General features: G+C 46.7%; 48 protein-coding genes, 1 rRNA gene and 2 pseudogenes (1 of these 51 running past the window's edge). 22 read left to right on the plus strand and 29 right to left on the minus strand.

What is annotated here, in order from left to right:
* A 16S ribosomal RNA gene (locus QUB25_RS10570) occupies nt 1-329 on the minus strand; the annotation flags it as partial.
* A 766-nt stretch (nt 330-1,095) separates the two neighbouring features.
* The gene (locus QUB25_RS10575) at nt 1,096-3,033 is read right to left on the minus strand and encodes a serine/threonine-protein kinase (protein WP_333183240.1); all 1,938 of its coding nucleotides are present in this window, start codon (nt 3,031-3,033) and stop codon (nt 1,096-1,098) included.
* A 499-nt stretch (nt 3,034-3,532) separates the two neighbouring features.
* On the opposite strand from QUB25_RS10575, the gene QUB25_RS10580 reads away from it, so the two are divergent.
* Both QUB25_RS10580 and QUB25_RS10585 read left to right on the plus strand, forming a co-directional pair.
* On the plus strand, nt 3,533-4,015 hold the full coding sequence (locus tag QUB25_RS10580) for a 2Fe-2S iron-sulfur cluster-binding protein (protein WP_333042379.1): 483 nt from the start codon (nt 3,533-3,535) through the stop codon (nt 4,013-4,015).
* A gap of 38 nt (nt 4,016-4,053) precedes the next feature.
* A complete protein-coding gene (locus QUB25_RS10585; RefSeq protein ID WP_333042380.1) occupies nt 4,054-4,524 on the plus strand; it encodes a phycobilisome protein in 471 nt (156 codons plus the stop codon).
* Nucleotides 4,525-4,541: 17 nt separating this feature from the next.
* On the opposite strand, the gene QUB25_RS10590 is transcribed toward QUB25_RS10585, so the two are convergent.
* From QUB25_RS10590 to QUB25_RS10610, 5 genes are all read right to left on the minus strand, one after another.
* Nucleotides 4,542-5,708 (minus strand): pentapeptide repeat-containing protein, encoded by a 1,167-nt coding sequence (locus QUB25_RS10590; protein WP_333042381.1) that lies wholly within the window; start codon nt 5,706-5,708, stop codon nt 4,542-4,544.
* Nucleotides 5,709-5,946: 238 nt separating this feature from the next.
* Nucleotides 5,947-6,609, minus strand: a complete 663-nt coding sequence (locus tag QUB25_RS10595; protein WP_333061099.1) for a V4R domain-containing protein — start codon at nt 6,607-6,609, stop codon at nt 5,947-5,949.
* Nucleotides 6,610-6,652: 43 nt separating this feature from the next.
* Nucleotides 6,653-7,123: a phycobilisome protein gene (locus QUB25_RS10600; RefSeq protein WP_333061101.1), complete on the minus strand. Its 471-nt coding sequence runs from the start codon at nt 7,121-7,123 to the stop codon at nt 6,653-6,655.
* Between the two features lie 156 nt (nt 7,124-7,279).
* A complete protein-coding gene (locus tag QUB25_RS10605) occupies nt 7,280-7,546 on the minus strand; it encodes a hypothetical protein (RefSeq protein WP_333042386.1) in 267 nt (88 codons plus the stop codon).
* Nucleotides 7,547-7,640: 94 nt separating this feature from the next.
* Nucleotides 7,641-8,342 (minus strand): V4R domain-containing protein, encoded by a 702-nt coding sequence (locus QUB25_RS10610; RefSeq protein ID WP_333042387.1) that lies wholly within the window; start codon nt 8,340-8,342, stop codon nt 7,641-7,643.
* A 282-nt stretch (nt 8,343-8,624) separates the two neighbouring features.
* On the opposite strand from QUB25_RS10610, the gene QUB25_RS10615 reads away from it, so the two are divergent.
* The 4 genes from QUB25_RS10615 to QUB25_RS10630 all read left to right on the plus strand — a co-directional run bounded on the left by QUB25_RS10615 (nt 8,625) and on the right by QUB25_RS10630 (nt 13,178).
* On the plus strand, nt 8,625-10,457 hold the full coding sequence (locus QUB25_RS10615) for a caspase family protein (RefSeq protein WP_333183243.1): 1,833 nt from the start codon (nt 8,625-8,627) through the stop codon (nt 10,455-10,457).
* Between the two features lie 764 nt (nt 10,458-11,221).
* Entirely contained in the window at nt 11,222-11,377 is a 156-nt protein-coding gene (locus tag QUB25_RS10620) for a hypothetical protein (protein WP_333183245.1), read from the plus strand.
* 637 nt (nt 11,378-12,014) lie between these two features.
* Nucleotides 12,015-12,167 carry a hypothetical protein gene (locus QUB25_RS10625; protein ID WP_333119930.1) on the plus strand — a complete coding sequence of 51 codons (153 nt, stop codon included), beginning with the start codon at nt 12,015-12,017 and terminating at the stop codon, nt 12,165-12,167.
* 759 nt (nt 12,168-12,926) lie between these two features.
* Nucleotides 12,927-13,178, plus strand: a complete 252-nt coding sequence (locus QUB25_RS10630; RefSeq protein WP_242725377.1) for a TIGR02450 family Trp-rich protein — start codon at nt 12,927-12,929, stop codon at nt 13,176-13,178.
* 279 nt (nt 13,179-13,457) lie between these two features.
* Here the strand turns inward: QUB25_RS10630 and QUB25_RS10635 are convergent, their stop codons facing one another.
* From QUB25_RS10635 to QUB25_RS10655, 5 genes are all read right to left on the minus strand, one after another.
* Nucleotides 13,458-14,570, minus strand: coding sequence for a M24 family metallopeptidase (locus QUB25_RS10635; RefSeq protein ID WP_333183247.1), 1,113 nt, complete (start codon nt 14,568-14,570; stop codon nt 13,458-13,460).
* A gap of 94 nt (nt 14,571-14,664) precedes the next feature.
* A complete protein-coding gene (gene galT, locus QUB25_RS10640) occupies nt 14,665-15,750 on the minus strand; it encodes a galactose-1-phosphate uridylyltransferase (protein ID WP_333183249.1) in 1,086 nt (361 codons plus the stop codon).
* A gap of 224 nt (nt 15,751-15,974) precedes the next feature.
* Nucleotides 15,975-17,654 carry an AarF/ABC1/UbiB kinase family protein gene (locus QUB25_RS10645; RefSeq protein ID WP_333183377.1) on the minus strand — a complete coding sequence of 560 codons (1,680 nt, stop codon included), beginning with the start codon at nt 17,652-17,654 and terminating at the stop codon, nt 15,975-15,977.
* Between the two features lie 441 nt (nt 17,655-18,095).
* A complete protein-coding gene (locus tag QUB25_RS10650) occupies nt 18,096-20,321 on the minus strand; it encodes an ATP-binding protein (protein ID WP_333183378.1) in 2,226 nt (741 codons plus the stop codon).
* Nucleotides 20,322-20,850: 529 nt separating this feature from the next.
* Nucleotides 20,851-21,726 carry a hypothetical protein gene (locus tag QUB25_RS10655; RefSeq protein ID WP_333183250.1) on the minus strand — a complete coding sequence of 292 codons (876 nt, stop codon included), beginning with the start codon at nt 21,724-21,726 and terminating at the stop codon, nt 20,851-20,853.
* A 178-nt stretch (nt 21,727-21,904) separates the two neighbouring features.
* Between QUB25_RS10655 and QUB25_RS10660 the strand changes: the two genes are divergently transcribed.
* Nucleotides 21,905-22,453 (plus strand): LeuD/DmdB family oxidoreductase small subunit, encoded by a 549-nt coding sequence (locus tag QUB25_RS10660; protein WP_333042404.1) that lies wholly within the window; start codon nt 21,905-21,907, stop codon nt 22,451-22,453.
* Between the two features lie 97 nt (nt 22,454-22,550).
* Here the strand turns inward: QUB25_RS10660 and QUB25_RS10665 are convergent, their stop codons facing one another.
* The gene (locus QUB25_RS10665; RefSeq protein WP_333042406.1) at nt 22,551-22,973 is read right to left on the minus strand and encodes an NUDIX hydrolase; all 423 of its coding nucleotides are present in this window, start codon (nt 22,971-22,973) and stop codon (nt 22,551-22,553) included.
* Nucleotides 22,974-23,277: 304 nt separating this feature from the next.
* Nucleotides 23,278-23,703: a DNA-binding protein gene (locus QUB25_RS10670; RefSeq protein WP_333061110.1), complete on the minus strand. Its 426-nt coding sequence runs from the start codon at nt 23,701-23,703 to the stop codon at nt 23,278-23,280.
* A 144-nt stretch (nt 23,704-23,847) separates the two neighbouring features.
* Between QUB25_RS10670 and folD the strand changes: the two genes are divergently transcribed.
* From folD to QUB25_RS10690, 4 genes and pseudogenes are all read left to right on the plus strand, one after another.
* Nucleotides 23,848-24,726, plus strand: a complete 879-nt coding sequence (gene folD / locus QUB25_RS10675) for a bifunctional methylenetetrahydrofolate dehydrogenase/methenyltetrahydrofolate cyclohydrolase FolD (protein WP_333183253.1) — start codon at nt 23,848-23,850, stop codon at nt 24,724-24,726.
* A gap of 73 nt (nt 24,727-24,799) precedes the next feature.
* The gene (locus QUB25_RS10680; RefSeq protein ID WP_333183255.1) at nt 24,800-25,561 is read left to right on the plus strand and encodes a calcium-binding protein; all 762 of its coding nucleotides are present in this window, start codon (nt 24,800-24,802) and stop codon (nt 25,559-25,561) included.
* A 314-nt stretch (nt 25,562-25,875) separates the two neighbouring features.
* Nucleotides 25,876-26,025: pseudogene (locus QUB25_RS10685) on the plus strand (bifunctional 5,10-methylene-tetrahydrofolate dehydrogenase/5,10-methylene-tetrahydrofolate cyclohydrolase); the annotation flags it as partial.
* Between the two features lie 73 nt (nt 26,026-26,098).
* Entirely contained in the window at nt 26,099-26,896 is a 798-nt protein-coding gene (locus tag QUB25_RS10690; protein ID WP_333183257.1) for a calcium-binding protein, read from the plus strand.
* 334 nt (nt 26,897-27,230) lie between these two features.
* On the opposite strand, the gene QUB25_RS10695 is transcribed toward QUB25_RS10690, so the two are convergent.
* The 6 genes from QUB25_RS10695 to ndhC all read right to left on the minus strand — a co-directional run bounded on the left by QUB25_RS10695 (nt 27,231) and on the right by ndhC (nt 31,562).
* Nucleotides 27,231-27,479, minus strand: a complete 249-nt coding sequence (locus tag QUB25_RS10695) for a DUF4926 domain-containing protein (RefSeq protein ID WP_333183258.1) — start codon at nt 27,477-27,479, stop codon at nt 27,231-27,233.
* A 260-nt stretch (nt 27,480-27,739) separates the two neighbouring features.
* The gene (locus QUB25_RS10700) at nt 27,740-29,203 is read right to left on the minus strand and encodes a class I SAM-dependent methyltransferase (protein WP_333061115.1); all 1,464 of its coding nucleotides are present in this window, start codon (nt 29,201-29,203) and stop codon (nt 27,740-27,742) included.
* On the minus strand, nt 29,200-29,862 hold the full coding sequence (locus tag QUB25_RS10705; protein WP_333183260.1) for a restriction endonuclease: 663 nt from the start codon (nt 29,860-29,862) through the stop codon (nt 29,200-29,202). The genes QUB25_RS10700 and QUB25_RS10705 overlap by 4 nt, the downstream gene beginning before the upstream one ends.
* A gap of 125 nt (nt 29,863-29,987) precedes the next feature.
* Nucleotides 29,988-30,491, minus strand: a complete 504-nt coding sequence (locus QUB25_RS10710) for an NAD(P)H-quinone oxidoreductase subunit J (RefSeq protein WP_333061119.1) — start codon at nt 30,489-30,491, stop codon at nt 29,988-29,990.
* Nucleotides 30,484-31,209, minus strand: coding sequence for a photosynthetic/respiratory NAD(P)H-quinone oxidoreductase subunit K (ndhK, locus tag QUB25_RS10715; protein WP_333042724.1), 726 nt, complete (start codon nt 31,207-31,209; stop codon nt 30,484-30,486). The genes QUB25_RS10710 and ndhK overlap by 8 nt, the downstream gene beginning before the upstream one ends.
* The gene (gene ndhC, locus QUB25_RS10720) at nt 31,200-31,562 is read right to left on the minus strand and encodes a photosynthetic/respiratory NAD(P)H-quinone oxidoreductase subunit C (protein ID WP_006635500.1); all 363 of its coding nucleotides are present in this window, start codon (nt 31,560-31,562) and stop codon (nt 31,200-31,202) included. Before ndhC ends, ndhK begins: the two co-directional genes overlap by 10 nt.
* Before the next feature lie 161 nt (nt 31,563-31,723).
* On the opposite strand from ndhC, the gene QUB25_RS10725 reads away from it, so the two are divergent.
* From QUB25_RS10725 to QUB25_RS10755, 7 genes are all read left to right on the plus strand, one after another.
* A complete protein-coding gene (locus QUB25_RS10725) occupies nt 31,724-32,059 on the plus strand; it encodes a rubredoxin (protein WP_015176848.1) in 336 nt (111 codons plus the stop codon).
* Nucleotides 32,046-33,059: a photosynthesis system II assembly factor Ycf48 gene (locus QUB25_RS10730; protein ID WP_333042721.1), complete on the plus strand. Its 1,014-nt coding sequence runs from the start codon at nt 32,046-32,048 to the stop codon at nt 33,057-33,059. The genes QUB25_RS10725 and QUB25_RS10730 overlap by 14 nt, the downstream gene beginning before the upstream one ends.
* A 56-nt stretch (nt 33,060-33,115) precedes the next feature.
* Nucleotides 33,116-33,364 (plus strand): cytochrome b559 subunit alpha, encoded by a 249-nt coding sequence (gene psbE, locus QUB25_RS10735; protein ID WP_006635503.1) that lies wholly within the window; start codon nt 33,116-33,118, stop codon nt 33,362-33,364.
* 20 nt (nt 33,365-33,384) lie between these two features.
* On the plus strand, nt 33,385-33,522 hold the full coding sequence (gene psbF / locus QUB25_RS10740) for a cytochrome b559 subunit beta (protein ID WP_006635504.1): 138 nt from the start codon (nt 33,385-33,387) through the stop codon (nt 33,520-33,522).
* 9 nt (nt 33,523-33,531) lie between these two features.
* Nucleotides 33,532-33,654 (plus strand): photosystem II reaction center protein L, encoded by a 123-nt coding sequence (locus QUB25_RS10745; RefSeq protein ID WP_015176850.1) that lies wholly within the window; start codon nt 33,532-33,534, stop codon nt 33,652-33,654.
* 69 nt (nt 33,655-33,723) lie between these two features.
* A complete protein-coding gene (locus QUB25_RS10750; RefSeq protein WP_006635506.1) occupies nt 33,724-33,846 on the plus strand; it encodes a photosystem II reaction center protein J in 123 nt (40 codons plus the stop codon).
* Nucleotides 33,847-34,183: 337 nt separating this feature from the next.
* Nucleotides 34,184-36,439 carry a transglycosylase domain-containing protein gene (locus tag QUB25_RS10755; RefSeq protein ID WP_333183263.1) on the plus strand — a complete coding sequence of 752 codons (2,256 nt, stop codon included), beginning with the start codon at nt 34,184-34,186 and terminating at the stop codon, nt 36,437-36,439.
* Between the two features lie 302 nt (nt 36,440-36,741).
* On the opposite strand, the gene cruG is transcribed toward QUB25_RS10755, so the two are convergent.
* The 8 genes from cruG to QUB25_RS10795 all read right to left on the minus strand — a co-directional run bounded on the left by cruG (nt 36,742) and on the right by QUB25_RS10795 (nt 54,065).
* Nucleotides 36,742-37,953 carry a 2'-O-glycosyltransferase CruG gene (gene cruG / locus QUB25_RS10760; protein ID WP_333183265.1) on the minus strand — a complete coding sequence of 404 codons (1,212 nt, stop codon included), beginning with the start codon at nt 37,951-37,953 and terminating at the stop codon, nt 36,742-36,744.
* Nucleotides 37,954-38,353: 400 nt separating this feature from the next.
* Nucleotides 38,354-39,295, minus strand: a complete 942-nt coding sequence (gene cruF / locus QUB25_RS10765; protein WP_333061128.1) for a gamma-carotene 1'-hydroxylase CruF — start codon at nt 39,293-39,295, stop codon at nt 38,354-38,356.
* 81 nt (nt 39,296-39,376) lie between these two features.
* The gene (locus QUB25_RS10770; RefSeq protein ID WP_333183267.1) at nt 39,377-39,502 is read right to left on the minus strand and encodes a hypothetical protein; all 126 of its coding nucleotides are present in this window, start codon (nt 39,500-39,502) and stop codon (nt 39,377-39,379) included.
* Nucleotides 39,503-39,529: 27 nt separating this feature from the next.
* Nucleotides 39,530-42,145 carry a CHAT domain-containing protein gene (locus QUB25_RS10775; RefSeq protein WP_333183269.1) on the minus strand — a complete coding sequence of 872 codons (2,616 nt, stop codon included), beginning with the start codon at nt 42,143-42,145 and terminating at the stop codon, nt 39,530-39,532.
* A gap of 108 nt (nt 42,146-42,253) precedes the next feature.
* Nucleotides 42,254-45,172: a two-partner secretion domain-containing protein gene (locus QUB25_RS10780; protein WP_333183270.1), complete on the minus strand. Its 2,919-nt coding sequence runs from the start codon at nt 45,170-45,172 to the stop codon at nt 42,254-42,256.
* A gap of 65 nt (nt 45,173-45,237) precedes the next feature.
* Nucleotides 45,238-48,129, minus strand: a complete 2,892-nt coding sequence (locus QUB25_RS10785; RefSeq protein WP_333183272.1) for an S-layer family protein — start codon at nt 48,127-48,129, stop codon at nt 45,238-45,240.
* 65 nt (nt 48,130-48,194) lie between these two features.
* Nucleotides 48,195-51,086, minus strand: coding sequence for a two-partner secretion domain-containing protein (locus QUB25_RS10790; protein ID WP_333183274.1), 2,892 nt, complete (start codon nt 51,084-51,086; stop codon nt 48,195-48,197).
* Between the two features lie 75 nt (nt 51,087-51,161).
* Nucleotides 51,162-54,065 carry a two-partner secretion domain-containing protein gene (locus tag QUB25_RS10795; RefSeq protein WP_333183276.1) on the minus strand — a complete coding sequence of 968 codons (2,904 nt, stop codon included), beginning with the start codon at nt 54,063-54,065 and terminating at the stop codon, nt 51,162-51,164.
* A gap of 255 nt (nt 54,066-54,320) precedes the next feature.
* Between QUB25_RS10795 and QUB25_RS10800 the strand changes: the two genes are divergently transcribed.
* The 4 genes and pseudogenes from QUB25_RS10800 to QUB25_RS10815 all read left to right on the plus strand — a co-directional run bounded on the left by QUB25_RS10800 (nt 54,321) and on the right by QUB25_RS10815 (nt 55,793).
* Complete coding sequence (locus QUB25_RS10800) at nt 54,321-54,548, plus strand: hypothetical protein (RefSeq protein ID WP_006633944.1); 228 nt, start codon at nt 54,321-54,323, stop codon at nt 54,546-54,548.
* Nucleotides 54,548-54,964 carry a PIN domain-containing protein gene (locus QUB25_RS10805; RefSeq protein WP_333183278.1) on the plus strand — a complete coding sequence of 139 codons (417 nt, stop codon included), beginning with the start codon at nt 54,548-54,550 and terminating at the stop codon, nt 54,962-54,964. The genes QUB25_RS10800 and QUB25_RS10805 overlap by 1 nt, the downstream gene beginning before the upstream one ends.
* A 125-nt stretch (nt 54,965-55,089) precedes the next feature.
* Nucleotides 55,090-55,303: pseudogene (locus tag QUB25_RS10810) on the plus strand (DUF433 domain-containing protein).
* A gap of 46 nt (nt 55,304-55,349) precedes the next feature.
* The gene (locus QUB25_RS10815) at nt 55,350-55,793 is read left to right on the plus strand and encodes a hypothetical protein (RefSeq protein ID WP_333183279.1); all 444 of its coding nucleotides are present in this window, start codon (nt 55,350-55,352) and stop codon (nt 55,791-55,793) included.
* A gap of 176 nt (nt 55,794-55,969) precedes the next feature.
* On the opposite strand, the gene QUB25_RS10820 is transcribed toward QUB25_RS10815, so the two are convergent.
* Nucleotides 55,970-57,671, minus strand: partial view of a ShlB/FhaC/HecB family hemolysin secretion/activation protein gene (locus QUB25_RS10820; RefSeq protein WP_333183281.1) — the 3' portion only. It continues 464 nt past the right edge of the window; only the last 1,702 of its 2,166 coding nucleotides appear in the window; its start codon lies off the right edge, out of view — the gene reads right to left on this strand; it ends in the stop codon at nt 55,970-55,972.

Here is a 57,671-nt window from a genome sequence, read left to right on the forward strand (position 1 = left end):
CCCCACTGCTGCCTCCCGTAGGAGTCTGGGCCGTGTCTCAGTCCCAGTGTGGCTGATCGTCCTCTCAGACCAGCTACCGATCGTCGCCTTGGTGGGCCTTTACCCCCCCAACTAGCTAATCGGACGCGAGCTCATCTTCAGGCTATAAATATTTTCCCTTTCGGTACATCGGGGCTTAGCAGTCGTTTCCAACTGTTGTCTCCGTCCTGAAGGCAGATTCTCACGCGTTACTCACCCGTCCGCCACTAAGTATTTCTACTCCGTTCGACTTGCATGTGTTAAGCAGACCGCCAGCGTTCATCCTGAGCCAGGATCAAACTCTCCGTGTTGTTGAGTTTTTTTGGCTTTCGTCAAGTTCTTTCCACTCAGCACAAAGGCTGGTTTTTTTCCCTTGACTTTTTTCTCGTTGTTTGCGATATTGAGTATCAGCGATGCTTTTACTCTCTATCTTGATTTTTTTGACGAGGTTAATAGTGCTTTAAGCTTTCAAACTATTCTTTTTTCTAGGTTCAGTTTTTTACCTTCCGGTTGTGGTTCAGTGAACCGCTTCCCTTCTGGCGCTTTATTAATGTATCAACTCTCCCCAGGGTTGTCAAGCGTTTTGCGAAAATATTTTTGATTTTTTCTTGAACCTATACATACCAAGGGTTTCGGCTGTCCTTCACCGCTCCGACCTCCGCTGGCTGGCTCCTCTTTATAACTATGGGGTCTTTTTTTGGGCCAAAATACGGCTTTGGGGCAGACTCTCTCCCACGCAGCGCTAGAAGAATTCAGTCGTTCAAGATGATGCGGCTTACTGGGACTCGATCTAAGGCAAGGTTAGAGTGTAAGGTGTGAGGCTGCATCATGGGGTTAGGATGACAGAAGCAGGCTGGTGCATGAGTCATATATATAATGGTGTCTGCATTTCTTGGACTTTACTGAGGGACGTTTGGGTCTCAAATTGAGCCGATCGCCCTTAACAATTCCTCTGATTCAAAATCCAGAAGTTGACACGACACGGTACTCTAACCCTGATCAAACTCCCAGGAATCGATCGCCCGCAAATACACTCTCCTGAATTACACCCTTAAACTCCTTCAGTTACCGCAGTTATCAGCCTTTGATAAGCGAGCGCGAGTTGGTCTCCTCAACATCTACATCTAAAAAGTGCAAGTGACTCTCTTCCTCAGTATTGACAGCAATCACCAAACCTCTATTCCCCCAAGGAGCTATCGCCCGGGGTGAGGCAGGGCTGCTAAAACTTCCTACTTGAATCCCTTGACTGTTTACCACTTCTATGTGCCCCCCAACATCTGCCAACACCCATCCCCAATTAGCGACACAAGCAGACACGGGCAAAGTTTCAAGAGGAATTCGCGCTACCTTGAACGGCCACAATTTCATCAACAGCACCGCCGCTTTACCACCTTGAGGAATTCCCAGCAAAGTATAAGGCTCAGGTGTCAACAGCATCTGTCCCACGCTGGCCGACAACCGCACAGAACCCACCGGCGTGCCGCGGCGAGTGTAAACTCTAAAAATAGTTTGGGGATTTTTTGGTTCGTTGTCGGGCCAAACTGCTAAAACGTGTCGCCGATCCAAAAAAATTAATTCTGGTAAATAGTGTTCTGGTAAGGGCACAGTAGCGATCAGCTTCAGGGCTTTTTCCCGATCACCCGCACTGCTGTTTCCTGCTAAAGAATAAAAACGCAGTTCGCCGGGAACCGCTACTGTCAACCAGTTGCCATGAGAGTCTACAGCAGCTTTTAAAGGATCTGGACCTTGCCTCCAACCCATATCCAGCAAACATTGAGGCTCCCAAGAGTGCTCATTGAGCCAGTAAAGTTTTTGCGGAGTGAGAACGCAACAGCCGTTGGAAACAGGTAAAATGCCGCGCACGATTTCCGGCATTAATGAAATAGAAATAGACATTTCTCCTGTAAATAGCTGTTTTCCCGGCTGAGACAAAACCTTCACCTCTTTACCTACAGCAGCATAGAGATACGTTTCAGTGGCAATTAAAGCGGTCAACTGTGCAGGAAGTATCAGTGGCTTTGGCTGCGAAAGCGAATAGCGCACAGTCCGAAGTAAATTAATAGCCGACTGTGATGCTTTTTCCTCTTCAACTTCCAGCAAAGAGTCACTTTCCGACTTCAGACTTTTATCACCACTGGTTGTGGGATTTTCCCAGGGAATAATGCAGTCGCCCAATTGTCTGACAGCGGGGTCGTACATGATCAGTCGCAAAGCTTGAGCCATTTGCGAAGCACTGGCAAAGCGGCGGGCTGGCAGCTTTTCTAAAGATTTTTTGACTATTGCTTGCAAAGGTTCGGGGATGGCGTCGGGAAATTGCAAGCGTTGATTCAGGTGCGCCCACCTCAAGTCTCCGGGGGTTCCCCCAAAAGGGCGGTAGCCCATTAGCAATTCAAATAGCAGAATTCCTACTGCATATATATCTGACATCGGGGAAAAAAGACCGTAAAACCGCTCAGGGGCCATGTAAGCGGGGGAACCTACGGTAGCGTCGGGAGAAAGTTCTTGGTGGAGGCGAGTGGTACCAATTTCTGGCAGCCGACGCGCGATGCCAAAGTCAGAAAGCCGGGGCGACCAACCTTTTGCTCCTAAAGTTAGGAGGATATTTTCGGGTTTGATGTCGCAGTGAACTACGCCTCGGCGGTGGGCGTAGTCTAAGCCGGCTAAAACTTCCATGACTAGCTGTAAACCTTCGAGCAGACGCAAGGGGCGCTCTTGTTTGAGCAGGTTGCGGAGGGTTCCTCCCTCGCAGTAGTCCATCACCAAGTACCTGCCTGTAGCTGTGTGTTCTAGAGCTCGGCAGGTAACAATATTGGGGTGCTGCAAGGTGATCAGAAACCACAGCTCTCGCAAGAATTCGCTAGTTGGGGCTTTCTGATGACTAAGTTCTTTGAGAGCAACCAGTTGGCTGGTGAGGCGGGAGTCCTGGGCGGGAGCTTCTCGAACGCTGGCACAAAAGACTCGACCAAATTGTCCTTGTCCGACTAGCCCTAAAATGCGGTACTTAGAATGTTGCATCGGTCTAATTATAGAAAAAGCTTGAGCTAGTATTAAAATATGTAAATAATTCTGACAAAAATTCAAATTTTTGAATCGCTCGCCAGGTACAGCCTATGTTATCTCAGGTTCATTCTCAGCCTCCTTGAGAGCGATCGCACAGTCGCACCTATTAAAATCCTTGAGTTTCGGGACTATAAATCTTGTCGGATTCGGGTGTCAGATCGGGAACTACCTGTGGCTGCTATTTTAGTCGATCGCGACTATTACAGTTTTTTCAATGCCATGCAGAAAGTATCTAAGGTTTTAGCTTTTCAAGGCTAAGCTGGGGAATCGGGGCGAGGGTACAGTGATATGACCAAAACAGAAGTGCGGTTATGCCCTAGGGGTTAGAGAGCCAGAAGCCGATGCTGTGGTCAAGGCATCTTAACCTTTTTGAGTGTTAGCCAAATTTTTTTACGCTTTAAATAAGTTGATCGTAACTTGCTAAATACTGAACTTGACAGGAGCAAACATCAATATGGTTAAAATTATTAAACTAGATCCAATTGCGGAGGAAATAGCAGTCGAAACCCGATCAAATATCCTGTCTGCCTTACTTTCCAAAGACTTAGACGTTCTCAAGGAATGCGGGGGGCGGGGAATGTGCGCTACCTGCCATGTTTACATTAAAGAAGGCATGGAAGGCTTGTCGGACATGAACCGCCGCGAGAGAAGGACGTTGGAAGTCATTACTACGGCTAGAGCCAATTCGCGACTTGCTTGTCAGGCTCAAATTATGGGCGAGGGTGTGGTTGTACAGTTGCCTGCGGGGATGTACATTAATGCTATTGAAAATGTCGAAGCTCTGATAGGCCGCCGGGCCCAGCAAGATTTATTACACCCAATTACAGGTCAAGTAGTTGTAGAATCGGGAAAGTTAATTACTCGTTCTATCGTTACACAGCTTAATGAAACGCGCTTTCAAGTAGGACAGTATTTAGTTCGGACTAAAGAAGCTTAAAACTGATATCTTTGTATTTTAGTAGTAGAGAAAAATCTATGTTGAGCCAACTTGCGCGTTTGAGCACGGAAACAGACGGACGCTACGCCAGTGCAGAAGAACTCCAATTTTTGAAAGACTACTTTCAGTCTTTGAATCACCGGATGAGTGCTTATAAAAAAATTCAAGCCTCTGAAACAGACATTATGCGGCAAGTGGAAGCACAAATGCTGTCTCTCGACCCTAGTTTATTTCGGCGCGGGGCTAACGATATGACTGAAAAGTGCCGTGGAGATATTGTGCGGGTGTTGAGGCATTCAGCGGCAGCACTGTTGATTAATGATACTGAACGGTTGCGCGATCGGCTACTACTTTGGTTGCAAACTATTTTAGGCGCTGTTCAAGTTAGAAATAGTGCGACCGTGACCTACGATGTGATGAAAAAGGTTCTAAAACAATATCTCACGGTAGAAGAAAGGAACCTATTTTTTCCGATTCTGGACATCAACCGCACTTTACTCGGCAAATAATCAAGGCGATTGAGAAGTTAACGCCGATAAACTGTGCCGTTAGGAAGAGTGGCTCCAATCAAATTCGCTCCTGTTAAATCCGCCTCAGTGAGAATGGCTCCCCGGAGGTTGGCTCCTGTCAAGTCAGCTTTCTGCAAGTTGGCTTTACTCAGGTTAGCTTTGCTCAAGTTAATTTCATGCAGGCAAGAATTAGAAAGGTCGGCATTGAGCAGGTAGGCTAAACTCAAGTTGGCTTTGCTGAGGTTAGCCCCGCTCAAGTTAGCTTCCATCAGATAAGCACCGCTCAAGTTGGCTTCGTTCAACAATGCCTCTGCCATATTAATTCCAGTTAAAAGTTTGCGGCTCAAGTCTACACCGCTGAGGTCTGCCCCGCTGAGGTTAATACCACTTAAGTGGCTGCCATTCAAAGTAATGTTTCTCAGATAGGTTTTGCTGAGGTCTGCTTTGCACAAATTGGCTCTATCCAAGCAAGCTTCGCTAAGGTCTGATCCGATCAAGCAGGCGCCGTTTAAATAGGCTTGAGTGAGGTTAGCTCGTCTGAGATTAGCTTTCAACAGGTTGGCTTTGCTGAGGTTAGCACGGGTTAAGTTGGCTCCGGCTAGGTTGGCTTTGGATAATTCGGCTCCGGTGAGCTGTGCTTCGGTCAAGTCTGCCTCTTTCAGACTCGCTAGACTTAAGTAAGCATCTTTGAAGTTGGCCCCGTTGAGATTGGCTTTAATCAGATAGGCTTTACTGAGATTTGCCTCAGTGAGAACGGCTTTGGTGAGGTTAGCGGCGCTCATATCTGCACCTATGAGATTAGCATTGGGAAGAATTGCTCCGGTCAGGTTTGCCCAATTCAGATGAGATCCGGCTAGGTTGGCGCCGGTGAGATTGGCTTCGAGGAGATTGGCTCCACTCAGACTGGCTGCCATGAGGTTGGCGCCGGTGAGATTGGCTCCGCTGAGGTCAGCTTTGCTGAGATTGGCTCGGCTCAGATGGGCTTTGGTGAGGTCGGCCCCGCTGAGGTTAGCACCGATTAAGTAGGGTCGTTGCTGGTGTTGGTTGAGGTTTGCCAAAATAAGAGTTGGGGCATCGCTGGAACGGTATAAATCGATCGGACTCAACACAATGCCGCGCAGATTTGCCAGTCTAAAATCTCTTTCGCCGGCTGCATATCGAGTTAGAAGTTCATTGGCGTCCATTAAGTTCTAGCAAAATGTTTGAGGTTTTGATTGCTTTTAAATTTTATGAATTTCTAGAGTAAGTTATGAATTTTCTAGCTGCTAGTTATAATCAGATTTTATTTAAATTGCTAAAACCTGATTTTTTGACTTAGGAGCTTTTTTATAATTTAACTCACAGTTTTGATGAGACGGGGGATAATATGGCTACAAAAAAATGATTTGACAGCTATTAACAAAGTAATAGCTGTCAAACAAGTCAATTTTTCTGGAAAAGTTGACTGAGAATAGCTTCATGGTCTTTTCCTTCTTCGACCATAGAATCTGCAGGTAGGAGGCGCTCGCGCAGGCCTAAAATAAAGCGGTTGCAGTCCGAACCCAATGATTCGCAGGAGGTTTGCAGGCAGTGAAGTTCTCGACCCGTAAGCTGACTAAAGAACGAACTTAAAATACCTGCTTCTAAAAAACAGGCTGGTCGCTTAGATTTGGGAGCTGTTTTAGCAAAAAGAGAGTTAGCAATTTTTACTATTAAAAATCCATGTTCGGAATAGCTGGGGTCAAACTCAAATGTTCCCCATCCATGAGTTTTCCAACACTGCTGTAAGGACTGAAGAAATTCTACCATTTCCATTTCAGAAACTGGCTGACCGTAGTATTCGCTGACTTCTTCGCAAAAACGCACGTAGAAGTTTTTACCCCACCAGCGACCGCAGTTGAAAAGCACGAGGCGGGAGGCTTGACCTGTTTCTTGTTCTAAGCCGATATAAATGGCTTGAATCAGTGTTTCTGGGAGTGCTAAGAGCCGATCACCCCGGCGGTTTTCGAGGAGGCCGAGTTCGAGGTCGCCTCGGACGTAGGCATCGCTGGCAAAGTAGTTCCCAGGGAGTCGGGGCTGTTTGAGTAAGTCGGCAATATTAATCATCGGGAATTGGGAATTGGGAATCGGGAATTGGAAATAAAGCGGATTATTTATTACCTTGGTCAATAATAATTGACTGTGCTTGGTCAAAAAATGGTTGCAATATAGCCCGGGCTTGCTCGGAAAGCAATTCTTTTAAACGAGTTTGCAGCAGATTGCAAACAGTGGCTTCGATTTTTTGAGTTTGGTGGGCTGCGACTATGCCGGAAAGCCAGTCTACAAGGCGCTGTTCGAGAAAATTTCGATCGTTCAGCAGCATAGCCATAGCGCAGTACCGCAAGACTAACACCCAGTGTTTGAGCGATCGTTCTAAGGTTTCTTGTTTTTCGTCGGGGAACGTTTCTTGTAGCTTGTTGGCTACTGGTTGGAAGATGCTTGCTTCCTTCTCTCGCAAAAATTCGTAAATTTTTAAGCGCTGGACAAGGGTTACAGCTTGACGCTTAAAAGCTATGAGTTCTTCGCCTTTTAAAAAGCGGTTTTCGGCCTGATCCAGCAGCGCCTCAATCTCAGGGTGCATGATTTTAATTAAGTGGTAATCGGTAATTGATAAAAGGAAGGAAGTTCGGCAACGAGCAATGTACGGGATTTAACGGATTTAACTAATGGATTTTGAAGGATGAGGAAAGAGGGATGAGGGATGGCCCTATTTTTCATTTTTTATTGCCTACACAGATTAAAACAGGTCGAATAGGTCATCAATGGTGACTTCGGCTTGTTCAGAAATAGAAATTACTGGCAAGGGTGGCGGTAGGGGTAGGGCACCTACTTCCGGAATTCCTTCCCAAGAAATAGCTTGAAAAAAGTCTGCTACTGGCTGGGTTAAACTCAGAAGTTGACCGGGGGTCGAGCCATTTGGGGTTTCTAAAGATTTTCCCAGCCAATTATAGTGACCAAAGAATTCTTGGACAGATTGGTCCAACCATGAAGTTTGACTTTTCATCTTTCTTCCTGCCTGGAGAAATCCACCATCGCACTTTCGATCGCGAAATTGGTGGGAGGAAAGGCAGGGCAGGGGATGTGCCTTTCCAGGTTGTTTACCGCAATATTTCACCGTGTTGCAGTCGATTTTGAATATCGCGGGCGTTGGCACCTTCGTTGAGCCAGAATGCTGCTGCATCAATTTTATCTGGGTTGCCAAGCAGGAACTTGCAATAGGTTTCTCCCATTGAGTAACATTGGAGTTCTATGCAGCTCAGAGGCTTTTTGACTAAAGAGCCGAAGAAACCGGCGAACAAACCGGCGTATAGGTGGCAAACCGGTTTGCCTACGTCTCCCAATGTGCGAGCAACTGCTGAGTCAAAGAGGTTGATGAAGATGCAGCCGTGTTTGCGATCGCTCATGTCCACTTCCCAGCGACCCCAACCTTGAGCCGTGAAAGGCCACCACCAAGTTTCTAGCAGAAACATGAGATTTGACTGGCGAATGTTCTGGCTGTATTCGGCACTAAACCATTTTTGAAAAAATTCGGAATCTTGGAGTCCCCACTGGCAACCAATAGTATACATGATGACAGAGGACGCGGGGCCGACTTCTTCTTCGAGTCCCTCCACTAAACCGATAATGAAGTCTTCGCTGGTAAAAATGTTACGCGACTCATTCCAGTCGTCAATTGTACCCATCTGGCGATCGAAGGCAAAAAAATCCTGAAACCTATAGTGGCTGTGAGTTTTAGGATGATTTTTCTTCAGTAGCGATTCGCTGTGGGGGGAGATTTCTTTTTTGGCGGTAGAGACCATTGGCGGGTTATTCCTTTTTGGTGTAGTTTGGTGAAAATTAGAGTCAAATAGAGTGGCCTGTGTATCCAATTTAACTTTATTTTTCTAAAGGCAGGCACAGGGTATAATTTTTCACTGCAATATAAAAATTAAAGATTTTAAGATGGTAAATTAGGGGGCTTGTTGGGAGTTCTGCCTTCGGACAACTGCTCTGTGAGTGGTGACGAAAGTGGGTATAACCTTAAACGGCTATGTGTTATCGTTTTGTGCAAGCTGTCCACTATATATATAGGGCATATGGGGATGAAAAATCACGCTTGTATTGCAATAGGCATCAATCAATATCAGTTACTCCAGCCTTTGAGTTATGCCCAAGAGGATGCAGAGGCCCTGTACGGTTTTTTGACTGAGGAGGCGGGTTTTGCGCCGGATGGATGTCTGCTGATGACCGATAGCTCGCCGTCGCTGTGGGGTCAATCTACATATCCAAATCGGGAAAATATTCTGAGATTGACCCAAAGCCTCTGCGCGGAACACGTGCAACAAGGAGATTTACTCTGGTGTTTTTTTAGCGGCTACGGTGTCAGCTATGAAGGTAAGGATTATTTGATGCCTGTTGACGGCAATCCGGCTGAGATTCAGGGTACGGGGATTCCGGTAGAGTTGCTGTTGAATACTCTGAAAAACGCTCCTACGGAAACGGTATTGGTGCTGGTTGATATGAACCGCAGCCAGATTGTGAAAGCGGGGGAAACCATCGGCTCTCAAACGGTCGAGCTGGCACGGGAACTGGAAATCCCAACGGTGCTTTCTTGCCGCCCGAATCAAGTTTCGCGGGAAACTTCGGCTTTGCGTCAGGGGTTTTTTACGACGGCGCTTTTGGAGGGGCTACGCTCGGGACAGTGCACGACCATTAAGGGTTTAGACCGTTTTTTGAGCGATCGACTGCCGGAGCTGTGTGACCACCATTTGCGTCCGAAACAAGAACCTTTGATGGTGGTGAATCCTCCGGGAAAGGCTAATTTGGTGATTTTGCCGGATGCTTCAGGGGTACCAACTGCTGCGTTGGCCGGACGCAACGGCAATATGACGGTTGGTACGGCTGATGGGTTCGATCGCCCGCAAATGGCGACGGCCACGGCTCGAATGGATCTGCCTCCGGCAGTTCGCAACGCTCAGGATTCGCCTGTTGAGAAGCCGCCTGTGTCGCAGCCAAATGCTGTGGCCGCTGCTGATGGGGGAGGCGATCGACCGAACTTGCAAAAGCCGGAGGATGAGCATAACGGGGGGTCGGATAAGTCATTTTTGCAGCAGCTAGTTTTATGGAGTTCTGCTACGGCTTTGGTGTTGCTGTTGGGTGTTTTTGTGACGAACAAATCCATTTTTATTGGTCAGCAAGAAGGAGATCCTCGATCGCCTGCTGAAAATGCCCAAAACCCTGGATCTCAAAAATTTACTGGTACTGGGGGGTCGCAGAACCAACCGCGGGCGGTGCAAGCAGGGACTGGAACCAAGCAGCCACCATCGAGCCAGCAGGTGTGGGCTGAGGCGAAAACTTTCCTCAAGGATGGTTCGGCTTCTAGTTTTAATAAAGCAGTGGTTAAGGCGAGAACGATTCCCGCTAGCGATCCGCTCTACCCGCAGGCTCAGCAGGATATTGAGCGCTGGAGTTTGACAATTTTGGATATAGCTAACGGGCGGGCTGCTCGGGGCGATTTCCAGGGGGCGATCGGCGCGGCTAAATTGATGCCGGATGTCAATCAGCCTGTTTACAATCAGTCGAAACAGGCGATCGCTCAGTGGGAGGAGCTATCCAAAGACCAGGATGTAAATGCTGCTTTGCTATCGGCTGCTAAGGGTCAAATTAAGCGGGGGGTTGCCTCTTCTTACAGTAAAGGCATCCAGCAAGCTAATAAAATTGAACCCGGTCAGCCGAAGTATGAAGAAGCTCAACAGTTAATTGGACAGTGGAGCGAAAGTATTCTCAAAATTGCTCAGTTGCGCGGCTCTCAAGGAAAGCTGAAAGAGGCAGTTGAAGCTGCTTCGCTGGTGCCGTCGGGTACTAAGAGTTATCAGCCTGCTCAGAAGGAGATCGCCAATTGGAAAACTAAGCTGCAACGCCCGAAAAAAGGTTGATTTAGTTGATAATTTCTCGGTTTCCCACCGAGAAATTATCTTAGCGACTGACCAACATCGGTCGTGAGCTTGATCGATACCTCTTGATACTGCAAAAAGAGACCTACATATCGATAATTTCAAACCAATAATTTTATTCACCATTTCCCCTCCCAGCTTCTGCGGGAGGGGATTTTATATGTTGCCTGGTCGGTTTGTTTTGTAGAGTGAAATATCTCGTATGAGCTGGTTAATGGGGGTTGCATAATAGCGGGAGGATTTTAATCTTTTTTGTGATGAGCCCATGAGTCCGAAGGCGTGTATTTTCAAAGCAGGCGGGACGCCTAACCCTATTCCCCACAATGCCTCAAATTGTGCAACCCCTGTTAATTAATATTTTAAATTCACGTCCAAAGTTCCCTAAATCGGCACGAACACCGTCAAAAATGAGTTTTTTTTTAACAATAAATATGGTCTAATTTAGGTTAAAAAAAACAAATTTTCTAAGTTAGATAAGTTTAAAACCAATTAAAAAAGTTAATTTTTGTATTTTATTCTGTAGGCTTTTCAGCTTAATTTATAGTTAAATTCAACTTAAGTAACAAGCAAATTTGGCTATAGTGAATTCCTATATAAGGCAAATGACCAAGGCAAAATCGCCTTAAAAATTGGGTATGCATAGTTAATGTTTTTATCTCTCTTTGTGGGCTATTAGGAGCGATCGAGGGCTCGAAGACTGTTTAAACTTGTGCTGTTTTAAAATTATTAGCAGGTATCCATCTGTTATGAATTATACAAAATTAGCCGTTACTGGCAATTCTCGCGGAGGAGCGATCGCCCCCAAGGAATTCAGGAAACAGATGCACCGCCACACAGCACAAAATATCTGGATTTTCAAGCTGCGAGTCTTCGTTTGCCCGGAGATCACAAAGCTGCCTTAATTAACACAAATAAGGGCTTTGCAAAAAAAGCCAAAAAATATTTCCTTGAGAAACAAGAATACAAACTTGGTCGCTTATTGTAGCCCCGGTAACAACACGTATGCCTGAAGTTATAGTTCACAGCTAAGTCTACGAGACGATCTAAATCAATAGGGTGAGGTGGCGGTGTCCGGGTGTTAAGAGGGGCGATCGAAGAGGAATGTTCCCGGAGCGATCGCTTCCCAATCGCGGAGTGTAAAACCTAGGAAGGCAAGGCGTTGGAGACAATCCTGAACTTTTTGAGTTCAGGAAAGTAGTGTTAGCACTAAACTCTGCCGTATTGTGGAAATCGAGCCAAATTTGTAACAGTTCTTAACTATAAATAATTCTGCCAAAACTGCTAGCATAGTGACACTTTTGTTAGCAAAAACAGATAAAGTAAATAAAGTTGGCTAGCTCTAGACGCGCCGATCCCCATCCTGGGGATGTTGAATCAATTTGATTCATACCAAGTGGTTTTAGAGTTACAATCGGAAGCAAAGCATCGCTATTTAACTGAGTTCTTTACTTACTTTTACTTTCAGCTATGAACGTGGATTTTATCAAAGCCCAAGTCAGGTTGCTACAGGGTGCAAGTTCATCGGAGCGAGAAACCCTTATGAAAAACATCGGCGTCTGTGCTGGCGTGATCCGACCAGGAGAGTACGTGACTCCGCAACGGAAGCACGCCATCACTCTCTGGCTGCAAACAAATGCGGTTCGCCTCCGGCTTCCCCAACTTCCTCTGGACTTATCGGGCCAAAAGCCTTAACAGGGAAGTAATCAAGACGTAGCGACAGAATCAAAGAAATTAGTCAATCTTACCTAAAAGTGCGTTTTTCTTGAGCTGTACAGGATCAATGAAACACGATTAAGATTGAAAAAATGTTTGTAGGGAAAGTTGGGCTCGAAAACACGCCTGTGGACAAGAAGCGGCCGACCGCTTTGGTAGAAGCAGGAAGTGAACGTCAAACCTGCTCTAAAAGTAGATTTGAGTAAGTTTCACAGAAGGGATTATTCTGCACAACTATAACCTGGGTTATTTGCTTTTAGATTTGAGATTCACCATTTAGCTGGTACTGGATAAATTTGCTATTTGTGGATCGCCTGAAAAACTATCCTATTCAATAGGTATAACTAATTACAGGGGCAGTCATTGAACTGCCCTTACTTTTGAACCCCGACGAGAAACTGCTGCAAGTTACAATAAACGCATCTACTTGCAGATAGAGTTTAGGTGAACTCTTATGTAAGCAGCAGCGGCTCTAGATTATCTGGTATGTTCGAGAGAAGGGGAGAGGGAGAGAGGATTTGACGAGCTTTAATAGGGAATTAATATCATCAAACAGAACGAGTTATAGCAACCCTTGCAGGAGTCGTACAAAGATGTAGGGATAGGGCCTTTCTTTGCCTACCCCTGCCTCATGGGGGCAACCACGGGGGGTTTGCCCCTACAAGAATTACACAAAGGATTTAGGATGGCTATATTACAATTCACTTGCTTTCTAATATATTTTTCTACAAAAATACTGTGAGCAAAAAACAAAAATTTCCTTATTTAGTTGGTTCCCGATGGACTTCACACCAAAAAACTTGGGGGTGGCGACACTTTCAAGTCGTTAACCGAAAAAACGAAGGTAAATGGGTATTTGCAGAAATGGTGGCGGCTTGCGATCCAAATGTACGTTTTTGGCTGAACGCCGCACAGCTCAAAGACCGATCGCTCTGGCAAGCTGGATGGCAGTCTACGCAAGAATTAGAGGAATTAGAAACTGCAGACTAAAAGACAGGACTCTGGGGTAGAGTGAGGGGAACTTCCGCCGCCTGCTGCTATAGTTCCGATCCAAACCAATACGGAGTGAGACTTTCCCGGTTTTGAAAAATCTTTTACATAACTAGAAGTGCTGGAAACCCTTATGTGGCAGCGTTTTTGCTTAAGTAAGTCGGTGGGAAAAATCCTAAGTATGTAACAAAACATTAAGTACGGCGATCCGAACTCAATTTAATGCGTTTTGTAGGGTAGTGTACTTTTTTTCTCTACTAAAGCGATAAGTTAAATTGACTAAGGTCGATCGCCCCATATTTCCAACGGCACAGGGCGCAACCTTCCCGCTACTTCTACACTCGGCCAATTCGGATCAAAAGTCAAATTTTCCAACGTTCCATCGCTGTGAAGTACAAACGTATCCTCAATTTTTGCTCCCGACAAACTCGGATTCCAAGCCACAGCCATATTTTCTCTCAAAATATCTGAAGTAGCCGGAGTCGCCACAATTTCGCGCGCCAAATATCCGGTAGTTCCGCCTTGATGGTGTTCCGCAATTGCTTGAGGATATCCGTGCTCTTCGTAAGCAGTTTTAAGCGTATCATAAACCGCATTCAGCGTTACTCCCGGCCGACACAAATTTAGCGCCGCTGCTTCAATTTCTCTGACTTGTCGGTGCAACTCTGAATGCTTTTCCCCAAGAAAATCGAAACAGACAAATCTGGTTAAATTTGCATACAAACCCCATCCCCTAGCGCAAAATACTAACATTGCTTGTCGTCCAATTTGTTCGGCGGTTGCTGTGGCGTGGCGGTACAGTGGCAAACGCCTTTCTCCAGCAACTAATGTCAGGGCTGGATGCAAACCTCTCGCCCACAAAGCCTCTGCACCGGCTCCGGCTAGCTGATATTCTGTCCATGTTGGTTTGGCTGCGGAAAGTACCTCTGTCATCGCTTCGCTCGCTAAACGCCCGACTCGCCGATATCGCTCTAATTCGCTGGACATCATTGCCTGTTTGCGAGACTGTAAAGATGCAATTATTGGTGTTTCTTGGGAATTGGGCCGATCGCTCATGACGTTACCGCCACCAGTAATTTCTTTGACAAAAGCTTCGCGCTGTGCGACATCTGCCCAAGGATAGATGTGCATTTGAAAGTTGGCTGGCAATTCTTCATCTTGCAAGCGTTGAGCTTCGATTTCATCGGTGAGAACCCAAGCTGTTTCGGCGGTAATTAAAAGTTCTGCAACTCCTGTTTCTGCGGTTAGCAATACTGTATGGGAACCGCCCGCTGTGGCCCAGGCAAACCAGTCTGTACCGCGCAAGCGAAGGGCGATCGCTTTTGTGTCGGTTAAGGCTTTGCGGATGAATTCGAGTTTGCTTTCAACTTCTGGGTTAAATGAGTTTATCATTAGCTTTATTGCATATAAATTGTATTTTTTGGGCGGCCGGGACGCCCACCCCACAATAATTGCATCAAACTTTACTTGAAAATTTAAATGGGTTTCAGCTTATATTGACAGATACGGCTTGCAATTCTTTAGCTTTTTCTTCGGGTAAAGCGTCGTTGGCAAACATTCCGGCGGCGAGTTCGGTTCCTGCGAGGTATTTTAGCCGATCGCTCGATCGATAGGGCGGATAAAATTGGGCGTGCAAATGCGCTTCTGGATGGGGTTTCCCGTCTGTGGGTCCTTGAAACCAAGCCATCAAATAAGGGAACGGGCGATGCCACAAACCGTCGTATTTTAGGGTGACTGTTTTTAAGGCCTTAGCGAGTGATTGCCGCTGTTTTTCCGTCAAATCGATAAATGTAGCAGCGGGGGCGATCGGGGCAATCCACACTTCGTAAGGGTAGCGAGCACAAGCGGGGACAAAGGCGATCGCCTCTTCGTCTAAATAAATAATTCGCTGGTTGTCGGAAATCTCTTTTTGAATCAAATCTTGCAGCAAACCGCTACTGTTTTTTTGATAGTAAACCGATTGACATTCTAACATCCGTGCCGGCACCGGTGGCACGAAGGGATAAGCGTAAATTTGACCGTGGGGATGGTGCAAAGTTACTCCGACTTCGACGCCGCGATTTTCAAAGGGCAAGACGTATTCAATTTCAGGATTGCTACCGATAACTGAAGTGCGATCGGCCCATACTTCTAACAGCAATTCCAAGTGAGATAACTCCAAAGAACCGAGGGAAGCCAAGGGATCTTGAGTGAAAACAACGACTTCGCAAATGCCTTTGGCGGGCAAAGTTTCGACAATATTTACAGGTGCATTTTTTGCTTGCAAAGTCATCGAGGGAAAGCGATTGTCAAACACTGCTACATCGTAATCTCCCGGCGGCAATTCTGTCGGAAACTTAGGGTTAATTGTAGCTGCCAGCGGGTTGTATTCCGGCGGCGGCATGAAAGTTCTTCCCTGACGGTGGCTGGCGTATGCTACCCATTCACCCCGCAAAGGATGCCAGCGAAAGTGGGGGTTTGCCTCTACGGGTTCATTGCTGGGACTTACGGCCGCGATACCTTCTGGGATTGGGTAGCGGCTATAGAGTGTGAGTGGGCGGCCGTCTGGTTTTAGCAATTTTTGGGCGTACATTTTTTGTAGGGGCGGGCGATCGCTTTTAATATATGCTAGGAGTATAACTTCGTGCTTTGAGAATCCGCCCCTACCTAAAGTCGCAAATTATGTTGACAAGTTTAGTTTGCAGTACCAATGTCAGCCTACCGTCTGCTATTGTGGAACGGGCCGGAGAGCCAGGATCTGGATTCAATTTAAATGCGTAGCAGCTTACGATCGCACTTCCCAATTACCCACTATATTTATCGATCAACCATTCGATCGAGCTTTTCCTTAACCAACAAATCTAACAACGAGCGCAACACAAACAAGCCACCGAATCCCGAAACCGCAAAAGCTGCGATCGCCCCCGTTTGATATCCGCCCACTAGCAGCACTGCACCCGACAAAAACACAAAACCAGTCAAACAAGCGAAAATTAGAGTTTTCAGGGCTAAGTTAATGCGTTTCAAGGCTCTTTCGCTCTCTAGATTCCGCACTCTAATTTGCAGTTCGCCCTCTTCAATTCGCTGCTCCAAACGGTTGAGAAAAACTTGCGATTTGCTCGGCTGTCGTAACTTATATGTAATAAAACTCCGTGCTTGCCTTGCCAATTCTCCGATCGCATTTCCCCGCCCCTTACTCACCGCAATACTCTTGACAAAAGGCTGAGCGGATGCTATGAAATTGTAATCAGGGTCGAGAGTTCTAGCAATACCGTCGAGAGTCGTTACGGACTTGACAATAAACATCATTTCTGCAGGCAAGCGAAACGGTTGCTGCTCGAACATGATGTAAAGTTCGTTCTTGATTTCATTAAAAGCTTGAAAGTCGATCGGCTTATCAATAAACTTATCCAACAGAAAAGCAATTAACCTGCGTACTGGCATCATATCCGGCATCGGCTCAACCAAGCCGATCGAAATTAAAGTATTGAGTACCTCGTCAGTATCCTTTCTCATCACAGCAAAAAAAGTCTTGACCATTTGGTCTTTAGCCAGAGACTTCACCTCAGCCATCATCCCAAAATCGTAAAAAATTAAGCTACCATCTTCTGTCACGGCCAAATTTCCCGGATGCGGGTCAGCTTGAAAAAAGCCGTCAATTAACAACTGTTTTAAATAACAGCAAATTCCGAGTTGATTGAGCTTCACAATATCCACTCCTATCGCCTCTAAACTAATGCGGTCGTCCACCTTAATGCCGGGTGCGTATTCTAGAGTCAGCACTTTTTTAGTCGTGTATTGCCAGTAGACTTTCGGGACAATAACTTGAGGATATTCTCGAAAATTATGGCTAAAGCGATCGGAATTTTTACCTTCTTGCACGTAGTCAATTTCTTGATATAAAATCTTAAAAAACTCGTGATAAATAGATTCCAGGTCATATTTGCGCGTCCCAGGCAAATAGCGATCGCAAAAACGCATCACTTGGCGCACCGCCTTCACATCCAAATCAAATAAACTTTCCAAACCCGGACGCTGCACCTTTACAATCACATCTTCCCCGGTGTGCAGCCTTGCTTTGTGCACCTGTCCCAGACTCGCAGCAGCCAGAGGCGAGGGGTCAAAATCGCGGTACAAAGCATAAATATCCTTGCCTAACTCTGATTCTACAAGAGCGATCGCCTCTTCGGAACTAAACTGAGGAACCCGATCCTGTAACTGTTCGAGTTCCTTCACATACTCCAGCGGCAGCAAATCCGCACGAGTCGATAGAGACTGACCGATCTTAATAAAAGTCGGGCCTAAATTCAGCAAAGTATTGACCAACCAATGAGCGCGAATTCTTCTAGTATGAGGCGAATTATTTTGCAGCAGTGCGTCCCACCACAAAAAAAACATAAACTTTCCCGCCGCTGCAAAAATGTCTATTTGCCGTGCCAGTGGCGAATATTTAGAACGTTGCCAACGCAGGGTTTTAGGTGCAGCTTTTGTGAGCATAATATTGGCGATCGAATTCCATGCACCGTGACAATTTTTAGGGACAATCCAAGACGCAGAAACCGGCTTGTACAAAAAGACGGATTGCAGGCCTTTGAAACAGTTAAAAAACTCAGTTTCTTTGGTCTATACTGCGTAATATCATCTCCGACTATACAATTATAATTAAGTTCCTAGTAAGTAATGCAAGTCCTGATTAATTCATAAATATAGGACAGTCGCACTCACTACAAACACGCGCTAATTACGGGCCAATAACCAGACATAATATAAATTCTGGGGAAAATCAGCAATCGAGAACTGGCAATTTAGACGGCAACCAGACAAACAATTCAAAACAGAGGACTTGGTAGTGTTTACGACATTTCCCAATCTCCCTCTTCTGGCAAGTCTTCTAGTTTCGCCTGTTCGCGGCCAATTCCCAGCAGGTTCTCAACCGAACTATTCTTCTACATTACAGAGCTCCGCTGCAAATTGCGGCAGAGTCAAAGTAAAAGATGTGCGCCACAAATTGTCAGATTCTGAACTTTCTGTCGGACAGCTAGATACATCAATAGTACCATTCAAGTGCTGCACTAAACACTTTACCAGAGCCAGACCCAAACCCGTACCGGCGATAGCTTGGTCAGTAATGCCAGTGCCACGGCGGAACTTGTCAAAGATGTGGGGCAAATCAGCCGCAGAAATGCCGCGCCCGACATTAGAAATGCTCAGGACAATATAGCCGGCTGCCTCAGACGCCTCCAAAACTACCGCCGTTCCAGAAGCAGAGTATTTTCCAGCATTCGTCAGCAGCTCCAGCAGTACCCGATGGAGAATGTCCGGGTCGGTTTCCCAGCAAGGGGTCAACTTAGGCAAATCCACCTTAAGAGTCAATTGCTTATCCGCCCACTGTTTTTCAAAATCCCTAACTAAATCTTGAAATAAACGGTTGAGATCGATTTTGATTAGAGAAATCGGGACTTGTTGAGGCTCAAACTGCTTGAGGGCAAGCAAATCGTTAACCAGAGCAGTTTCCTTAGAACACTGCTGTTCTAGAATTTCGAGATACTTAGTCCGACTCGCTGACGGCAGTTCAGCTTGTTTGAGCATCAGAATCGCCAGTTTCATGATTGTTAAAGGGGTACGCAACTCGTGACTCAGAGTGCTGAGAAACTCGTCTTTAACCAGCTTCAATTTCCGCATTTGCTCTAGCTGATTGGCAGATTGTTCGTACAGTTTCCCCTGCACGTCGAGACTTTGCTGCAACTGAGAGGTTCTGTCTAAAACTACGGTTTGCAATTCCTTAAGCGTTTGAGTTTGGATAATCATCTTGCTCACTTGAGCGCTGACTGATTCGAGAACTTCTAATTCTTCCGGGTTCCAAGTGCGCGGCTTCGAGTGCTGCAAAACCAAGAAACCCAAAACTTTTTCCTGGCAGCTACCGCCCGTGAAGGGAACCAGCAGCAAGCCGCGAATGCCTTGGAGTTTCAAAATTTCTGTGGCTGCTTCTTGTTCTTGGCCGATTAATGCGCCTGCGTCAGCGAGGGCTAGGGGTTTAGGTGCGCTGTGGAATGCTTGGTGGCACAAATTAGATTCTGACAGCCAAAAAGCTGGAGAGTTATTTGGTTTTGAGTTGGGGATATTGGATTTATAATTAGCAGTTTTATCCTTGTTTTTTGTTTTGGATGATGAGCTTTTTTTGCCGATCGCGGTTTGTGCTATTGGCTGTTTGTTTGGCTCTTTTTTTACAACTGATTCACAAACTAATTCGACTTTCGCTTTGGGAGTTTTATTGGGGGAGCGAGTTGTAAATAGAGGATCTGTATATTTCAATAGCAGGATTTGGCCTATATCTACTTCCAGAATATCGACGGTATTTTCAATAACTTGCTGCAATATTCGATCGACTTCTGAATTTGTGTGGATCGAGGCAGCAACTGACCTGAGTAGATTTTTGTATTTAGCTTGTCGCTGTAACTGTTCGTTTAAGCTGGCAATTTCTTGAGTTTTTTGAAGGTGAGAAATCGCGCTGCCGATCGCGTCTGATGCTGCTTCAAGGCGCTGCCGATCGGCTACCGACCACTCGTGAGGTTGCGACTTACCAACAATCATCATGCCATTTACAGCCCCTCCAAATCGCGCAGGCCCTGCCAAAATTGCCCGAAAAGGCAGCGGTGTCACAGGGGAATTGAGCGACGAAGCTGCCGGAATATCAAGAGAGTCAGATATCGCCACTATCTCGCCGTCTGCTAGCACGTTTGCCCAAGCGGGGTGTTCGAGTGATCTGCTAGGCGGTTTTAATCCTGTAGTTTGGGGGTGTTCTGGTGTTTCAGTGGAATCCGCAACACCGAAAACAGAGGGGAAATCGCTGCTATTTTGCCAGTAAGCATTCGGATGTACTACTTTCTGGTCAACCACAGCAGTAACCACACAGAAATCTGCCCCCCATGCAACCCCCAAAGTATTGGCTATTTGCATCAGCAGGATTTCTCGATCAAAGCTGGTCGCGAGAATTTGGGAAATTTGTGGCCCGATAAGGGCAGGATCGACCTGGAACTGCATAAGACGATCCAGAAATTTTGGGACTGAGACTGGTTCTGCGATTTGGGGTAAATGCAAAGTGCAAGACTCTGACGGCGATCGGTCGATCAAAGTAAAGTCTTGATTTCCCTGGCGATCGATCATGGCAACCAAGCCTTTATTCTAAGATGTTTGAGCCGGCTCCCGCTGCCAATCTAGAACCTATCCATAACTGTCGGCTTGACCGTTATGAGCCTGCTTTCTGTGTTTGTGCAGCCGGTCGGCGGGTCGCTCGATATGTAAAAATATACCCAGATCAGACCGAGTTCTATTTTCCTGTTTTTTAGCCTTGGATCTGTAAGGGATGAACTTTACCATCCTTTACCGAATGATTATCAATCGCATTCCCGCTAATTTTGACGGTTATTAGTAGTATGAAGCTTTTCTAGAGACCGCTTAGTGACACCCCTCTTCTTACTGTGTGATGTTTGCTATTTAAGTTTGTGATCCTAACAAATTTTTATTGTGATACAAATCCGCCGATCGAGTAACGCCGATAGCAAAAATTCAAAATCCCCAAATTATCACTCATAACATAGCTAAGAGTTTTCGAGTTTTTGCTCAAAAACTCATTTTTCACAACACCTAGAGCAGAGCGGCGAACTCTAGGGTTAAATTTATCAGACTTACCTGCTTACTTATTTTGTGCTTCCTGTTGGGCTTTATCGCTATTTTGGCGGTAAAGTGCCGTCCGGTTCTGAGCCGTTGTGTAGCGGGGATGCTTGGAAGGCACGGCGGCCATCAAATCGGAAGCTTGCTGCCACTTAGCAGCTACGACTAACCAATCCTGGCGAGATTGAGCGGTTTTGCCTTGGGTGGCTGCTTGTTCGGCTACTCGCACTGCTTTGGCAAAAGAGTCAACTGCAGAATTAACAGTCTCCTTAGAAATTTTCAAAGCAGGTTTTGCCTCCGAGGAAGGGGCACTGGCAACTGCTTGGGAACTGGCTTGTGTGCTGTTTGGCACTTGGGAATTAAGTCCTTTGTGGATGGCGGCCACTGCTGCAAGCAACAGCACGGTCAAGCTGATGCCGCCGACGATACCGCGCTGAAATTGCCGCGGTTGCTGCATCGATCGAGGTATAGCCATTCTCGGCAAAGCCCGCTTGCCGGAGAAAGCTTGGCGTTCGTGATGGGCGGTGGCTAAACGCTTGAACAAATTCGGCTTTCGGAGTTTAATTTCTTGAGACCACAACAGTTGATGATCCGGATCGCGACTAATTTCTTCCAGCCACAGCAGTTGGTGTTCTCGAACAAGCCGGCTGTTGATGTTAACTCGGCGAATATTGCGGGGCGAAATGCGTTCCAAAATGTCTCGGACTCGATCGACCAAACTAGACTCTTCGAGGAGTTGGGGGGTTGCAGCTTCGCACAGCAGTTGCAGCACCCCGTCTGCAAACACAGCTCGGGCCCTGACCCCTATCTGTGCCAGTTCGTCATTAAGGATTTGAATAATCGATGCAACCGAGCCCTCGCGAGCTTGTCGAGCAATGTCATCTATTGGATTTGCCATAAAACTATCTTGACGCTTAGCAATCTGTTAATTGTTAACCCAAAGTCTCGGATCTAATTTTTACTCATACAGGTTATCACTGACACTGCCAGGTTAAAATAAACAGATGCAAATCTTGCATACCGATCCACTTAAAATTATCACCACAGCATCGAGCGAGGCTAACAGGAAATAAACTATGGGTAAAGTAATTAGCGGTCAAATTTTTGTTGTAGACGACAACATCGATACAGATCAAATTATCCCTGCCGAATACCTGACCCTGGTTCCCTCGAAGCCGGATGAGTACGAGAAACTAGGCAGTTACGCGATGATTGGGTTGCCCGATCGCTACGGTAAGTTTATCGAATCCGGTGAACAGAAAACCCGGTATCCGATTATAATAGCGGGCGAAAATTTTGGCTGCGGTTCTTCGCGGGAGCACGCTCCGATCGCTCTGGGGGCCGCCGGCGTCACAGCAGTGGTGGCTTTGTCTTACGCACGCATTTTCTTTCGCAATTGCTCGGCTACTGGCGAATTGTACCCGATCGAATCAGTCGAGCGGCTCTGCGACTTGTTTGTAACGGGGCAAGAAGTGACGATCGATTTTACAGCAGAGGTAATTGTCAACCACACTCTCGATCGAACTTTCTCGCTCAAACCTTTAGGAGAAGTAGGCCCGGTAATAGATGCCGGAGGGTTGTTTGACTACGCGCGCCAAACGGGGATGATTGCTGCTCGCTCTTAACAGTTAAACCCCCTGCAATGTAGGGTGCACGCCCGGGCGCACCTTACGAGTATCTCCCTGCTCAAACCCATGCAATGTAGGGTGGGTGCCAATTTTATCAAATCGAGTCAATAAAATTTAACAAAATACGTTGGTGAGCAATCCCAAAAGGTCGCACATCTCCTGACTGCTCAGAAAAGCATTTGCCGGCCCGAATCTGATCGGGTGTCAACAACTTCATATCCCAACCTTCAAGCAAAACTAAATCCTTGACATCCGCACTAAGTTGTCCGTGAAAAACGTGGCGAACCACATCTTTTTCGACATCGGAACAGAAAAAAGAAATACTTGGAGGAGCATAGCCAATTTCCTCTGATAATTCCCGCACTAGAGCAACTTCCGGCGTTTCCCCCGGTTCCAAGTGTCCGCCAAACAAAGCCCACTGTCCGGGATACCTGATGTGAGGAATATCGTCTCGCAACTGACAGAGAAACTTGCCGTCTTGGTACAAAATCGCGATCGCAACGTGAAGTTTAGTCATAAAAAAGTTCGGTCACAAGCAATGTATGGGATTTGACGGATTTAACCGCTGGATATTGAGTATAGAAGGAAAAGGAAAGAAGTTATCGAGGAAAAAGAGGAGAATGTGGTGTAGTCTGCCCAGGTTTACCCTAATCTGTAATATAAACAAAAGAGCCGATAAACCCGCCCCGACTGCGATATTATCGTCTATAAAAATTCACCACAAATAAACATACCCACCTCGCTTGGGCGCAAGTACAAAACTTTGATTTTTATGAAAGGGACGTACTTAATCCTTGAAACAAATTAGCATATTGGTATTTTTATTTATTTGCCGCTGGAGTGCGCTTTAATTGTTCCATTTCCTCAACATAAACTTCACCTAAATCCTTTCCGGCCAATTCCTTCAGAGTAATACTCTTGTAGCGGACTTCTCCCTTCAGCAAGACTTCATCGCCAAGCTGGGGCAAAACTTGGTTAGTTAAAACCCAAATCGTACCCGTACCGTCTTGAAGTTGATAAGCCGCATTCCCCACAAACGGAGCGCGATTTTCTACCTTCCCCCGAAGATAAACTTCAGCATCCACTTGCCGCTTTTGTTGAACGTCGCCAATGCTAGCCACATTAAAGCCAAGATTAAGTTGAGACATGGGTAAATTGCCGCAACTGAAAAAACCGCTGGCGAGGATTAGCGATAAAGAGCTGGTACAGAATCTTTGAACCCAAACTTGCTTAATTGCAGTAGTCATTGGTCAACTGATTTGAGATTTGAGATACGACTTACTTTAACAGAATCCCAAGAATCGATCGCAAGTAAGAAATTTCTCTAGTGTAGTCCTTGACGGGGATTAAGCTAAAATCTAAAATCGTCAGCCCCTAACCCAGAGTCTACAATGGATGCCAAAACTGCTCAAATACTAGATGGCAAAGCTTTAGCGACAAAGATTCAAACCGAGCTGAGCGATCGAGTCCGCGCCTTACAACCTCAAAAGGGGCGTCCTCCCGGACTTGCGGTGCTGATGGTGGGCGACAACCCAGCTAGCGCAGCCTATGTTCGCAATAAAGAGCGAGCCTGCGCTAAAGTTGGCATAGCTTCCTTCGGCAAGCATTACCCCGCAAATGCTACTCAAGCCGAACTAGAACTTGCAATTCGTGCACTCAACGAGGACGATCGAGTAGATGGCATTTTAGTTCAATTACCGCTACCAGAACACTTAGATGCAATTTCCCTGCTGTATCAAATTGCTCCCCATAAAGATGCTGACGGACTTCACCCTGTAAATTTAGGCCGTCTCGTGCGTGGGGAGGAAGGTTTGCGGAGTTGTACTCCCGCCGGAGTGATGCGGTTATTGCAAGAATACCAGATTGATTTGAAAGGAAAAAACGCCGTTGTTTTGGGCCGCAGTATTTTGGTAGGTAAACCGATGGCGCTGATGCTATTAGAAGCCGATTGTACTGTTACTGTAGCTCATTCGCGATCGCAAAACCTAGAATCGATTACCAATCAAGCCGATATTTTAATAGCCGCAGTCGGCCGCACAGAAATGATTACAGCTAATATGGTCAAACCTGGATCAGTAGTAATTGATGTCGGTATTAACCGCGTTGTCAATTCAGACGGTACGAGTCGTTTGGCCGGAGATGTTGATTTTAATGCTGTTAAAACAGTAGCCGAATTTATCACGCCGGTGCCGGGAGGAATCGGGCCGATGACTGTTGCTATGCTTTTGGAAAATACCGTTTGGACTTATATGGAATACGGTTCTAATTGAATTGGGGCCAACTTGTAAACCAGTATTGGCTCAAGTAGGGTTAGTAATCTACCAACACACAAAGATTTTAGCTATGGCTTTAAAACCCGATCCATCAGAGACATTGCGCTTAATTGGCGACAACACCTCGGAATTCATTCAACTTTCTCCTGAAGCTCTAACCAACTTCTCTTTAGGAGCTTGGGCGCTCGATGGCGACGATACAGTAGATGGCTCAGAGGCTAGCGAGTTAATCCTGGGAAATGAAGGAGAAGATGTTCTCAGAGGTTTTATAGGCAACGATTCTGTATTTGGGGGAAAAGGAAAAGATGGCCTGTATGGACATGAGGGGAATGACTGCCTCAGTGGTGGTCTAGATGCTGATTTGATTTATGGAAGAGCAGGCGATGATATTTTATTTGGGGGTAGAGGCAATGATCTTTTAGACGGTCAAGAGGGGAATAACACTCTGGTTGGCGGCTTGGGCAGAGACTACTTAATTTGTGGCAGGGGCAATAATTTATGCGTTCTGGGAATAGATCCTGCTACGACAGATATCAATTCTAGTGATGCGATAACAAATTTTGATCCTGATGTTGATCGCATTGGATTAGCGAGTGGCTTAACGGTGAATGATATAGTGTTGGAGCGGGTAGACAATGTGACATTCACATATAGGCTCGATGTGTCGCAAGCGTTACAATTATTGGTTCCTCCAGTTTTTCTCAGCGAAATTAGCGGAGTTGTTTCAGGAACTCTAATCAGAGTCAGGAATTCTAACGCGATTTTAGGTTTTGTAGACAATGTAACGCCTAATGAACTACAAACCAGGATTGTTTCCGTTCAGAGTTTCTAAATTCAGGACAATCAGTGGTGGCCTGACAAACTTATCATATTGTTAGCCACAAATTAACTCCTGATATTTACATAACTTACGCAGAAACGCTAGTAGTAGGGTGGGTATTTCGCACCTTACTACTATGAGTCGTGTAAAAATTGACTGTGCAGCGTAAGTCTTGTAAAATTATTTACTCTTTGAGTCAGCCTTGGCGGACGAAAGTTGGTGTAGTAGCGATTTCAAGCTCGGATCGAAATCACTAATCACTAAGATTTAGCGTGAGGAATTCAAGATAGCAACAACCCGACTTCGGCGTTGTCAATCCAGACGCTACGAGTCGTTTGGCCCCAGATGTTGATTTTAATGCTGTTAAAACAGTAGCCGAATTTATCACGCCGCTGCCGGGAGGAATCGGGCCGGTGACTGTTGATATGCTTTTGGAAAATACCGTTTCGAGTTATATTGAATACGGTTCTAATTGAATTATGACCAACTTGTGAGCCAGTATTGGCTCAAGTAGGGTTAGTAATCTACCAAAACACAAAGATTTTAACTATGGCTTTAAAACCCGATCCATCAGGGACATTGCGCTTAATTGGCGACAACACCTCGGAATTGATTCAACTTTTTCCTGGAGATTTAGCCAACTTCCCTTTAGGAGCTTGGGCGCTCGATGGGGATGATACAGTAAATGGCTCAGGGGCTAGCGAGTTAATCCTGGGAAATGAAGGGGAAGATATTCTCATAGGTTTTGCAGGCAATGATTCAGTATTTGGGGGAAAAGGAAAAGATGCACTGTATGGACAGGAGGGGAATAACTCCCTCAGTGGTGGTCTAGATGCTGATTTTCTTCTTGGAGAGGCTGGCGATGATATTTTATTTGGGGGTAGAGGCAACGATGCTTTAGACGGCGGAGAGGGGAATAACACTCTGGTTGGTGGCTTGGGCAGAGACTTCTTAAGTTGTGGTTTTGGCAATAATTTATGCGTTCTGGAAATAGATCCTGCCAATACAGATATCACTTCTAGTGATATAATCGAAAGTTTTGATCCTGATATTGATCGCATTGGATTAGCGAGTGACTTAACGGTCAATGATATAGTGTTGGAGCCGGTACAGAATGTGGCATTAACATATACGTTCGATCTGCCGCAAGCTTTACAACCATTACTCCCTCCAGGTCCGGCCGACGCAAGTGGATCTGCTTCAGCAACTCAACCCAGAGGCGGAATTACCGGAGTTTATTCAGGAACTCTAATCAGAGTAAGAAATTCTAACACGATTTTAGGTTTTGTAGACAATGTAACGCCTAATGAACTACAAAGCAGGATTGTTTCCGTTCAGGGTTTCTAAATTCAGGACAATCACTGCTGGACTGACAAACTTACAGCGTATTCCATGAATATAGGGTATCGGCTCAATAAATAGGGGGAGCAATTATTCTAGTTGCCAAGACAAGCCCAAGGGATGAAGAGAAGATTTTTCGCTAATAACAGTAGAGAGGGAATGATTCCAAGTTGAGAAATTCGTATTCACTCAATAATTCGGGGCGGACTGCCCACTCAGGAACTATTTTGCGTCATTTGATGTGCATCGTTGAAGATCGATTTACCCCGGATTATTGAGCGGATACCACTTATCAACCTGAAATCCAATTTTTTATAAAGTCTGCAAGTTATTGGGCGGCTTATGCTGTAACCATTTCGGGTTTGATATCAGGTGAAGGTGGCTCAAAATACAACACCATGATTTGCTCTGGATGCAGCCCGACAGATTCATAAGTGCGTCCGTTGCGATCGCTAAATTCAACCTCAAACGCTGCACCATCAGCCAACAATTCAAGCAGTGTCCCAACTTGTCCGCGCCACAGGTTGTATTCAGGAAGGTCAACTGTCAATGCAACGACATCTAGTAATTTAATTGTATTCTTTGCCACTTTATTACCTCCAGGCACTACAGAGGATAGCAGCTTGTTAATCAGCGCTATCATAGGGCTTACGCCAGTCTCTAATCTGTAGGGTGCGTCGCTGTAAGATTTTTAATGGAACTTGTAGATTGTAGATGGCGACGCACCTTACCCTATTAGAAACCGAATAAGGAATTTGGAAGGATATCACGATTTTTTACGTATTCTCTCAAAAATAGCAGCCTACATTCTCCCATAAAAAGTCAATATTTAGCTGTATCCATCTGCTTTTATTTGCGTGCATCTGGGGTTAAATATTCCAAATCTGCCAGCAGTGACAGATTCAGACAATTTAAGACACTGGATTTGATCGGACGCTTTTCATCCCAAAATACCATCGATGAATAAAAGTTAATTGCTGACGATGAATTTAAAATCTCAAAAGTTTGACGTGCAACTCTCTCGCTATCAAAGCTGAGAAAGTAAACAGTATCATCAAAAATCGCAGGTTTATTAGATATTTCACATATCAACCTAAAATCCAATTTTTTATAAAGTCCGCAAATTGCTATCTTCCAAAATTTGAAGCTATAATCGCCAACCCCAAAAATAGAAAAGCGAGGATTGTGCTGATAAATTTTGCTTTTGCGATTGTCTAGATATTGTCCCCACTCCTGCAGATAGCGCCAAGTTTTAGGAGCTATCTGGCTGATAGGTTCGGTTGACTCGCCAATAAATTTTTGAGTTACTAAAATATAGCGGTTTGTGCGATTAATGCGATTTTGAGCAACATCCGATCCTTTAAGTAGCGGAAATAGATAAGTTTCCTCAAGCTCGACAGCTTCCCCAAATCCATTAACAAACAAATTATCAATTTTACGAAACTCCATCACATTCGAGCAGTCATGTTTGACGCCAGATCGCCATTTCGTTCCTGACTTTACAGCATATAAATTACTCAATTTATTGAAAGAATCTATATCTTTAACCAGGAGATTGTGGTGATATCCGATTCGATGACCGTCAGAACTTTCTAAACTGCTAAATACATCGCAGAAGTAGTTTTGTGAGCTTGAGTCAAACTTGCAGTATAACAAACAGGCATCCACATTTGCACCAAAATACTTTTTAGCATCTATTGTGTAAGTTGCACAGCTAGCGAGATTAAGTTTTTTTGAATGAATGTAACTCAATAACTTTCTGGCAACGGAAGTCTTGCAAAGCATTGCCAGAGTGGCGTCACGATGTTGCAAGCATTGTATCGCATGGATCAGCATCCATTCTGAGATATCGAAGTTACTTTTACCTGTTAGTGCATCTAAGCCAGTGTGCTTTTGAAAATTACTTTTTTTCGGCAAGTTTTCACTGCCAATAGTTCCTTGTTGTGAGTTTGTTACCCAAGGAAAGTTGCCAAGTACCAGCACCCTATGATTAAATTGGTTGATTAATGATGTCCAGTCAAACTCAAAAAAATCTCCGTGCTTAACCTCACATCTTTCATCCTGTAACAATTCATGCTTAGCTCTTAATTCTATTAAATAATTTTGATTGATTTCAACCCCAATAATCTTCCTGGCGGATGGAAACGAATTTGCAGCAGCTTTAATGAAATTACCTATCCCGCAAGTTGGCTCAATGATGACTTTGGGGTTAACATCAAGTTCTATCAATTTCCGACACACCATCTCTGCTAATGCCAGCGGTGTCTGAAAATCCCCATATTCTAGTTTGGTTTTGCGATCATTAGAACTCATCGGTTAGACTTATAAACTGCGCTCACACCTTCCTGTTGTCCAGCACGCTCAATGACTCTTCCATACTGAAGTCGCCACTGCAACGCATTAGAAATGGTCAAAAACCCTTGCAATGGTGGATTTCTCAGTATTTCGTCGGCAATGTTACCTGCTTCCATTTCGTCAACAGGTAGATTTTTGTCAAACATGAAAGCAAGCAAATCATCTTTATTGCCTTCGTTGTCTAAAATATTGCGAATTCCACGGGTCATTTGAAAATCTGCTGTTCTTTCGGCACTCACGTAAATTGTATGCAAAATATTCAGGGTTGCAGTTCGTATCGTACTGTTGTCTGTCTTTTCGTAAACAAAGATAATCAGTGAATACCCCAGCCCAAAAATCTTTTGCCTTGCAGATTTGAAAGCACATGACGACTGCGGTTGCCTAATGCTGGTTACCTTCACGTCAACAAATATTCCTGGGAAATCGATACCGCTTGCTGAATTGCCATCTATAAATTCATACTTTTGCTTGAGATAGAGTCTGAACTTTTGCTCTAAATATGTCCCAACAGCCTTTCCGTCTGTGATGCCGTAAAGCAGAGGTTCTGGGTGTTGAGACTCGGCTGCTGAAAATATGGCCGCCTCAGAACAAAGAATTTCTACGGTCAGAGTCGTCATAGGGAGTTTGCGTGTATCTGCGGTTAAAAAATCCAAATTAGCCAAAAAACAGAGGGCGGGTTTTGCATAAAACTCAACTTTAAAAGTCCAATTTTACGATCTAAACCCGCCCTCGCAAAACTCCCTTAATAAGCGTCTTGCAATTCGTAGAAATCAGGGGAAATGTAATCTTTCCGCAGCGGCCAGCCTACCCAATCTTCGTTCATCAAAATCCGTTTCAGATTCGGATGTCCTTCGTAGACGATGCCGTACATATCGTAGGATTCCCGCTCTTGAAAGTCGGCCGCTTTCCAAATCCAGTAGACTGATGGTACTCTCGGATCTTCGCGGGGAATAAATACTTTGACGCGCACTTCTTCAGGCTTAGAAGCATTATCTGTCAGTTTAGCCAAGTGGTAGACGCTGACTAAATCTTCTCCCGGCCCTTGGTCGTAGGCGCACTGGCACTGCATATAATTAAACCCGTAGGCATACAGTGCTGTTGACATCGGAATTAAGAAGTCTCGATCGACCTTTAATATCTCCACGCCCAAATTATCGGCCGCTAAAGCTTCGTGTTCAAAGCCATTTTGAGTCAACCACTGGGAAACCTTCCCGGCTTCAACAATTGAGGTTTCTGTCTCAGCCACGGTTTACCTCCTGTTTTTGTCCTGCAAGCAAAGCCGGTGGTACTGGCATTCCCATTGCTTCGGTCAATTCTTTCGGTGGCGCCATCCGGCCGGGAACTGACAAGTATTTGCCATCTAAAATGTCGTCTACTACTTTCATCTTGTGGGGTCTGGTGTAGTAGCGGTGGGTTGGCAGCAAATTGGCCCGTTCTTGCATGGAATCGTTGGCGATTTTTTTCCGCAGTTTGATAATTGCGTCAATAATCGCTTCTGGGCGGGGGGGACAGCCGGGGATGTACACGTCTACGGGAATCAGTTTGTCAACGCCTCTGACTGCTGTGGTGGAGTCTACGCTGAACATTCCCCCGGTGATGGTGCAAGCACCCATCGCGATCACGTATTTGGGTTCCGGCATTTGTTCGTACAGCCGCACCAAGATGGGGGCGTACTTCATCGTAATTGTGCCGGCGGTGATGATCAGGTCGGCTTGTCGCGGACTCGATCGCGGTACTAAGCCGAATCTGTCGAAGTCAAAGCGCGATCCGATCAAAGCTGCAAATTCGATGAAGCAGCAAGCGGTACCGTAAAGAAGCGGCCACAGGCTCGAAAGTCTCGCCCAATTGTAGAGGTCATCCACTGTTGTCAGGATGACGTTCTCTGATAATTCGGATGTGACTTGCGGGCGCTCTGCGGGGTTGACAATTAGAGGTTTTTGTGATTTGTCAGAACTTAAGACCATTCCAAGGCTCCTTTGCGCCATGCATAGACAAGAGCAATAACGAGGATCGTGATAAAAAACAAGGCTTCGATAAAAGCCAAGAGTCCTAGCTGGTTGAAAGCAACCGCCCAAGGATAGAGGAAGACGGTCTCTACGTCGAAGATGACGAAGACCAGGGCGAACATATAATATCTGATGTTGAACTGAATCCAGGCTCCGCCGATCGGCTCGACGCCGGATTCGTAGGTAGTGCGTCGGTCGTAGGGACGACTTTTGGGCCGCAGTACCTTAGACGCCGTGAGGGCGAGGATAGGGACTAGGCTGGAAATTAACAGGAAGCCTAAGAAATACTCGTAGCCGCTGAGTGCAAACACGGTGAATAATTACTGCCTAGGTGAAAGGGTTCTGTAACTTGTCTTTACATTATATAGATTGTGGGTAGCTAAAATTACGAGTTGGTTGAGATTAATCCTCCATCTTCTGCAATAATTTTTAATGTATATTTTAAGATTAGCTTACCTACTCTTTTGGAGCTATGAGCGATCGAGCTACTGAAACCAAAACCCTCGATCGGCACGAGTGCCGCGCCTGCGGCTACGTCTATGAGCCGAAAAAGGGGAATCCTAAAATTGACATTGCCCCGGGCACGGCTTTTGAAGATTTGCCCCAAACTTGGGTCTGTCCCGTTTGCGGGGCGCGCAAATCGATGTTTCAAAATCTCGGTCAGATGGAAGGGGTATCGGGATTTAAGGCAAATCAGCGCTACGGTGTCGGTGTCAACGGCATGACCGAAGGTCAGAAAAGTTTGCTGATTTTTGGCGGCTTGGTCGTTGGTTTCTTGTTGTTACTTAGTATGTATGGTTTGCAGTAAAACGATTGTGAGATTTTGGCAACGAATTGTAATGTTATTGGCCGCTGCGCTCATCTGTACGAGTTGCAGCACCATCGGTTCTGTGAGTTACAACCCCTGGCAAGTGATTTCCTTGCCAACGGAAGCTAATTTGCAGGATATTGCCTTTACGGGCAATCCTCAGCACGGCTGGGTTGTGGGTTCTGAGGCGACTCTGCTCGAAACCCTTGACGGTGGCACTAGCTGGAAGCCTATAGCACTGGATATCGACGATCCGAGGTCGCGTTTTGCGTCGGTAAGTTTTTCGGGTTCCGAAGGCTGGATTGTCGGCCAGCCTTCAGTTTTGCTCCACACGAACGATGAGGGCAAGTCTTGGACGCGGATTGCTTTGAGCTCTCAGTTGCCCGGTTCTCCGAGTACGATCGCCGCTTTGGGCCCGAATTCCGCCGAGATGACGACCGATGTCGGGGCGATTTACCGGACTTCTGACGGCGGCAAAAATTGGAAAGCTGTCGTGCAGGATTCTTTTGGGGTAGTTCGCAATATCAACCGTTCTGAAGACGGGCAGTATGTTGCGGTTTCCTCGAAGGGCAATTTCTACTCGGTGTGGAAACCCGGACAAGAAGCTTGGGAACCTCACAACCGCAATAGTTCTCGCCGCCTGCAAAATATGGGCTTTACCAAGGACGGGCGTTTGTGGATGCTCGCCCGCGGCGGTCAGATTCAGTTTAGCGACCCGTCCAATCCTGAAGGTTGGGGAAAACCGTTTTTTCCAGATCGCAAGGCGAGTTGGGGTTTGCTGGACATGGCTTACCGGACTGATAATGAAGTTTGGGTAGCCGGCGGCGGCGGCAATTTGCTGTGCAGTTTGGACGGCGGGAAAACTTGGCTAAAAGACCGCGAAGTTGAAGATGTTCCGGCTAATTTTTACAGGATTGTCTTTATGGGCCCCGATCGCGGATTTGTGATCGGTGCGAGCGGTACTCTACTTAAATATCAAGGTTCAGCGCAAGCGGCTTGATAGTAGAATAGTAATAGAGATTGTCTGTCAATTTGTTGTTGAAAGGAGGATTCTAAATGGCTGGTACAACTGGAGAACGTCCGTTTGGGGACATTATTACAAGTATCCGTTATTGGGTAATTCACAGCATCACCATTCCGGCTTTGTTTATTGCTGGATGGCTGTTTGTGCAAACGGGTTTGGCTTACGATGCTTTCGGCACTCCTCGCCCTAACCAGTATTTCACACCGCAGCGGGAAGAAGTGCCGATTATCTCGGATCGCTTTGAAGCTAAGAAACAAGTAGATCAGTTCATTGCCAAGTAATTTAACAAGGATTTGGAAAAATGACGAGCAGAACCCCAAATAATGAGCCAATTTCGTATCCGATTTTTACGGTGCGCTGGTTGGCAGTTCATACTTTAGGTGTCCCAACAATTTTCTTTTTGGGCGCGATCGCAGCAATGCAATTTATTCAACGATAGGAGTTTACAATGCCTGAGCGCGTTCCTAATCCCAACGAGCAGCCTGTTGAGTTAAACCGGACTTCTTTGTATTTGGGTTTGTTGCTGATTTTTGTTTTGGGTATTTTGTTTTCCAGTTATTTCTTTAATTAACTGGTGTCTGAGTTGGCTTTCGATAGTTCCATCGAATTTGTTTAGCTGTAAATTAGTGAGGTGATGGCTATGTTTAGTGAAAGTGGAAGAATTCCTTTGTGGCTGGTAGCTACTGTCGCTGGTCTCGGTGTTCTGAGCATTGTGAGTCTTTTCTTCTACGGTGCTTATGCCGGTTTGGGTTCTTCGATGTAAGGAGAATCAAGCTGATTTTTGGCTTTTAACCCCCCTTGAAAAAGGGGGGTTTTAATTATGCGAATTGTGTGAGTAAATCGGGGATAACTGTTATAGATAGTGTGGATTTTTTGGCCAGTTTATGAGAATTAAATCATCTGGTGAGAGGGGGGTTTTTGGTAGTTGGGTGGAGATTTGCTCAAGAAACTCCTCGCCTTGGGGGTTCACCAATAACCCCAAAATCGATCACCACTAGCCGATGATCGCCTTAAGAGTGTAGGCAGATCGTGAAATTAGCCAAAAGTTGCGAGTAGAATGGTGCAAGAGCCGATCGCTCGATCGTAGTGCACAGCGAAATATGACCCCACCGCCGCCGCCCCGCAAACCTCAAACCGTCTTGGGTGCGATTACCCAAGCAGTCCAGACTATTGCCAAGGTTAATTTTAACCAGCTAGCGCTGAAACCAAACGCCAAAGTACCCGAACTCTGGGTACAGGATGCGGGTGCAGCTAAAGCTGAGGTTTATCCGCTGTTGGGCGATCGATATTTGTTAGGTCGATCGTCAAAATCTTCAGATATTGTGGTTCGCAATCCCGTTGTCAGTCACGTGCACTTATCCCTGTCGCGCGATACTCGGCGGCGGACTCCTTTTGTCATCAAAGATGAAGACTCCACAAACGGCATTTACAATGGCAAAAGGCGAGTTAAAAGTATGTCCCTGCGTCACGGAGACGTGTTCACTTTAGGGCCGCCGGAACTAGCCGCCGCGGTCAGAATTCAATTCGTATATCCGCCGCCTTGGTATTTGGAACTGGTGCGTTACAGCTTTTACGGCGTCAGCGGAATCACGGCTTTGATTGCCGTGTTGGTAGGGATGGAATCGACAAAGTTTCAAGTGCGGCCTCTGCCGAGAAGTATCAATGGCCCCGTGATTGTTTACGCGCGCGACGGGCAAACTCCCCTGCGTCCTCCTCAGAATAACGCTCACTTAGAATTAAAGCAATTGGAGGATTTTTCGCCTTATTTATCCAAGGCGGTACTTGCTTCGGAAGACAGCCGCTACAATTGGCATTTGGGGGTAGATCCGATCGGAGTTTTGCGCGCGCTTTTGACTAATGTTCGCGGGGGAGGAATTCGCGAAGGTGGCAGCACTGTGACGCAGCAGTTAGCGAGGAGTTTGTTTAGAGATTATGTGGGAACTCAAGATTCGGCGGGACGCAAGTTACGGGAAGCTGTAGTTGCGTTGAAACTGGAGAATTATTACAGCAAAGACGAGCTGTTGCTGACTTATTTGAATCGCGTGTTTTTGGGAATTGACCTTTACGGTTTTGAGGATGCGGCTCGGTTTTATTTTGGCAAGTCGGCGAAGGATTTAACTTTGTCAGAGGCGGCAACTTTGGCGGGCATTTTGCCGGCGCCAAACAGTTTTAATCCGATTCAAAATTATCAGTTGGCGGTACAGTACCGCGATCGGGTAATCGAACGGATGCGGGCACTGGGGACGGTTTCTCAGGAAGAAGCCGATCGCGCGAGGCGATCGCGAATTGAGATCAATCCTAAAGCCCGCCAATATCTGCAAAGTACGATCGCTCCTTATTTCTACAGTTATGTATTTGACGAGTTGGAGTTTTTGCTGGGGGAGCAGTTAGCCCGAGAAGGCAATTTTATTGTAGAAACAGGTTTGAACCCCGGCCTGCAAAAGTTGGCGGAAAGTTCCCTCAGAAATGCTGTTGAAAACGCGGGAGCCAGTGCAGGTTTTTCTCAAGGAGCCGTGGTTACTCTCAATAGTACAACCGGAGAAGTCTTAGCTTTAGTTGGGGGCGTAGATTATTTGAAAAGTCAGTTTAATCGGGCTACCCAAGCTTTGAGACAGCCTGGTTCTACATTTAAGATTTTCACCTATGCAGCCGCCCTGGAACAGGGAATCTCACCCGATAAAACTTATTCTTGCGCCCCCCTTTCCTGGGGCGGACAAAGTTATAGCGCCTGCGAAAGAACCAGCGGCAGTGCGGATATGTATCGCGGCTTGGCGTTGTCGGAAAATGCAATTGCTTTGAGAATAGCACAACAAGATGTCGGCTTAGAAAATGTAGTGCAAATGGCTAGGCGTTTGGGGATTACTTCTGAACTGCGTTCTAACCCGGGTTTAGTATTAGGAGAAAGTGAAGTTAATGTGTTGCAATTAACGGGTGCTTTCGGTGTTTTGGCCAATCGGGGCTTGGGAAATCGCCCCCACGTAATTAAGCGAATTATTGACAGCAGCGATTGCAAAGATAGAAATAATTTTAATAGTTGCCGGGTGATTTATGACTATCAAAAAGATGGCATTGCCAATCGGCAGTTAGTTTCTGAAGCCGTAGCGGATACGATGACTGATATGCTGCAAGGTGTTGTGCGTGGAGGTACGGGCAGCAGTGCGGCTTTGGGGTTGGGAGAAGCTGGAAAAACAGGCACGACTAATGATAATAGAGATTTGTGGTTTGTCGGTTACATTCCGAGCCAGCAACTGGTGACAGGAGTTTGGTTGGGAAATGATGATAATTCTCCGACTGGGGGAGGTAGTTCAAATGCCGCTCAGTTGTGGGGGGAATATATGCGGCAGGTGGCACGTTGAGTGGATGCGGGGATTGGACGAATTTTGATACGGAATTGAAATATACAATTTAAATGCGGTACAGCTTGTCAACTCAATCTCCGAATCCTAAACGCAGAATCCCTGAAAAATAGATGCTGCGATTGCTTTTCTAAGAGGGCGCGTCAGCTAACCATCCCCGCGAGCAATGACATCAATACGTTATTGATTCCCAGGCTGATTAAGATTAACTGAGCGAGGATTTTTTCAGGGCTTGGTTTGTTCGTCTCCACAGCGATCGCACATATTTTCGTTTATAAAAAAAAGTAGCAAAAATTTAATGATTATTCATACTTTCTGCCGCGCCACTGAGTAGGCTGATTTAAAGCAGAAATTAGAATTCGCAAAAACGCCAGCGGATCGGCCAAAGGTGACAGCCAAAACAGCCATTTACCAGATGCCCCAGTTGTATCGTAAGAAGGAGCGATCGCCAAACACAAAGCCGATCGCACCGCAACCAAAAATACATTCAATCCCAACAGCCAAAAGTGCGGAAAGACACCAACCGGCGGCAGCGAACCAAACAGCAAATAGCACAACACAATCGGCACCGGCAAACCCTGAACCGCCAGCAACAGCCACAAATCGCCCCAAATTTGACCGCTTGAAGCAGCATCTTTCAAATCCAGCGATCGACCCCATTCATTCCAAGTCTCGATCGCCCCCTCATACATCCGCACCTTCAACACTTTTGCCCCATCCAAAAAGCCCACCTTAAAGCCCTTAGCAGCCGCATAGCGAGCCAAAGTCACATCATCGCAAAAAGAACCCCTAGCGACCTCATAGCCCCCTAATGCCACCAAAACCTCGCGCTTGCACAAGAAACACTGACCGTTCGCCATCACCCGTTCCGGCACATCCCCGCCAGTCCCCGTCGGCCCGAACCGATAAACCAAAGTCATTAACAAAGCAGGTTGCAGCCACAACTCCCCCGGATACTTGAGGATAAACTGCGGCGACAGCGAAATCAAATCGTAATTTCCAGCTTTCGCCGTTTTGAGTAAACTCGCAATCAAACCCGGATGCGGCACAGTATCCGCATCGATGCCCAAAATCCACTCGCACTTCTCGGAACTTGCCAAAAAACCCGCATTTAGCGCCCAGGGACGCCCTACCCAACCCGCCGGCAGCGGATCGTCGTTAATCAAGCGAAACCGGGGGTCTTTTTGTGCTGCTGCTTTGACTAAATCTCCGGTTCCGTCTACCGAATAGCTGTCAACCACAATTACTTCTCGGAGTTCGTAACTTTGGCGGCTCAATCCTTCCAAACAAGGCGAAATTCGATCGGCTTCGTTCAAAGTCGGTACTACCGCAGTACAAGAACCTAACAAATCCAGCGTCGGCGCATCGGGTTCCAGGGGCGGAATGCGCGATGGGCCTTTAATTAACCGCGACATCAGAAGGGCTGCGGCGGGCAATTGCAGCAGCAGGAGTGCGACAGGAATGATAGTTGTCAGCAGTTGGGGGAACAGGTTCGGGGCGATCGGGGAAACCATACTATTAAAGAATTGAAGAATTGGGAATGACTTACTGGATATAGGTCAATACGGTTGGGTTAAAACTATTTATTTCTCGGAGATCCCCCTCGCATCCCTCTTAAGAAGGGCGACGCAAGAGTAAGTTCTTGTCCCCCCCTTTTTAAGAGGGGTTAGGGGGGATCGAGCTTAACTGAACCGTATTGGGATATGGAATGGAAGCTTATTTACAGTTAATTTTTTTTGTAAGTAGTATCAATTTAAAAATTTAATAAAATTTTGACCTCAAACATATTACAGGAATTGGGAATGAAAAAATCGTCACTGAAAAACCCGGTTTTTTGTAGAAACCGGGTTTTTAAACTAGCTCAAAATTTAGTGTAAATTTTTGCTAAATCAGCGGCAGTTGCTTGCTAGCAACTCACTTACGCAAAACGCCAACGGGCTGAGGTGGAATTTCAGCCGCGATAACAGATGTCTCCAAAGACGGCATTGTTTCGGTTACGTCACCTGCTGCGGGTTTAGCGATCCAGCTTAACGCGATCGCCGGAACTACGCCCAGAAGCACCGCTAGCGATGTCGGGAACCAGAACCGAGAATCCAACGAAGTTACAGTGATAATTGCTCCGAAAGCAAAGTTTACCAAATAAACAATTAAGGGCAAACCCAATTCCGATCGCTCTAATTTAATCGGTGTTTTTCTCCACAAGAAAGCTGCTACAGACATAAATAGCGCTCCCGTACCCATCCAGCCAGCCAAATTGCGGTAAGGCATCCCAAAGAAAGCCCCAATTTCCTCAAACTCCCAAAAAGGCACAGAAGTTTGACTCATCGCCGGATCTAGTACAAAATCCCAAGCTGTTAGCAGCAAAGCACCAAGGGCGATCGCCCCTATTTGGCGCACCCAGTTGAGTTCACCTTTACCGCCAGCTAATCCAGCGCGAGCAATTACATAGGAAACCAATCCCAGATAAAACCACGAGAGGGGAATTGTAAAGGGAACCAGCCCTGCAATTTTGTAACCCAAACCGCTCAAATAATGGTAGTGGCCGAAAGGAAAACCCGTACTCGTTCCCAACAACTCGCTACTCAAGGACAAAAACACAGAAGGCAGTAAAAAAGCCAGAGTTGCACCCCAACCCAACGTCCGCAAGGCATACAGAGCAACCGCTGCTGCACCAAAGATGATATAAACTACTCCACCCCCAGCCATCCCCCACTGGAATAGCGTTTGCCCTGCTGGTGGCAAACTCATCACCAATTCGGGACGGGGTAAAATCAGCAGCAACCCTGCCAATCCAAAAGCCATTGACAAGACGTGGGCAATCAGGCAAAAGCGCTCAGCAATCAAAAGTTGCTTCATGGGACTCCTCGAAAAAATATTAGATGCAGAAAGCACTCTTAACAGTTTACAAACTTTAACAAAAAACCAACTGCATTTCAGTCAGTTGTCTGTTGTCAGTTGACTGTTGTCAGTTGACTGCAAGCCCGATGCCCCATTCCCGATGCCCCATTCCCGATGCCCCATTCCCGATGCCCCATTCCCGATGCCCCATTCCTGATGCCCCATTCCCAATGCCCCATTCCCGATCGAAGATTACTGCCAATTGCCCACTAGCACGAAAGGTGCCCAGAAATACGGATTCTGATACTGTTGGTTTTTCAGCAGAGTTAATTGAGCGTTGCGGAGGGCTTCAGCTTTGCTGGTTTTAGAAGAAGCCAGTTGCTTGTAAAACTCAGTCATAAAGATAGCTGTAGATTCGTCATTGACTTGCCAAAGGGTGGCGGCGGTGCTGCGGGCACCCGATCGAATTGCGGCCCCGGCCAAACCCAAAGCCGCGCGGTTATCGCCGGAAGCAGTTTCGCAAGCACTCAAAACCAAAAGTTCGATCGGCTGTTGTTTCTCCCCAGTGCGGGCTCGCAGCAGTCGATCGAACTCCTTAACATTCACTTTCTGATCCCAAGTCACAATAAAAGTATCCGCCGCATTCGAGCTAAACTGACCGTGAGTTGCCAAATGGACGATCGGGTAAGACAAAGCTTTAATTCGATCGTGCAACCGCCCGCTGACAAAATCTTCATTCAGCAGCGAACTCGCCGGCATCTCGGCTGCAATTTGTTGAATTTCCTCCTTCACCCCCGGCAAAGCCGAGAAGCCTTGACGCGCTTCGGAGAGGGCAGCGGTAAGCACTTTTAACTTGACTTTGTTCAGCGGTTTCGGTGCCAGCAGTTGCAATCCCGGCGCCAAAGCAATGCTGTATTTTTCTACCAAAAACTTTTCACCGTCGTGGAGCACCGCCATCGGCAGATTCCGCAAGTAACCGTCGAGCACAAATACCAGGGTTTTAATCCCGCTGGTGGTCAAATCCGCCTCTGCAGGGCGGATTAACCAGTCGTAAACCTGTTCAACCGCTTGCCTCCTGTTGCGGGGAAAAGCAGCAGGCCTGATGGTATTTTTGGCTTGTCTGAAGGCAGTTTCCAACTCGGCTTGAGACTTCTGAGTAGCGTAGCGGCGCAGAGGTTTGCCGGGAATTGACAAAATTACCTCCAAACGATCGCTCAAAATAATCGGATAAATCACCGCCGCTGTCGGATCGATTTCCTCGATCGACTTTGGTTTAGCATCAGCGCAAGCATCCCGAAAAAAGTTGTCCAATTCCGCCAACTGCAAAGATTCCACCGTTTGGCGCGCTAGTTTCAATTTAGCTTGACTGGGAGATTCCTCTTGCAAAAGCAGCCCGACTAATTCCCGATAAACCGGTTCGGCACTTTCCCGAAACGAAAATTGCACTTCGGGATTGACTGTCACCAAATCGCCCCGCAGAGAAGACAATATATTGACAGCTTGAGTATATTGAACGATCGCCCCTTCTATATTTCCCTGAGCTTTCCGAATCCGTCCCAGTTGCCAAAACAATTGGTAAGCAATATCGGGAGATTGAAACGCCGGTGCTAAACTCAAAGCCTCAGTTGTGAGATTTTCCGCTTTCTGATACTGCTGTTGGATTTCCGATAGTTTGCCTTTCGCTGCCAGAATATAAGCTTTTATTCGTTTGTCGCCCAAACTGTTTGCTTTTTCGACAGAGCGATCGAGCATTGTGTCAATCTCGCTTAAACTCAAAGTTTTCGCAGGCGACTGAGCTAATTTCATCAAACTTTGAGCTAGATTAATTTGAGCGTAAAGTCCAGCGCGATTCGAGCCAAATTGAGCGACTTGAGGTTCGATGGAACGCCACAAAGCTTCTGCCTCAGACCAATCTTCGCGATCGACCAACAAACTCAATTGGTTTAACTTTGCCTGAATGTGTAGGAGCGCTCGATCCGGGATCGCCTGCGCCGATCGAGCATAATACTCTAGGGCAAAGCGTTCCCAATCACCCCGCTGTTCTGGTGTCAAACCCGGTTTATTGCTTTTAGCCCGTACCGTATTCCCTAGATTGAGATAAATTGCAGCCTCCTCTGGCCGGGCACCTAATTTTTGGGCCGCTTCCAGTCCAACCGACAGCACATCCTGCGATCGTTCCAGTTGTCCCAAAACCCGCAGCACCCGCCCTAAAGCATGAATGGCCCGGACTTGTTCGAGAGAAACCGACCCATTTTTCAAAGTTTCCAAACCCGCTGCCGAAACTTCGCAAGTTTGGTTTTCCAGCTTGAAGGAAGCTAACAGCATTTTGCAAGCCCTGGGGTAAAGTCCGAGAATTTCCCAAGCCCGACTTTGATTAATTTGAACTTGAAAAAATTGGGGTTTTCTATCAATTTGCTCGAAAATTTTAGCAGCTTGCGTCCAAATCTCGATCGCATCTTGAGTCTGCCCCCGTTCGAGTTGCAACTGTCCTTGAATGTTGAGAGTTTCAGCCAAAATCCGCTGCTGTTCGGGAGTTTTTGCCTGTGTTCGCACAACAGACAAACTCGAATTTACAGCTTTTTCTGCTTCTTCCCAAAGCGCCAACTGCCCGTAGGTTGCAGCTAAATTGCTCAAAGCTGTGGCGCGATCAAGATTTTCGCCTTTGGCCTCAAACTGCGCCGCCGCTTGCTGCAACAGCGGTACAGCTTCCGAAAAACGTTCCTCTTGGTAAAGAGTTCGAGCTTGACGGACAAGCTGCACCGCTGGTGGTGGATTAACCTGAGCAACTCCGGGAGGAATCGCAACTGCTAGCAGACAGGAAATCACAAATAACAGAATTACTTGCCGGAGCGATCGGGAAAACTTCATATTTAAAAAATAAAATTACAGCCGCAGACACACACTAATTAACTCTAATCAATCTTATTCTTTATCTGCGTTAATCCGCCTACATCTGCGGTTAAAAAACAACCAATTTCAACGTGGCACACAACCAGAATTCTGCCGAGGATTGCGAGAGTCAGCAGCATTACCCGGATTATATCCAACAAGCATAACTTCTCCTTTCGCATTCACCACCCAACCTTGCGCCGGAACAACTTCCCGAGCCCGGATTTCCCCCTCTTCCTTCTTCCCTCGATCGGTTACATCGGTTAAATCCTCTAAATTGCTCGTTGCCGAACTTCCTGCGTCTTCTACCCAAGGCAACGGCGATAGAGGGCTGCTGAGGGCATCATTAGGACTTGGAGGAACTCCTCCTTTCCCAGTAGCGTTAAACTCGCTCTCGGTCCCTCTAATGCAGGGATTTGCAGCAATTAACGCAGCCGGATTGACCACATTTTGCGGCAGTTCCACTAAACCTTGAGCAGGATTCACCCCAGAAGTGCTAAAAGTTACTGTACCTTGCAAAGCCGGGCCGCTACTTTGGGAAATCGCCGCAATATCGCTGGTAGGAATTAGAGAAGTCGGACTTACTTGCAACGCTGCAAATTCAGCATCTGTTAATCCCAAAGTCGCTCGCACCTGTTCGCGAGTAACTGATGTAAACCCAAAAACATTGGGGACATTAATATTAACGCGACCACCTTGAGCCGATCGCGCATTAGCCGTAATATCGCTATTTTCATTGGGGAGAGTCACCAGAATATCGCTTTTAATATTGATATTGCCACCCTCAGAAATACTTGCATCAGTTGTAATTCTGCTGCCTCGGCGCAACTGGACATCCCGTGCTTCGAGGTTAATATTTGCTCCAGCGCCGGATTCAGTTCTCCCATCAATGCTGCTTTGATTGTCAAGGGAAATTGAGTCTGCTTTGACGTTAATGTTACCAGCCCGTGCTGAACCCAATGCTTGCAGATTGAGAGTTCCCCCATTGCGAAGAATCAATTCCCCGACATTCAGATTCAACGAACCTCCGTTAGCCGTAGCATTGGGATTTCTAACGCGAGATGCAATCCCAACGGAAGTCTGAATTTGACTGTTAAATTCACCTTGACCCCCATTACCAATAATTTCTACACGCCCCGCATTTATTGTGATGCTTCCGGCTTCTCCTTTGCCTAAAGATGCAGTAGTCATCACCCCCCCACCTCGGAGAGTCAAGACGGGTGTAGAAATATTCATACTCCCTCCCCGATTAGCAGCGTTGGCATCAGCGGAGATAAAACTGGGGCCCCGACTGCCGTTCGCCAAAACTCCAGAAATACCCTCTATTGTGACTGACTCGGTAGCCCTAAGTGTCAAATTACCTCCTTGCCCCCCAGTTGTATTAAAGGGTTGGTTGCCCACAACTGATCCGCTAGATAAACTAATTCCGCCTCCGTCTGAAATCCTCAAGCGCTTCGTGTCGATATTAATGTCCCCAGCTTGCCCATTCACACCGCCGGCAGTTGAAGCCATTAAGGTTGCTACGGGACTTCGAGGAGGAGTCCGCAGCACTTCTACTGCTTCATTCGCTTTAATGTAAATATCCCCCGATGATCCTCGATCGCGAGTTATGGTCAGTAAAGCAGAACCATCACTTACGGTTAAACGCCCTCCCTCAAAGGAAAAATCTCCTCCCTCACCCGCACTCCCGGAATATGTGCCGCTGTTGACCGCAGAACTGACTTGATCGAAAACCCTAGCACGGATGGTTATATTTCCGGCGCTACCCGTACTGAAGGTGCCGCTAGTCAATACACTTCCATTGTCCATCCGCAGTTTTCCGGTGTCGATTGTAATGCTTCCGGCATTTCCCATGCCAGCAGTGCCAGTGGTTAGGACAAGTTGGGGGTCAAAAGGGGCGATAGATCCAGATAGCAAATACTTACCGGCAAAAACTGTATAGAGAGCCAATCCAATCCCCTTCATTTCTACTGAGTCGGTAGCCCGGATATTGACAGCGCCTCCGGCACCACTTCCTCTTGTCAGAGTGGATACTTGCGCCCCACCTTGGGCCCGAAACTGTTGAGCGTTAATATCGATGCCCCTACCGTCGATATTTCCCAAAGTCAGTGCATAAATTCGCCCATTGTTGAGGTTGACATTTCCACCTCGAATATCGACTTTGCCGCCACCGATTCCACTGGTATTGATCAGTGAGCCGTTGGTGATTTCAATATTACCAAAGTTGGCAATTTTGTCATAATTTAAACTTAATCCAAATGGGGTTGCCCCCACTCCAACCATCCCCGGACTAGCGACGCTACCCAGCAAAATTTGTCCGGTTGAGGCCGTGACACTTCCGTGATTTAATTCCAGATCTCCGCCCACTAGGGCGAGTGTTTGTCCTGGTTCAACTGCTAAGCCCATGTTATTGAAAATCGGCGGGATTCCTGAAGGTAATTGTGGTAAATTCAAGGCGGGCGCTGCTGAAGAGTTAATTATTTTACCCGGATTTTCTCGAAAATTTAAACCGATAGGTATATTGATATTTAACAGCGGTAATGATTGCGGATTGCTGCTACTGAATTGATAGCCATTATTGAAAACTACGCTATCAGCAGAACTTGCTAAAAATGAACCACGCAAATCTAACCTCGCATTGGAACCAAAAACAATCCCTTTGGGGTTAATTAAAAACAAGTTACTGTTTCCCAAAACTCCCAGAGTTCCTAAAATATTAGAAGAATTGCCACCAGTAACACGGGTGAATATGTTGGTGATTCCGCTGGGATTGGCAAAATAGGCTCCCCGCCCTTCACGGATGTTAAATTCACGCAAGCTGTGAAAGAGGTTAACGCCGCGAGTTGCACCGCCAGTGATTCTATCTGAGGGTAAGTTGTTGATAGTATCGGGAACTGTACGCGAACTTTCTGCACCCAAGCTGCTGTCTGGGATGATTTGGGCGATCGCAGGGAAAGGGCACAGCAGTAAGAATGCAAAAAATAGGGCGGAAGATTGGCGGGGCATCTTTTAATTCCTGTTAATTTAGCATGAGGAAAATAGCGACGGGTTAGCCAAAACCAGAAGAGTACCTATTGAGGTACGCACACACCCGTCGGTTTCGGACTGCGAAGAGATGCAACACCACCTGAATTATACGCTACCAGCGTCACTTGTCCTCGATCGTCCATTACCCAACCTTGAGCGGGAATAATTTCTGTTAGCCGAACGTCTATGGATGCTCTTTTGCCTTCTACTTGCTGACTTCCACCTACCGCTGGTTCCACCCAATTAAACTGGCTATAATTGCTGCTGAGAACATCATTAGGACTCGCTGGCACTCCTCCTTTCCCAGTAGCGGTAAATGCGCTCCCGGCCCCTCGGATGCAGGGATTTGCTGCAATTAACGCAGCCGGATCGACCACATTTTGCGGCAGTTCCACTAAACCTTGAGCAGGATTCACTCCTGAAGAACTAAATGTTACAGTACCTTGCAAATCCGGGCCGCTACTTTGGGAAATCGCCGCAATATCGCTGGTAGGAATTAGAGAAGTCGGACTTACTTGCAACGCTGCAAATTCAGCATCTGTTAATCCTAAACTACTCCTGGCTTGTTCGCGGTTAAGGCTTGTAAAGCCAAATATATTTGGTACATTGACCGTAACTTGTCCGCCCCTAGCTGTGCGAGCATTAGCTGTAATATCACTATTTTCTCGCGGTAAAGCTACCAAAATATCGCTATTAATTCTGATATTACCACCCTCAGAAACACCTGCATCGGTGGTAATTCGGCTACCGCGCCGTAACTGAATATCTTGCGCTTGCAGGTTAATATTAGCACCGGAACCAGTGACCGTTGTGCCATCGATTATGCTTTTATTGTCCAGGGCAATGGAGTTCGCTACAACGTTAATATTGCCAGCCCTACCTGTTCCTAAAGACTGAACATTAACCACTGCACTATCCCGAATAATCAATTGATTAGCATTCAAATTCAACGAGCCTGCATTTCCGCTAGCATTGGAATTGACAGCATTAAAGGCCCTACCAGCCGAGGCTTCAATTCCACTCCTCAACCGACTGTTGCTCCCAATACCTTGCACTTGTAAGCGATCGGCATTAATTGTAATATCTCCTGCATCTGCTATACCCAAAGAAGCCGCAGAAATAACGCCGCCATTCTGCACAGTTAGTTTAGGTGTTGACAGGCGGATATCTCCACCTCTACCAGAACTTGCAGTTTGAGTAACAAAAGAACTTGCTACATAGCCCGCATTTTCCAAAAATCGTGACTCGCCGCTCACTTCTATAGACTCGGAGGCTCTCACAGTTAAATTTCCTCCCGTCCCCCCGCTTGTAGAAAACACGGCTTCGCCAAAAATTGCACCCGTCGTTAAACTAATTGTGGCTCCATTAGAAACACTCAACCGCTTAGTGTCGATCGTAATATCCCCACCTTTTCCATTACCATCAAAAGTATTCGTGCCGAGCCGAGTTTGCCCTAGACCTACAGGAAGACTACCCGATAATTCCACAGATTCACTCGCTTTAATCGCGATATTTCCCGATGCTCCATCACTAAGGCTGAAGCTGGCAAACGCACCGCCCTCGCGCAGAATTAACCGTTGCGCTTCAACAGTGATGTTTCCGCCTTGACCAGTGCTTTCGTTCGTTGTGCCGTTATAGAGCGTTGAACTGACGAGTTCGACGGTGTTGGCGCGGATACTCAAATTTCCGCCATTCCCAGCACCAAAGGTGGGGGCACCACCCACTACCCCATTGCTCATCAACAGCCGTCCGGCTTCAATGTTAATATCTCCGGCTGCTCCACTGCCAATAGCGCTAGTGAACAGAACGATTTGCGAAATAAAGGGGTTGCCTGTTCCAGATGTCTGAAAATTTTCTGTAAGCTGCTGATAGCCCTCAATTCCCAAGCCGATCATTTCTACTGAGTCAGTAGCGCGGATGTTGATATCGCTTCCTCTTCCCTCTCCCAGTGTGGAAGCGAAAATTTGCGATCCCCCCTCTAGTCGCAAGTTTTGGGAATTGATATTAATGCCTCTACCCTCAATATTTCCGAGTGTCAGTCCATAAATTCCTGAACCATTAAGATTAATATTTCCCCCTCGAATATCGACTTTCCCACCTCCTAATCCGCTGGTATTTATAAATGCACCGTTCATTTCTATATTGCCGAAGTTCTGAATATTGCGATAGTTTAAATTCAGACCTAAAGCTGTTGGTTCAAATTGCACTAAACCTGGACTGTTGACACTCCCGAGAAGAATTTGTCCGGTATAAGCAGTTAGATTTCCTCCTTGCATTTGAATGTCACCGCCAATTAATGCTAAAGTTTGACCGGGGTCTACTGCTAAACCGAGTTTTTCAAACGCAGGAATTTCTATGGGAAGTGGCGGTAAGGCTGATGTAGGAGCCAGTGTTTGGGAAGAGTTGACAATTGTACCGGGATTTTCTCTAAATCTTAAACCCACAGGAATATTAACCGCTAACAATGGCACTGCATTAGAATTAGCTGCACTAAATTCAAACCCATTATCAAATAGAATTCCGCTACCAGTTGAACCGACAAATGAGCCGCGCAAATCTAACCGAGCGTTGGGGCCAAAGACAATTCCTTTGGGATTAAGTAAAAATAAGTTGGCATTTCCTTGGACTCCCAAGACACCTAAAATATTAGAAGGATTGCCACCAGTAACGCGGGTGAATATGTTGGTGATTCCGCTGGGATTGGCAAAATAGGCTCCCCGCCCTTCACGGATGTTAAATTCGCGTAAACTGTGAAAGAGGTTAACGCCGCGAGTGGCACCGCCTTCTATTCTGTCCGATGGTAAGTTGTTAATCGTGTCGGTCTCGGTGCGCGAACTTTCTGCACCCAAGCTGCTGTCTGGGATGATTTGAGCGATCGCAGGGAAAGGAAACAGCAGTAAGAAGGCAAAAAATAGGGCGGAAGATTGGCGGGGCATCTTTTAAGCCTGGTTAATTTAATATTAGGAAAATAGCGAGGGGTTAGCTAAAACCTGAAGAGTACCTATCGAGGTACGCAAACACCCGTCGATTTCGGACTGCGAAGAGATGCACCACCACCAGAATTATACGCTACCAGCCTTACTTGTCCTCGATCGTCCATTACCCAACCTTGAGCGGGAATAATTTCTGTTGGCCGAACGTCTATGGATGCTCTTTTGCCTTCTACTTGCTGACTTCCACCTACCGCTGGTTCCACCCAAGGCAACGGCGATAGAGGGCTGCTGAGGGCATCATTAGGACTTGGAGGCACTCCTCCTTTCCCAGTGACGGTAAATGCGCTATCGGCCCCTTGCGTGCAGGGATTTGCAGCAATTAACGCAGCCGGATTGACCACATTTTGCGGCAGTTCAACTAAACCTTGAGCAGGATTCACCCCTGAAGAACTAAATGTTACAGTACCTTGCAAATCCGGGCCGCTACTTTGGGAAATCGCCGCAATATCGCTGGTAGGAATTAGAGAAGTCGGACTTACTTGCAACGCTGCAAATTCAGCATCTGTTAATCCCAAAGTCGCTCGCACCTGTTCGCGACTGACTGATGTAAACCCGAAAACATTGGGAACATTAATATTAACGCGACCACCTTGAGCCGATCGTGCATTAGCAGTAATATCGCTGTTTTCTTGCGGGAGGGCGACCAGAATATCGCTTTTAATGTTGATATTACCACCCTCAGAAATACTTGCATCCGTTGTAATTCTGCTCCCTCGGCGCAACTGGATATCTCGTGCTTCGAGGTTAATATTTGCTCCGGAACCGGATGCCGTTCTACCGTCAATGCTGCTTTGGTTGTCAAGAAAAATTGAGTCTGCTTTGACGTTAATGTTACCAGCCCGTCCCGATCCCAAAGCTTGCAGATTGAGTGTTCCTTCATTGCGAAGAATCAATTCCCCGACATTTAGATTCAACGAACCTCCGTTAGCCGTAGCATTAGGATCTATAAGCTCAGAGGCAATCCCAACGGAAGTCTGAATTTGACTGTTAAATTCACCTTGACCCCCATTCCCAATAACTTCTACACGACCCGCATTTATTGTGATGCTTCCGGCTTCTCCGCTGCCTAAAGATGCAGTGCTAATAACTCCCCCACCCCGGACAGTCAGTACAGGTGTAGAAATGTTGATACTCCCTCCCCGATTAGCAGTATTGGCATCAGCGCAGATGAAACTGGGATTCCGACTCCCGTTCGCCAAAACTCCAGAAATACCCTCGACTGTTACTGACTCAGTGGCCCTAACTGTCAAATTACCTCCGGGCCCCCCAGTTGTATTCAACGGTTGGTTGCCCACAACTGCTCCGCTAGATAAACTAATTCCGCCTCCTTCGGAGACAATCAACCGCTTCGTGTCGATATTAATGTCCCCGGCTTGCCCATTCACACCGCTCGCAGTTGACCCAATTAAACTTGCTACGGGACTTCCCGTGGGAGTCCGCAGGACTTCTACTGATTCCGAAGCTTTAATGTTGATATTCCCCGCTCCTCCTTCACCGCGGGTGATGCTGATCGCAGCAGCACCGTCGCTTACGGTTAAACGTTTTCCCTCAAAGGTGATATTTCCTCCCCTACCCGTACTCCCCAAAAGTGGGCCGCTGTGGATTGCAGAAGCGACCATATCTAGAACCCCGGCACGGATGGTAATATTTCCGGCGTTGCCAGCACCTAACGTGGTGGTAGTCAATGCGCTTCCATTGTCCATCAGCAATCGTCCCGTGTCGATCGTGATGTTTCCGGCGGCTCCCATGCTATTAGTGCCAGTTATCAGCAGAAGTTGTGGGTCAAAAGGGTCGAAAGAGCCAGATACCGTATAGTTACCACCAAACACTCTATAGTTATCTAATCCAATTCCAAGCATTTCTACTGAGTCGGTAGCCCGGATATTGACAGCGCCTCCCGCACCACTTCCTGCTGTCAGCGTGGAGATTTGCGCTCCACCTTGGGCCCGAAACTGTTGAGCATTAATATCGATGCCCCTGCCGTCGATATTTCCCAAAGTCAGTGCATAAATTCGCCCATTGTTGAGGTTGACATTTCCACCTCGAATATCGACTTTGCCACCACCGATTCCACTGGTGTTGAGCAGTGAGCCGTTGGTTATTTCAATATTACCAAAGTTGGAAATCTTGTCATAGTTTAAACTTAATCCCAATGGCGTTGTGCCCAATCCAACCATCCCCGGACTAGCAACGCTACCCAGCAAAATTTGTCCGGTAGATGCAGTGAGTGTTCCCTGATTTAATTCAATATCTCCGCCCACTAGGGCGAGAGTTTGTCCGGGTCCAACTGCTAAGCCCATGTTATTGAAAATCGGCGGAATTCCCGGAGGTAATTGTGGTAAATTCAAGGCGGGCGCTGCTGAAGAGTTAATGATTTTACCCGGATTTTCTCGGAAGTTTAAACCGATAGGTATATTGACATTTAACAGCGGTAATGATTGCGGATTACTGCTGCTGAATTGCTCGCCATTATCGAAAACTACGCTATCAGCAGAACTTCCTAAAAATGAACCCCGCAAATCTAACCTCGCATTGGGGCCGAAGACAATTCCTTTTGGGTTAATTAAAAACAAGTTACTGTTTCCCAAAACTCCCAGAGTTCCTAAAATATTAGAAGGGTTGCCACCAGTAACGCGGGTAAAAATATTCGCAATTCCGTTAGGATTGGCAAAATAGGCTCCCCGCCCTTCACGGATGTTAAATTCGCGCAAGCTATGAAAGAGGTTAACGCCGCGACTTGCACCGCCTTCTATTCTGTCCGAGGGTAAATTATTAATAGTGTCGGGAACTGTGCGCGAACTTTCTGCACCCAAGCTATTATCGGGGATGATTTGGGCGATCGCGGGGACAGGAAACAGCAGTAAAAATGCACAAAATAGGGCGGAAGATAGGGGCTGCATTTTTGAAGTCTGGTTAATTTAATTTTAAGAGAAATTAAGAAAATAGCGAGGGATTAGCTAAAACCTAAAGAGTATCTATCGAGGTACGCAAACACCCGTCGATTTCGGATTGCGAATAGATGCACCACCATGTGAATTATAGGCTACCAGCGTTACTTGTCCTCGATCGTCCATTACCCAACCTTGAGCGGGAATAATTTCTGTTGGCCGAACTTCTATGGATGCTCTTTTGCCTTCGACTTGCTGACTTTCACCTACCGCTGGTTCCACCCAAGGAAACGGCGATGCAGCGCTGCTGAGAACTTCATTAGGACTTGGTGGCAATCCCCCCCGCCCCGTCACAGTAAACTCGTTCTCGGCTCCTTGGATGCAGGGATTTGCAGCAATTAACGCAGTGGGATTCACCACATTTTGCGGCAGTTCCACTAAACCTTGAACGGGATTCACTCCAACAGAACTAAATGTTACCGCCCCTTGCAAAGCCGGCCCACCACTTTGGGAAATCGCGGCGATGTCGCTGCTGGGAAGCAGAGATGTAGGACTTACTTGCAACGCTGCAAATTCGGCGTCACTGAGTCCCAACCTGTTTCTGACTTGTTCGCGACTCGCCGCTGTAAAGCCAAAAACATTGGGGACATTGATATTTACGCGGCCGCCGCCTGCTGTGCGGGCGTTGGCTGTAATGTCGCTGTTTTCTTGCGGGAGGGCGACAAGAATGTCGCTGTTGATGTTGATATTGCCGCCGTCAGAAGTGCCTGCATCCGTGGTAATTCGGCTGTTGCGGCGCAATTGGATGTCTCGTGCTTGCAGGTTAATATTTGCTCCTGTACCGGATACAGTCGTGCCGTCAATCATCGCTTTGTTGTCAAGAGCGATCGAATTTGCGACAACATTAATATTACCAGCGCGTCCGGTTCCCGTAGCCTGCACTGTCACTGTAGCTCCATCTCTGACAATTAGTCGATCGGCATTCAGATTCAACGAACCGGCATTTGCCGTAGCATTGGAATTAGTACCAAATATCTTGCCCACCGAAGCATCAATTGTACTGATAAAAAGACCATTATTTCCGCTGCCGCTGACCTCGATGCGATCGGCATTAACAGTAATATTCCCCCCATCTCCCACCCCCAAAGAGCTCGTAGAAACTACCGCCCCGTCCCGCACGGTTAGGCTTGGCGTATCAATGCGAATCTCCCCGCCCGGACTAGAGCTCAAAGTTCCAGAACTCAGCGCACTAGCACTCTGAATTCCGCTGGTCAAAAGTTGAGAAATACCTGAAATTTCTACTGATTCAGTAGCCGTAACTGTTAAATTTCCAGCAGGCCCCCCATCCTGAGAAAACAAAAACCTGCCAATTAACACACCCGTTCCTACTGTAAACGCAGAACCTCCAGAGAGAGTCAACCGCTTGGTATCGACGTTAATATTCCCCGCCCTTCCGTTAGAGCCGATACTCAGGGTGCTGATTCCCGTTGACACAACTGTTGTCGGGCCGGTGTTAGACAATTCTACTGATTCAGCAGCTTTAATGTTGATATTCCCCGACGGGCCGCTGCTGTAGCTGGTGCTACCCAGAATAGAACCGTCGCGCATAATTAATTTCGCCACATCAACACTAATACTTCCTCCCGCACCGCTACTTTCTTTAGCTGTCCCGTTGTTAATGCCAGAACCCACCATCTCAAAAGTATTGGCGCGAATAATTAAATTGCCGCCATTTCCACCGCCAAAAGCGATGCCGCTACCTACTACCCCATTGTTGAAGAGCAGGCGGCCGGTGTCGATCGTAATATTCCCCCCCGAACCAGTACCAGCACTAGCATTAAACAGCATCATTAGCGGGTCAAATGGGTCTGTAGTTCCCGATACCAAATATTTAATTGCAACCTGTTGATAGCCTTCAACTCCGAGCCCGCTCATTTCTACTGAATCAGCAGCGCGGAAGTTGATATTACCTCCTGCACCATCTCCTAGAGTCAAAGTAGAAAATTGCGTGCCATTTTCCACTCGCAACTTTTGAGCGCTGATATCGATACCTCTACCATCAATATTTCCCAGTGTCAGCGCATAAATTCGCGCACCGCTGAGGGCGACATTTCCACCTTTTAACTCTACTCTGCCACCACCAATTCCGCTGGTGTTGATAAGCGTTCCATCGGATATTTGAATATTGCCGAAATTTTGAATATTGTCATAATTTAAAGCTAAATTCCCCTGCTGAGCAACAGGAGGAGCCAGTGCAAAATTAATTAAACCGGGACTGGCGACGCTACCGAGTAAAATTTGTCCGCCGCTGGCGGTTAAATTGCCGCCTTGCAGTTGGATGTCGCCGCCAATCAGTGCTAAAGTTTGACCTGGTTCTACTGCTAAACCAACTCGATCGCTAATCGGGATTGGTACAGCAGAGGCTGGGAGATTTACCTTCCCTACAGCCGTCGATTGATTGACAATTGCACCCGGATTGTCTCTAAATCTTAAACCAACAGGAATATTAACTGTTAACAGCGGGGATGTTTGCGGGTTGGTGCTGCTGAATTCAAAGCCGTTATTAAACGCAATACTGTCAGCACTTGAACCGATAAAGGAGCCACGCAAATCTAACCGCGCATTCGGACCGAATATAATTCCTTTCGGATTAATTAAAAATAAGTTGCCGTTGCCTAAAACTCCCAGAGTTCCTAAAATATTTGAAGGGTTGCCGCCCGTAACGCGTGTGAATATGTTGGTAATTCCGCTGGGATTTTCAAAATAAGCTCCCCGCCCTTCACGGATGTTAAATTCGCGCAAGCTGTGAAAGAGGTTAACGCCGCGAGTTGCGCCGCCAGTGATTCTATCTGAGGGTAAGTTGTTGATAGTATCGGGAACTGTCCGCGAACTTTCCGGGCCCAGGGTATTATCGGGGATGATTTGGGCAAAGGTTTTCGAGGGAAATAGTAATAAGAAAACAAAAAGTAGACCGGAAGAGAGGCGAGACATAGCTTAAATCCTGTTATATAAATAATATCGTTTCCGGTTTCATCAGAATTATATATTTGGATTATATCAGTGCGATCGCCCCAGTGTTCGATCGACTCTCTTTCACCCCTAAAGTGGACTTTTCCCAAATATAATAAAGATAGCTTTTTTCAGTGCGACGGCTGAGGAAATCTGTTTCTGTTTAAATATGTGTGTAGAATATGCGTCCGATCATTCATACTAGATGGTAGACACCTTCAATCTTAGGAGCCGTCTATGTTACTACAAGAAGTCAAGGAGCTGGTCTTCAAACTGCCACCGAGCGATCGCCTTGCGTTAGTGGGCGCCATCATTGAGTCCTTACAAGATCAGCCAGTTGCCAGGGCCGATCGTTCTGGTGCGATTCAGCGGATGCGAGGCTTGCTAAAGACAGACCAACCCGCACCGACAGATGAGGACGTGGCTGCAATGTTGGAAGCGCGGCGGGTGGAGAAGTATCTTTAGTGAGAGTTTTAATTGATACCAACATTGTCCTAGATTTTCTGTTGCAGCGAGAGCCATTTTTTCAAGATGCGGAGTTGTTGTTTCAAGCGATCGATGCTGGGCAACTAATCGGTTATGTTACAGCGACAACGCTCACGGATATTTTCTACATTTCTTGCAAACATACTCGCAGCGTTGAGCAAGCACGGCAAGCGGTTTTAGAAACGCTGACTGCTATGGTCATTTGTCCTATTGATCGAGCGGTTTTGGAATCAGCTTTCAACTCTGGTTTGGTTGATTTTGAAGATGCTGTTCAAATTTTTGGTGCAGTTGCTCAAGGGTTAAATGCGATTCTGACCCGTGATAATAAAGGTTTCTTGAGTTCGCCTATACCTGTTTTATCCATTCAAGAGTTGTTGCAGCAGTTAGGGACGTAGAATAAGGGTTAAATCGTATTAAAAACAAGATTGACAACCTTGCCAGATCCGCAGCCCTAGGCTAAGATTTGGCAAAAGTTGAGAAAACAATGACGATAATTCCAACTATGAACTACTGAAACCACATCACGATCGAACCAAATAAACGCGGTGGTAAGCCTTGTGTACGCGACTTGCGAATTACGGTTTATGAAGTGCTGGAGTACCTAGCTTCCGAGATGACTGAAGCAGAAATTCAAGGGCGATTTCCCCGATCTGACGCGAGAATATTTAAAAGCCTGCATAGCTTATGCTGCTGACCGTGAGCGTCGGTTTATGACCCCGACCTTATCCGCATGAAATTACTTTTATATATTAGGCGTTAATTTTAATCTTTGGACTATTCATGAAAATCTTAACGAAATCTATTCTCTTCATTTTGCTATTTACAAATCCGGTGCTAGCTAACGAGCTAAACAAAGCTGAAAAAGTGTTTGCTAACTATCAATCGCTTGAGCGCGCATTTGATCCAGCCGTAGCTGATCTTTACTGCGACACAGCACTGATTCGCAATGTGCGGACTTACCCAGGTGGGAGGCAGCGAACCCTGGAGTTTCCAGCACCGAAATATAAAGACCTAATTCGTGCAGCCATGCCCGTTGCAAAGGCCCGTGGTGACTACAGCACCTACTCTAAAATTGTTTATTCACTTGAAGGCAAGAATGTACGCATTACTGCTACACGCTTCTCTGTTATGAAAAATTACTCAAGCACAATTTCGCTGCTAGTTGGAAAATGTAACAGCGGTCAAACCGGAGTGCTTGAAGAGATTAGCCAGTCGCGGCCTTGAGGGCTAACAATTCTTTCAAGCCGACCCCGCAGCGGGACCGCTTAACTCAAGCGTTATCTCGTAGTTGATAGTTATATACTCGGACAATAAATTTTTAATAGCTATAAATCAGAATTTTGAGAAGTGTTGGGCGAAGCGAAGCCAAGGGTTCGATCGCACTCAACCCAACTTAAAATTTAGAAAGCAAAGTAATTAATCCGAAAGTATAGGCCTTTTTCCTGCAAAGTTCGATCGCCCGATCGAGCATTTATCAAAGGAATACCATAGTCTAAACGCACATTCAACCGATCGCCCATCTGCCAAACCAGCCCCAAACCTGCACCCAGCAGTTTATCCGACTCAGGATTCGGCTTTTCTCCTGAATGGTTCCACCCTACCCCAAAATCGATAAACGGGGCGACTTGCAACAATCCTTCGACTTCCGGGACACGCCAAACCGGGATTCGCACTTCTGCAGACGCGATCGCACCGCTATCAGTTAAGAGCAAATCTTGGCGGTATCCGCGCACGCTTTGAACGCCGCCGATCCCAATTTGTTCGAGGGAAAGCAGGGGGCGATCGGCTAATTGAATGTCGGAACGCACAATCAGCAAGGTTTCTGGGGCTAGCAGCCGCACGTATTGGGCTTGTCCGCGCCACGCCAAAAAGCGGCTGTCTGGCCCGCTATCGTTCGCAGTAGCGCCGAACAGATTAGTACCGAGGGAGAATTGCGATCGCGCCGCGAACACTTGGCTGGAACTCCGCTGCACGTATTCTTGAAAAAAGCGCACAGCCGAAACCCGGGTTTCGCCGCGATCGTTTGCTCCCGCCGAAAGCGCAAACCGTTCCCCCAACAGGAATGTATCGCTTTCTTGCCGCGAAAAACTCAGTCCCAAAGCCAAAGTGCGATCGGGCTTTTCGACAATCGGCTGGCGGTAAGTTAACTCGTAAGTCCGCGATTTCCCCTCGATTTCAGCAGCATCAAACGGTTCCTCAATGATGTTGGTGCTAGCAGCACTCGCAGCGAACCCAATCGTGCCGTTGCGCGCGTTGACGGGGACTGTGTAGCTGCCGTTGAATTCATTGCTGCCGTCGGTGTTAGCATAAGATACCTCTAGTCCGTCGCCCAAACCGAGTAAATTTGCTTGATTGATGCGAACACCGCGCCGAAAACTGCCGACGCTGGGCGATCGGTTGTTGTCTGCGAACACTTCACCGTTAAAGCTGTCTGCTTCTTTTACCCGCACTTCTAAACGGCTGTTTTCCGGGCGGCTTCCGGCTTGCAATTCGGCGGAAATATTGGCAATTAAGGGGTCTAGTTGCAGCAGTTGCAAGGCTTCCAGCAACCGATCGCGATTCAGGGGCCGTCTGGTAGCGCGCTCAAGGCGCGATCGCACGTAATTGGAATTTAAGCGCCTGTTTCCTGTAATCACAATTTCATCTAATCCGCCTTCTACAATCCGAATTTTCACCACACCTCCGTCTCTCGGAAAGGTTTGGTTGGCGAGAATTACAGCGCCGGAATTGATGTATCCTGCCGCTACATATTTTTGAGTGACGGCTGCTTCGGCTGCGATCAGTTCCGCAAAGGTGATTTCGCGGCCCGCAAACTGTTGCGTAACTTCTGCGAGTTCGCGATCGCTAAAAGCCGTGTTGCCCTCAAATTCAAAGCCAGCGACCTTAATTGTACCCGGAATCCCCGGTCTAATTTCGCTTTCAACTGGTGCTGGCTGGGTGGGTTGGAGGGGAGACGGCGCAGGCGGTTGCGGCGGCTCAGGAGCTGGTAATTCGGGTTCTCGCGGCAAAATTGGGTTGGGCAGTTGACTGAGTTGCGAGGCTTGATCGATACCCAAATCAATTTTTTGTCGGTCAATATTTTCTTCTAGCTTTTGATCTGAG

Origin of the sequence: Microcoleus sp. B3-D7 (genome assembly GCF_036705305.1) — a bacterium.
GTDB lineage: Bacteria > Cyanobacteriota > Cyanobacteriia > Cyanobacteriales > Microcoleaceae > Microcoleus.

Bases quoted from the DNA above. Each gene is read 5' to 3' on its own strand.
- QUB25_RS10620 (WP_333183245.1), top strand. From the start codon at position 11,222: ATGAATTATACAAAATTAGCCGTTACTGGCAATTCTCGCGGAGGAGCG.
- QUB25_RS10590 (WP_333042381.1), bottom strand. From the start codon at position 5,708: ATGGACGCCAATGAACTTCTAACTCGATATGCAGCCGGCGAAAGAGAT.
- QUB25_RS10755 (WP_333183263.1), top strand. From the start codon at position 34,184: ATGACCCCACCGCCGCCGCCCCGCAAACCTCAAACCGTCTTGGGTGCG.
- QUB25_RS10580 (WP_333042379.1), top strand. From the start codon at position 3,533: ATGGTTAAAATTATTAAACTAGATCCAATTGCGGAGGAAATAGCAGTC.
- QUB25_RS10680 (WP_333183255.1), top strand. From the start codon at position 24,800: ATGGCTTTAAAACCCGATCCATCAGAGACATTGCGCTTAATTGGCGAC.
- cruF (WP_333061128.1), bottom strand. From the start codon at position 39,295: ATGAAGCAACTTTTGATTGCTGAGCGCTTTTGCCTGATTGCCCACGTC.
- QUB25_RS10670 (WP_333061110.1), bottom strand. From the start codon at position 23,703: ATGACTACTGCAATTAAGCAAGTTTGGGTTCAAAGATTCTGTACCAGC.
- psbF (WP_006635504.1), top strand. From the start codon at position 33,385: ATGACGAGCAGAACCCCAAATAATGAGCCAATTTCGTATCCGATTTTT.
- QUB25_RS10625 (WP_333119930.1), top strand. From the start codon at position 12,015: ATGAAAAACATCGGCGTCTGTGCTGGCGTGATCCGACCAGGAGAGTAC.
- QUB25_RS10655 (WP_333183250.1), bottom strand. From the start codon at position 21,726: ATGGCAAATCCAATAGATGACATTGCTCGACAAGCTCGCGAGGGCTCG.
- ndhK (WP_333042724.1), bottom strand. From the start codon at position 31,209: ATGGTCTTAAGTTCTGACAAATCACAAAAACCTCTAATTGTCAACCCC.
- QUB25_RS10690 (WP_333183257.1), top strand. From the start codon at position 26,099: ATGGCTTTAAAACCCGATCCATCAGGGACATTGCGCTTAATTGGCGAC.
- QUB25_RS10660 (WP_333042404.1), top strand. From the start codon at position 21,905: ATGGGTAAAGTAATTAGCGGTCAAATTTTTGTTGTAGACGACAACATC.
- QUB25_RS10585 (WP_333042380.1), top strand. From the start codon at position 4,054: ATGTTGAGCCAACTTGCGCGTTTGAGCACGGAAACAGACGGACGCTAC.
- QUB25_RS10795 (WP_333183276.1), bottom strand. From the start codon at position 54,065: ATGTCTCGCCTCTCTTCCGGTCTACTTTTTGTTTTCTTATTACTATTT.
- QUB25_RS10615 (WP_333183243.1), top strand. From the start codon at position 8,625: ATGAAAAATCACGCTTGTATTGCAATAGGCATCAATCAATATCAGTTA.
- QUB25_RS10750 (WP_006635506.1), top strand. From the start codon at position 33,724: ATGTTTAGTGAAAGTGGAAGAATTCCTTTGTGGCTGGTAGCTACTGTC.
- QUB25_RS10770 (WP_333183267.1), bottom strand. From the start codon at position 39,502: ATGGGGCATCAGGAATGGGGCATCGGGAATGGGGCATCGGGAATGGGG.
- QUB25_RS10725 (WP_015176848.1), top strand. From the start codon at position 31,724: ATGAGCGATCGAGCTACTGAAACCAAAACCCTCGATCGGCACGAGTGC.
- QUB25_RS10645 (WP_333183377.1), bottom strand. From the start codon at position 17,654: ATGCTCACAAAAGCTGCACCTAAAACCCTGCGTTGGCAACGTTCTAAA.
- QUB25_RS10785 (WP_333183272.1), bottom strand. From the start codon at position 48,129: ATGCCCCGCCAATCTTCCGCCCTATTTTTTGCCTTCTTACTGCTGTTT.
- QUB25_RS10575 (WP_333183240.1), bottom strand. From the start codon at position 3,033: ATGCAACATTCTAAGTACCGCATTTTAGGGCTAGTCGGACAAGGACAA.
- QUB25_RS10815 (WP_333183279.1), top strand. From the start codon at position 55,350: ATGAAAATCTTAACGAAATCTATTCTCTTCATTTTGCTATTTACAAAT.
- QUB25_RS10650 (WP_333183378.1), bottom strand. From the start codon at position 20,321: ATGATCGATCGCCAGGGAAATCAAGACTTTACTTTGATCGACCGATCG.
- QUB25_RS10800 (WP_006633944.1), top strand. From the start codon at position 54,321: ATGTTACTACAAGAAGTCAAGGAGCTGGTCTTCAAACTGCCACCGAGC.
- QUB25_RS10775 (WP_333183269.1), bottom strand. From the start codon at position 42,145: ATGAAGTTTTCCCGATCGCTCCGGCAAGTAATTCTGTTATTTGTGATT.
- QUB25_RS10605 (WP_333042386.1), bottom strand. From the start codon at position 7,546: ATGAAAAGTCAAACTTCATGGTTGGACCAATCTGTCCAAGAATTCTTT.
- QUB25_RS10790 (WP_333183274.1), bottom strand. From the start codon at position 51,086: ATGCAGCCCCTATCTTCCGCCCTATTTTGTGCATTTTTACTGCTGTTT.
- QUB25_RS10700 (WP_333061115.1), bottom strand. From the start codon at position 29,203: ATGAGTTCTAATGATCGCAAAACCAAACTAGAATATGGGGATTTTCAG.
- cruG (WP_333183265.1), bottom strand. From the start codon at position 37,953: ATGGTTTCCCCGATCGCCCCGAACCTGTTCCCCCAACTGCTGACAACT.
- QUB25_RS10665 (WP_333042406.1), bottom strand. From the start codon at position 22,973: ATGACTAAACTTCACGTTGCGATCGCGATTTTGTACCAAGACGGCAAG.
- QUB25_RS10730 (WP_333042721.1), top strand. From the start codon at position 32,046: ATGGTTTGCAGTAAAACGATTGTGAGATTTTGGCAACGAATTGTAATG.
- QUB25_RS10610 (WP_333042387.1), bottom strand. From the start codon at position 8,342: ATGGTCTCTACCGCCAAAAAAGAAATCTCCCCCCACAGCGAATCGCTA.
- QUB25_RS10600 (WP_333061101.1), bottom strand. From the start codon at position 7,123: ATGCACCCTGAGATTGAGGCGCTGCTGGATCAGGCCGAAAACCGCTTT.
- QUB25_RS10780 (WP_333183270.1), bottom strand. From the start codon at position 45,172: ATGCCCCGCCAATCTTCCGCCCTATTTTTTGCATTCTTACTGCTGTGC.
- psbE (WP_006635503.1), top strand. From the start codon at position 33,116: ATGGCTGGTACAACTGGAGAACGTCCGTTTGGGGACATTATTACAAGT.
- QUB25_RS10635 (WP_333183247.1), bottom strand. From the start codon at position 14,570: ATGATAAACTCATTTAACCCAGAAGTTGAAAGCAAACTCGAATTCATC.
- QUB25_RS10595 (WP_333061099.1), bottom strand. From the start codon at position 6,609: ATGATTAATATTGCCGACTTACTCAAACAGCCCCGACTCCCTGGGAAC.
- folD (WP_333183253.1), top strand. From the start codon at position 23,848: ATGGATGCCAAAACTGCTCAAATACTAGATGGCAAAGCTTTAGCGACA.
- QUB25_RS10745 (WP_015176850.1), top strand. From the start codon at position 33,532: ATGCCTGAGCGCGTTCCTAATCCCAACGAGCAGCCTGTTGAGTTAAAC.
- galT (WP_333183249.1), bottom strand. From the start codon at position 15,750: ATGTACGCCCAAAAATTGCTAAAACCAGACGGCCGCCCACTCACACTC.
- QUB25_RS10705 (WP_333183260.1), bottom strand. From the start codon at position 29,862: ATGACGACTCTGACCGTAGAAATTCTTTGTTCTGAGGCGGCCATATTT.